Source organism: Arthrobacter hankyongi, assembly GCF_022012395.1.
In the GTDB taxonomy this organism is placed as follows: Bacteria; Actinomycetota; Actinomycetes; order Actinomycetales; family Micrococcaceae; genus Crystallibacter; species Crystallibacter hankyongi.
In genome coordinates, this window is sequence record NZ_JAKLTQ010000016.1 from 55,973 (window position 1) to 109,722 (window position 53,750).

The 53,750-nt window shown below is 67.6% G+C and carries 54 protein-coding genes (1 of these 54 cut by a window edge); 28 read left to right on the forward strand and 26 right to left on the reverse strand.

The window, feature by feature from the left end; all coding sequences use genetic code 11:
* The 8 genes from LVY72_RS17755 to LVY72_RS17790 form a co-directional block, all read right to left on the reverse strand.
* Positions 1–86, reverse strand: partial view of an FAD-binding oxidoreductase gene (locus LVY72_RS17755; protein WP_237823691.1) — the beginning only. 646 nt of this gene lie to the left of the window's left edge; only the first 86 of its 732 coding nucleotides appear in the window; its start codon is at positions 84–86; its stop codon lies beyond the left edge, outside the window.
* Entirely contained in the window at positions 83–676 is a 594-nt protein-coding gene (locus LVY72_RS17760) for a sulfite oxidase-like oxidoreductase (RefSeq protein WP_237823694.1), read from the reverse strand. The genes LVY72_RS17755 and LVY72_RS17760 overlap by 4 nt, the downstream gene beginning before the upstream one ends.
* A 94-nt stretch (positions 677–770) precedes the next feature.
* Positions 771–1,292 carry a 2'-5' RNA ligase family protein gene (locus LVY72_RS17765; RefSeq protein WP_237823698.1) on the reverse strand — a complete coding sequence of 174 codons (522 nt, stop codon included), beginning with the start codon at positions 1,290–1,292 and terminating at the stop codon, positions 771–773.
* A 9-nt stretch (positions 1,293–1,301) separates the two neighbouring features.
* A complete protein-coding gene (locus LVY72_RS17770; protein WP_237823701.1) occupies positions 1,302–2,168 on the reverse strand; it encodes an NAD(P)H-hydrate dehydratase in 867 nt (288 codons plus the stop codon).
* A complete protein-coding gene (locus LVY72_RS17775) occupies positions 2,152–2,883 on the reverse strand; it encodes a histidine phosphatase family protein (protein ID WP_237823704.1) in 732 nt (243 codons plus the stop codon). Before LVY72_RS17775 ends, LVY72_RS17770 begins: the two co-directional genes overlap by 17 nt.
* Before the next feature lie 334 nt (positions 2,884–3,217).
* Positions 3,218–3,943, reverse strand: a complete 726-nt coding sequence (locus tag LVY72_RS17780; protein WP_237823707.1) for a DUF72 domain-containing protein — start codon at positions 3,941–3,943, stop codon at positions 3,218–3,220.
* Between the two features lie 19 nt (positions 3,944–3,962).
* Positions 3,963–4,259, reverse strand: a complete 297-nt coding sequence (locus LVY72_RS17785) for a DUF4193 domain-containing protein (protein WP_237823710.1) — start codon at positions 4,257–4,259, stop codon at positions 3,963–3,965.
* A 169-nt stretch (positions 4,260–4,428) separates the two neighbouring features.
* On the reverse strand, positions 4,429–5,376 hold the full coding sequence (locus tag LVY72_RS17790) for a hypothetical protein (protein WP_237823713.1): 948 nt from the start codon (positions 5,374–5,376) through the stop codon (positions 4,429–4,431).
* Positions 5,377–5,764: 388 nt separating this feature from the next.
* Here LVY72_RS17790 and LVY72_RS17795 point away from each other — a divergent pair, with 388 nt between their 5' ends.
* Positions 5,765–6,370 carry a DnaJ family domain-containing protein gene (locus tag LVY72_RS17795; RefSeq protein WP_237823716.1) on the forward strand — a complete coding sequence of 202 codons (606 nt, stop codon included), beginning with the start codon at positions 5,765–5,767 and terminating at the stop codon, positions 6,368–6,370.
* 136 nt (positions 6,371–6,506) lie between these two features.
* Positions 6,507–9,335 (forward strand): aconitate hydratase, encoded by a 2,829-nt coding sequence (locus tag LVY72_RS17800; RefSeq protein WP_237823719.1) that lies wholly within the window; start codon positions 6,507–6,509, stop codon positions 9,333–9,335.
* A 39-nt stretch (positions 9,336–9,374) separates the two neighbouring features.
* On the opposite strand, the gene LVY72_RS17805 is transcribed toward LVY72_RS17800, so the two are convergent.
* From LVY72_RS17805 to LVY72_RS17810, 3 genes are read right to left on the reverse strand one after another with little or no spacing between them, the layout of a single operon-like run.
* Positions 9,375–10,394, reverse strand: a complete 1,020-nt coding sequence (locus LVY72_RS17805) for an NAD(P)-binding domain-containing protein (RefSeq protein WP_308190842.1) — start codon at positions 10,392–10,394, stop codon at positions 9,375–9,377.
* A gap of 24 nt (positions 10,395–10,418) precedes the next feature.
* The gene (locus LVY72_RS24780; RefSeq protein ID WP_308190843.1) at positions 10,419–10,646 is read right to left on the reverse strand and encodes an FAD-dependent monooxygenase; all 228 of its coding nucleotides are present in this window, start codon (positions 10,644–10,646) and stop codon (positions 10,419–10,421) included.
* 47 nt (positions 10,647–10,693) lie between these two features.
* Positions 10,694–12,229 (reverse strand): PucR family transcriptional regulator, encoded by a 1,536-nt coding sequence (locus LVY72_RS17810; protein ID WP_237823722.1) that lies wholly within the window; start codon positions 12,227–12,229, stop codon positions 10,694–10,696.
* Positions 12,230–12,348: 119 nt separating this feature from the next.
* Between LVY72_RS17810 and LVY72_RS17815 the strand changes: the two genes are divergently transcribed.
* The 5 genes from LVY72_RS17815 to LVY72_RS17835 are packed head-to-tail and all read left to right on the forward strand — an operon-like array spanning position 12,349 to position 16,593.
* Positions 12,349–13,116, forward strand: coding sequence for a 5-oxoprolinase subunit PxpA (locus LVY72_RS17815; protein ID WP_237823725.1), 768 nt, complete (start codon positions 12,349–12,351; stop codon positions 13,114–13,116).
* A 13-nt stretch (positions 13,117–13,129) separates the two neighbouring features.
* A complete protein-coding gene (locus tag LVY72_RS17820; protein ID WP_237823728.1) occupies positions 13,130–13,369 on the forward strand; it encodes an acetyl-CoA carboxylase in 240 nt (79 codons plus the stop codon).
* Positions 13,366–14,727: an acetyl-CoA carboxylase biotin carboxylase subunit gene (locus tag LVY72_RS17825; protein WP_308190844.1), complete on the forward strand. Its 1,362-nt coding sequence runs from the start codon at positions 13,366–13,368 to the stop codon at positions 14,725–14,727. Before LVY72_RS17820 ends, LVY72_RS17825 begins: the two co-directional genes overlap by 4 nt.
* Complete coding sequence (locus LVY72_RS17830) at positions 14,724–15,623, forward strand: 5-oxoprolinase subunit B family protein (RefSeq protein WP_237823731.1); 900 nt, start codon at positions 14,724–14,726, stop codon at positions 15,621–15,623. The genes LVY72_RS17825 and LVY72_RS17830 overlap by 4 nt, the downstream gene beginning before the upstream one ends.
* A complete protein-coding gene (locus tag LVY72_RS17835; protein ID WP_237823735.1) occupies positions 15,613–16,593 on the forward strand; it encodes a 5-oxoprolinase subunit C family protein in 981 nt (326 codons plus the stop codon). Before LVY72_RS17830 ends, LVY72_RS17835 begins: the two co-directional genes overlap by 11 nt.
* A 17-nt stretch (positions 16,594–16,610) precedes the next feature.
* Here the strand turns inward: LVY72_RS17835 and LVY72_RS17840 are convergent, their stop codons facing one another.
* Complete coding sequence (locus LVY72_RS17840; RefSeq protein ID WP_237823738.1) at positions 16,611–17,633, reverse strand: LacI family DNA-binding transcriptional regulator; 1,023 nt, start codon at positions 17,631–17,633, stop codon at positions 16,611–16,613.
* A gap of 231 nt (positions 17,634–17,864) precedes the next feature.
* Between LVY72_RS17840 and LVY72_RS17845 the strand changes: the two genes are divergently transcribed.
* Genes LVY72_RS17845 through LVY72_RS17865 form a run of 5 tightly spaced genes read left to right on the forward strand, consistent with a single transcriptional unit; the run spans position 17,865 to position 22,705 of the window.
* Positions 17,865–18,890, forward strand: coding sequence for an asparaginase (locus tag LVY72_RS17845; protein ID WP_237823754.1), 1,026 nt, complete (start codon positions 17,865–17,867; stop codon positions 18,888–18,890).
* A gap of 48 nt (positions 18,891–18,938) precedes the next feature.
* Positions 18,939–19,829, forward strand: coding sequence for a polysaccharide deacetylase family protein (locus tag LVY72_RS17850; protein ID WP_237823767.1), 891 nt, complete (start codon positions 18,939–18,941; stop codon positions 19,827–19,829).
* Positions 19,826–21,229 (forward strand): MFS transporter, encoded by a 1,404-nt coding sequence (locus LVY72_RS17855; protein WP_237823784.1) that lies wholly within the window; start codon positions 19,826–19,828, stop codon positions 21,227–21,229. The genes LVY72_RS17850 and LVY72_RS17855 overlap by 4 nt, the downstream gene beginning before the upstream one ends.
* Positions 21,222–21,983: an SDR family NAD(P)-dependent oxidoreductase gene (locus LVY72_RS17860; protein ID WP_237823787.1), complete on the forward strand. Its 762-nt coding sequence runs from the start codon at positions 21,222–21,224 to the stop codon at positions 21,981–21,983. The genes LVY72_RS17855 and LVY72_RS17860 overlap by 8 nt, the downstream gene beginning before the upstream one ends.
* On the forward strand, positions 21,983–22,705 hold the full coding sequence (locus tag LVY72_RS17865) for an SDR family NAD(P)-dependent oxidoreductase (RefSeq protein ID WP_237823790.1): 723 nt from the start codon (positions 21,983–21,985) through the stop codon (positions 22,703–22,705). Before LVY72_RS17860 ends, LVY72_RS17865 begins: the two co-directional genes overlap by 1 nt.
* 47 nt (positions 22,706–22,752) lie before the next feature.
* Here LVY72_RS17865 and trxB read toward each other — a convergent pair whose 3' ends face one another.
* Both trxB and LVY72_RS17875 read right to left on the reverse strand, forming a co-directional pair.
* Entirely contained in the window at positions 22,753–23,727 is a 975-nt protein-coding gene (trxB, locus tag LVY72_RS17870) for a thioredoxin-disulfide reductase (protein ID WP_237823809.1), read from the reverse strand.
* A 51-nt stretch (positions 23,728–23,778) separates the two neighbouring features.
* The gene (locus tag LVY72_RS17875; protein ID WP_237823813.1) at positions 23,779–24,762 is read right to left on the reverse strand and encodes a D-2-hydroxyacid dehydrogenase family protein; all 984 of its coding nucleotides are present in this window, start codon (positions 24,760–24,762) and stop codon (positions 23,779–23,781) included.
* 160 nt (positions 24,763–24,922) lie between these two features.
* Here LVY72_RS17875 and LVY72_RS17880 point away from each other — a divergent pair, with 160 nt between their 5' ends.
* From LVY72_RS17880 to LVY72_RS17890, 3 genes are all read left to right on the forward strand, one after another.
* Positions 24,923–25,354 (forward strand): DUF1810 domain-containing protein, encoded by a 432-nt coding sequence (locus LVY72_RS17880; protein ID WP_237823816.1) that lies wholly within the window; start codon positions 24,923–24,925, stop codon positions 25,352–25,354.
* Between the two features lie 109 nt (positions 25,355–25,463).
* Complete coding sequence (locus LVY72_RS17885) at positions 25,464–26,663, forward strand: glutamate--cysteine ligase (RefSeq protein WP_237823835.1); 1,200 nt, start codon at positions 25,464–25,466, stop codon at positions 26,661–26,663.
* A 111-nt stretch (positions 26,664–26,774) separates the two neighbouring features.
* Positions 26,775–27,377: a TetR/AcrR family transcriptional regulator gene (locus tag LVY72_RS17890; RefSeq protein WP_237823837.1), complete on the forward strand. Its 603-nt coding sequence runs from the start codon at positions 26,775–26,777 to the stop codon at positions 27,375–27,377.
* A gap of 54 nt (positions 27,378–27,431) precedes the next feature.
* Here LVY72_RS17890 and LVY72_RS17895 read toward each other — a convergent pair whose 3' ends face one another.
* From LVY72_RS17895 to LVY72_RS17905, 3 genes are all read right to left on the reverse strand, one after another.
* Entirely contained in the window at positions 27,432–27,638 is a 207-nt protein-coding gene (locus tag LVY72_RS17895) for a hypothetical protein (protein WP_237823841.1), read from the reverse strand.
* 167 nt (positions 27,639–27,805) lie between these two features.
* Positions 27,806–28,579 (reverse strand): SDR family NAD(P)-dependent oxidoreductase, encoded by a 774-nt coding sequence (locus LVY72_RS17900; protein ID WP_237823844.1) that lies wholly within the window; start codon positions 28,577–28,579, stop codon positions 27,806–27,808.
* 57 nt (positions 28,580–28,636) lie between these two features.
* On the reverse strand, positions 28,637–29,464 hold the full coding sequence (locus LVY72_RS17905; RefSeq protein ID WP_237823847.1) for a sugar phosphate isomerase/epimerase family protein: 828 nt from the start codon (positions 29,462–29,464) through the stop codon (positions 28,637–28,639).
* 197 nt (positions 29,465–29,661) lie between these two features.
* Here LVY72_RS17905 and LVY72_RS17910 point away from each other — a divergent pair, with 197 nt between their 5' ends.
* The 4 genes from LVY72_RS17910 to LVY72_RS17925 all read left to right on the forward strand — a co-directional run bounded on the left by LVY72_RS17910 (position 29,662) and on the right by LVY72_RS17925 (position 33,747).
* The gene (locus LVY72_RS17910; protein WP_237823849.1) at positions 29,662–31,005 is read left to right on the forward strand and encodes an MFS transporter; all 1,344 of its coding nucleotides are present in this window, start codon (positions 29,662–29,664) and stop codon (positions 31,003–31,005) included.
* Positions 31,006–31,172: 167 nt separating this feature from the next.
* On the forward strand, positions 31,173–31,979 hold the full coding sequence (locus LVY72_RS17915) for a transketolase (RefSeq protein WP_237824009.1): 807 nt from the start codon (positions 31,173–31,175) through the stop codon (positions 31,977–31,979).
* Positions 31,979–32,977 carry a transketolase family protein gene (locus LVY72_RS17920; protein ID WP_237823852.1) on the forward strand — a complete coding sequence of 333 codons (999 nt, stop codon included), beginning with the start codon at positions 31,979–31,981 and terminating at the stop codon, positions 32,975–32,977. The genes LVY72_RS17915 and LVY72_RS17920 overlap by 1 nt, the downstream gene beginning before the upstream one ends.
* A gap of 110 nt (positions 32,978–33,087) precedes the next feature.
* Positions 33,088–33,747: a GntR family transcriptional regulator gene (locus tag LVY72_RS17925; RefSeq protein WP_237823866.1), complete on the forward strand. Its 660-nt coding sequence runs from the start codon at positions 33,088–33,090 to the stop codon at positions 33,745–33,747.
* A gap of 12 nt (positions 33,748–33,759) precedes the next feature.
* Here LVY72_RS17925 and LVY72_RS17930 read toward each other — a convergent pair whose 3' ends face one another.
* Positions 33,760–35,274 carry a SulP family inorganic anion transporter gene (locus LVY72_RS17930; RefSeq protein WP_237823880.1) on the reverse strand — a complete coding sequence of 505 codons (1,515 nt, stop codon included), beginning with the start codon at positions 35,272–35,274 and terminating at the stop codon, positions 33,760–33,762.
* Between the two features lie 214 nt (positions 35,275–35,488).
* Here LVY72_RS17930 and LVY72_RS17935 point away from each other — a divergent pair, with 214 nt between their 5' ends.
* Positions 35,489–36,739: an Nramp family divalent metal transporter gene (locus tag LVY72_RS17935; protein ID WP_237823893.1), complete on the forward strand. Its 1,251-nt coding sequence runs from the start codon at positions 35,489–35,491 to the stop codon at positions 36,737–36,739.
* 42 nt (positions 36,740–36,781) lie between these two features.
* Here LVY72_RS17935 and LVY72_RS17940 read toward each other — a convergent pair whose 3' ends face one another.
* Positions 36,782–37,531, reverse strand: coding sequence for a hypothetical protein (locus tag LVY72_RS17940; RefSeq protein WP_237823896.1), 750 nt, complete (start codon positions 37,529–37,531; stop codon positions 36,782–36,784).
* A gap of 169 nt (positions 37,532–37,700) precedes the next feature.
* On the opposite strand from LVY72_RS17940, the gene LVY72_RS17945 reads away from it, so the two are divergent.
* Positions 37,701–37,985, forward strand: a complete 285-nt coding sequence (locus tag LVY72_RS17945; RefSeq protein WP_237823899.1) for a DUF427 domain-containing protein — start codon at positions 37,701–37,703, stop codon at positions 37,983–37,985.
* Positions 37,975–38,787, forward strand: coding sequence for a lipoate--protein ligase family protein (locus LVY72_RS17950; RefSeq protein WP_372463730.1), 813 nt, complete (start codon positions 37,975–37,977; stop codon positions 38,785–38,787). Before LVY72_RS17945 ends, LVY72_RS17950 begins: the two co-directional genes overlap by 11 nt.
* Before the next feature lie 28 nt (positions 38,788–38,815).
* On the opposite strand, the gene LVY72_RS17955 is transcribed toward LVY72_RS17950, so the two are convergent.
* The 6 genes from LVY72_RS17955 to LVY72_RS17980 form a co-directional block, all read right to left on the reverse strand.
* Complete coding sequence (locus tag LVY72_RS17955; protein ID WP_237823901.1) at positions 38,816–39,202, reverse strand: SHOCT domain-containing protein; 387 nt, start codon at positions 39,200–39,202, stop codon at positions 38,816–38,818.
* 57 nt (positions 39,203–39,259) lie between these two features.
* Positions 39,260–39,685, reverse strand: coding sequence for a hypothetical protein (locus LVY72_RS17960; RefSeq protein ID WP_237823905.1), 426 nt, complete (start codon positions 39,683–39,685; stop codon positions 39,260–39,262).
* Between the two features lie 113 nt (positions 39,686–39,798).
* On the reverse strand, positions 39,799–42,360 hold the full coding sequence (locus LVY72_RS24785; RefSeq protein ID WP_237823920.1) for a winged helix-turn-helix domain-containing protein: 2,562 nt from the start codon (positions 42,358–42,360) through the stop codon (positions 39,799–39,801).
* A 165-nt stretch (positions 42,361–42,525) separates the two neighbouring features.
* Positions 42,526–43,155 (reverse strand): MBL fold metallo-hydrolase, encoded by a 630-nt coding sequence (locus LVY72_RS17970; protein ID WP_237823923.1) that lies wholly within the window; start codon positions 43,153–43,155, stop codon positions 42,526–42,528.
* Positions 43,155–44,240 carry an S-(hydroxymethyl)mycothiol dehydrogenase gene (locus LVY72_RS17975; protein ID WP_237823938.1) on the reverse strand — a complete coding sequence of 362 codons (1,086 nt, stop codon included), beginning with the start codon at positions 44,238–44,240 and terminating at the stop codon, positions 43,155–43,157. The genes LVY72_RS17970 and LVY72_RS17975 overlap by 1 nt, the downstream gene beginning before the upstream one ends.
* Positions 44,241–44,433: 193 nt before the next feature.
* Positions 44,434–44,658 carry a glutaredoxin domain-containing protein gene (locus LVY72_RS17980; RefSeq protein WP_237824030.1) on the reverse strand — a complete coding sequence of 75 codons (225 nt, stop codon included), beginning with the start codon at positions 44,656–44,658 and terminating at the stop codon, positions 44,434–44,436.
* Positions 44,659–44,806: 148 nt separating this feature from the next.
* On the opposite strand from LVY72_RS17980, the gene LVY72_RS17985 reads away from it, so the two are divergent.
* Positions 44,807–45,562, forward strand: coding sequence for an SOS response-associated peptidase (locus tag LVY72_RS17985; RefSeq protein WP_237823941.1), 756 nt, complete (start codon positions 44,807–44,809; stop codon positions 45,560–45,562).
* Between the two features lie 35 nt (positions 45,563–45,597).
* Here the strand turns inward: LVY72_RS17985 and LVY72_RS17990 are convergent, their stop codons facing one another.
* Complete coding sequence (locus tag LVY72_RS17990) at positions 45,598–46,041, reverse strand: VOC family protein (protein WP_237823960.1); 444 nt, start codon at positions 46,039–46,041, stop codon at positions 45,598–45,600.
* Between the two features lie 273 nt (positions 46,042–46,314).
* Between LVY72_RS17990 and LVY72_RS17995 the strand changes: the two genes are divergently transcribed.
* The 5 genes from LVY72_RS17995 (at position 46,315) to pgsA (ending at position 53,487) form a co-directional block, all read left to right on the forward strand.
* Positions 46,315–46,629, forward strand: coding sequence for a DUF6504 family protein (locus LVY72_RS17995; RefSeq protein ID WP_237823963.1), 315 nt, complete (start codon positions 46,315–46,317; stop codon positions 46,627–46,629).
* Between the two features lie 17 nt (positions 46,630–46,646).
* Positions 46,647–50,201 carry a DNA polymerase III subunit alpha gene (locus LVY72_RS18000; RefSeq protein WP_237823966.1) on the forward strand — a complete coding sequence of 1,185 codons (3,555 nt, stop codon included), beginning with the start codon at positions 46,647–46,649 and terminating at the stop codon, positions 50,199–50,201.
* 65 nt (positions 50,202–50,266) lie between these two features.
* Positions 50,267–52,294 carry a threonine--tRNA ligase gene (thrS, locus tag LVY72_RS18005; RefSeq protein WP_237823983.1) on the forward strand — a complete coding sequence of 676 codons (2,028 nt, stop codon included), beginning with the start codon at positions 50,267–50,269 and terminating at the stop codon, positions 52,292–52,294.
* Complete coding sequence (locus tag LVY72_RS18010) at positions 52,291–52,872, forward strand: HIT family protein (RefSeq protein ID WP_237823986.1); 582 nt, start codon at positions 52,291–52,293, stop codon at positions 52,870–52,872. Before thrS ends, LVY72_RS18010 begins: the two co-directional genes overlap by 4 nt.
* Positions 52,873–52,875: 3 nt before the next feature.
* Positions 52,876–53,487, forward strand: coding sequence for a phosphatidylinositol phosphate synthase (gene pgsA, locus LVY72_RS18015; protein WP_237823988.1), 612 nt, complete (start codon positions 52,876–52,878; stop codon positions 53,485–53,487).
* Positions 53,488–53,750: the final 263 nt, after the last annotated feature.

A 53,750-nucleotide genomic window follows, 5' to 3' on the forward strand; every position in this document is an offset into this window, starting at 1 on the left:
AGGGGAAAGCGCAGGCCGATGGTGCGCGCCGTCGCGGTCTCCTCCTGGACGGCCACGACGTCGACGATGTGCCAGGCGCTGCTCACCCGTAGCGCTCCTCGCGCCACGGGTCGCCGTGCGCGTGGTATCCGTTGGTCTCCCAGAATCCAGGGATCTCCTCGCCGGTCAGTTCGAGGCCACGCACCCATTTGGCGCTTTTCCAGAAGTAGAGGTGGGGGACCAGCAGGCGGGCGGGGCCGCCATGCTCGGACGGCAGATCCGCCCCGTTGAACTGGTGGACGATCCAGGCCTTGCCCCCGAGGAGGTCCGCCAGCGGCACATTGGTGGTGTAGCCGCCGTAGGAGTGGACCAGGCTGAACCTGGCCGTAGTTTCTATCTGGTCGAACAGGGTGTCAAGGGCGACGCCCCGCCAGTGCGTGCCGAGCTTGGACCAGCTGGTCACGCAGTGGATATCGGCCGTGATGTCCTCCTGGGGCAGGGCGAGGAAGGCTGCCCAATCCCAGTGGCGGCTGGTCCCGGTCTCCGTGACGATCCGGAACTCCCAGTCCGCCCTGGCGATCCTTGGGGTCGGTCCGGCCGACAGGACCGGGAAGTCTTCGGCTCGATGCTGGCCGGGTGGCAAGCCCGGATCGTCCCTGTTTCTGCGGCCTTGGAAGCCGGACGAAATGATACCCATGATGCCCCTTCCAAGGACGTGAGGCGTGGGTGGGGTAGTGGAAGCCTAGTCCTGCATCAGCTGCCTGTCCATGCCGCGATCCACCCCCCCGGGGTCACGGTCCCGGCAGCCGCTGCTGCAGTTTCCGGCTGCTGTCCCAGCGGCGCAGGGCCGCGGCTTCGGCGGTGCACCGGCCGGCATCCAGCAGTTTTACTGCCTCGGCCAGTTGGGACCGGGACAGCCCGCGGGCGAGGGTGAGGTGCGGCAGCCAGCCGCCGGGAAGCGATGTCGGCAACAGTTCCACGGAACCGCTGAGCAGTTCGTACACAGTGCGCTGGAACGTCGCGAGCGCGGGGCTGCAGAGCACGTGGCGGGCCAGTACCAGGCCGCGCCGGCCGGTGAAGACCAACAGCCCCTCGGAGACCAGGGCCAGCGGCAGGGCAGCGGCCGCTGCCCCGGCCAGTGCCTCGTCGGTTCCGCCGTCAATGTCGGGGGCGGACAGCAAAGTGACATGGGGGGCATTCGACGGCGACCGGTGATCGGCCAGGCTGGGCAGTCCGGCCCGCTGCAGCCGGTGCCAGTCTGCCAGCACCCGCTGTTCCCCGTCCCGGTCCAGGAGGAGCTCGACGCTGTCCACCGCATCCCGTCAGGCGGTGAGCTCCGCCAGCACCTGGGGCACCGCGTCCAGCAGCTCCCGGGCCAGGAAGCTCAGCGGGCCGATGGCCGAAGCCAGACGGTCCCCGGCGGTGGCATGCAGGTAGGTGCCCCAACAGGCCGCCTGTGCGGGTGCGGCCTTCCGGGCCAGGAACCCGCCGACGGCTCCGGCCAGCACATCGCCGCTGCCGGACGTGCCCAACCCGGCGTTGCCGGCAGGGACCTCCCACAAGCCGCCGCCGGGGTCGGCAATGACGCCCTGCCCGGTCACCACCGCCCGGTATTTCCGGGCGACCCGAGGTATGGCTGCGGCCATGTCCACGTCATCCTGCCCAAGCAGCCGGGCGGCCTCGACGGCATTGGGCGTCAGGACCAGGCGTCCGTCCCACTGTTGGTACACATCCGCCAGATCCACCAGCACACCTAAGGCATAGGCGTCGAGGACAACCGTGCACTCCCGGGGGAGCAAGGGGGCCAGGCCGGTGAGCAGCGCCGCGGTTTCCGCGGCGTCGTCCAGCCCTGGTCCCACCACCACGACGTCGGCCGCGGCGGCATCCGCCGCCAACACCTTGGCGGCATCGCCGCGGACCGAGCCGGCGGCGTTCTCCGGCAGTCCGACCACCCCACTTTCCGGCACCGCGACGGCCGTGGCCACCGCTGCGGATTCGGCAACCGCCAGCGTGAGCCGGCCGGCACCCGTCCGCAGCGCGGCCAGCCCGGTGAGCATCGCCGCCCCGGGCGTCCTGCGGGACCCTCCGACCACCAGCACGGTGCCGCGGTCATCCTTGCCGGCTGCCTCGGTGGACAGCTGCCAGCCGCGCAGCAGCGCCGGTGTGACCGGTTCAGCGTGGGTGGACATTGGTGTCTCCGGCGTGTCGGGTGACCGGAACTCCGCCGGCCTCAAGATGCGCTACGTCGTCGAAGACGGCGAGGGTCCAGTGGCCTTTACCGGAAGGCCGGACCAGGCGGGTGACCGATCCGTTCCGCACCACCGAGGCGGCAGCCAGGTCCAGCAGCGTCTCCTCGCGCAGGCTTTCGCACACAAAGCGCAGGAGCCAAATGACGGCATCGTGGCAGACCAGCGCCACGCGCCTGCCGTCCTCGACCCGGTCCAGGTCCGCCAGCAGCGAGCGCAGCCGCAGCACGACGTCGGCCCAGGATTCGCCGCCCGGCGGCCGATAATAGAACTTGCCCAGCCACCGGCGCCGGCGGGCCTCCAGTGGATAACGGACCTCGACGCCGAGGGCGGTGAGCGTGTCCAGGATGCCCAGCTCGCGGTCGCGCAGCCGTTCGTCGATCCGCAGCCCGGACGGTCCCCACCCGGCGATTTCCGCCGTCTGCCGTGCCCGCAGGTAGGGGGAGCACCAGATCGATTCCGGCCGCTCGCCGTCCGAGGCCTCCTTCAACCACCGCCCGAGGGCCGTGGCCTGCCTGCGGCCGGTATCGCTCAGCGGCACGTCCGCGTCGCGGTGCTTGACGTCTATCACTTCCAGCCCGGCCGCCTGGGCGGCCGACGCTGCGGCATTGCCTTCGCTTTCACCGTGGCGGATCAGGATGAGTTCGACGGCGCCCATGGACTGCCTTTCGGTGCCTTGCCCGCAGCGGTGGACGGGCGGATGGACATGGCTTGCTCACCCAATAGTAAGCACGCTTGGTTTTGCGTGTCCTGATCCGCGCCGCCTAAGTTCCGGGCCGGCGTCATGCCGGGCTTCCCGCCGGGGTTGCATTCGGGACACTCTTGGCCCGCGCCGGTAAATCCTTGATAACGGCCCTTGGCTCGCGCCTGCGCGGATGGCACACTCGTATTACTTGCCGGTCATGGTCCATGCGACCACGCACCGGCAAGGCCATGTTTGGGGTGGGTGGGGGCGTTCACGAGAGCAGGGCCGCGGCGGGCCGAACCTGGCCTTATGACAGGATGGACCGGAGCGTATCTGCGTTGCGGACCGCGTTCCCGCCGCCGTCGTTGTTGAAATAGACGTAGACGTCCTTGCCTGCGCTCTGCCATTCCCGGATCCGGTCGGCCCACCAGCGCAGGTCCTGGTGGGAGTATGAACCGCCGTAGAGGTGCTCATGGTCAGGCCCGTGCATCCTGACGTAGGCGAAGCCGGCGGTGGCCCGGAGCACGCAGGGCAGCCCGGCGCCGCTCATGACGCAGTAGGCCGCCTGGTGATGTTCGAGGAGGGTATAAACGGCCTCGTGATGCCAGCTGGGGTGCCGGAACTCGACCGCTACCTGGATCCATGCCGGCAGCAGGCCCAGGAAATAGTCCAGGCGGGCATCGTCGCGTTCCATCCCCGGAGGCAGTTGGACCAGCAGGACTGCCCGTTTGTCACCGAGCTCATGCCAGGACCGCGCAATCCGGTCGATCCAGATTTCCGGGGCGTACAGCTTTTTCGCATGTGTCAATCCCCGTGGCGCCTTGACCGAGAAAAGGAAGCCTTCCGGCAGCCGGCGGCGCCAGCCGGCAAAGACAGTCTCGCGCGGCCAGTGGTAGAAACTCGCGTTCAGTTCGACCGTGCCGAACCGCCGACAGTAGTAGTCGAGCCGGGCACGGGTGGCGGTCCCGCCGGGGTAGAGGACGTGGTCCCAGTGGTCATAGCTCCACCCCGACGTGCCGATATGGATGCCCAATTCCAGACTCTGCCAGCTGTCAGCCTTCGCAGTCCCGGCAGTATTTGGCGCCGTCCTTTTCGCGGGCGACCTGGGACTGGTGGCGGACCAGGAAACAGGATGCGCAGGTGAATTCGTCCTGCTGCGGCGGGACGATCTGGACGATCAGTTCCTCGCCGGAGAGGTCGGCGCCGGGCAGGTCGATGCCTTCGGCGGTATCGGCGTCCTCGACGTCGATCAGTGCTGTCCTGCCGTGCTGCTGCGACTTCAGTGCCTTGAGCGATTCGTGTCCCTGGTCTTCGTCCTTGGTGCGGGGAGCGTCGTAATCGGTGGCCATCGGTGGGTCTCAAACTCCTGCGGGGTTGTGCCGGACGGTCTGTCAACGTCCGATCCTAGCGTTCGCCGCCTGCCCCGTGCTTCGCAAGCTCAGCCCGGGGCCCCTGGGCAGCTCTCTTGCCCAACACACTCCGGCAGCGGGATATTCCGGACTGCCCGGACGGCGTGTCCTAGCCTCGCTCGGCGAACGGCGGAACGTGGTGTTCGGGGCTGAACGGCTTGAACCAGTCCTCGAACTTCATCGACGGTGCGCCTTCCGGACTGGCCCCGGGGTCGTTCTCGAAGCCGTCCATCGCCGGGTCGAAGAGCATCATCGAATCGGCGAGCCTGAGGAACGACTCCTCCAGCATGGCCAGCCAGTCCGGCGGCAGTTCGGCATCCAGCTCCAGTTCCTCGGCCAGGAACTCGGCATCGGCGAGCAGGCACCGCACCGCCAGTTCCTGGGCCACGCAGGAGGGCTCCTTCCAGCCGGCGGCCAAGTTCATCGACAGGTCGGTGCATACAGCCAGGAAGCGGGCTGCGAAACGCGCGTCATAGTGGTGGGCGAATTGCGGAGGCAGGTTGCTGATCACATACGTATCGTCGACGTCGGCCGCCGTCGGAGCCCGGCCGCGCAGCAGGTCGATGTCGTTGAATAGCTCGTCCGTCATGGCGGCGGCGGCGTGCCAGAGCAGACCTGCCAGCATCTGGGCGCGGTGGCGAGAGAGCTGGCGCTCCGCCTCCGGAGCCGAACCGTCATAGCCAAGCATTTCCAGGCCCAGGCCCCGGACCCGGTCGGACGCCTGGATCAGGGCGGCCGACGGGTCATCGCCGATGCCGGTGTCAGCCGGTTCCCGTCCCACGGATCCGGTGCCCGGTAGGCCCGGATCCGGGGTGGCGTGCCCTTCGGTCGGTTCCACCTTGCCCCGCAGCAGCCTGACGCCCGGTACTTCGTCGGCAATCCGCAGCGGGTCCACCGAGATGGCCAGTGCGCCGAAAAGGTTGGCCGAGGCCATGGCCATGTGCTCCGCCGTCTGAGCCTTGGCGACCGCATAGTCCTGCATGGCCTCTGCGTCGGTGATGTCCAGGTCGATGGTGATGTGCAGGGATGCTTTGACGGGCTGGTCCGGGCTTTGCATCTGCCCAGCCTACCGTTCGCTGCCTTCCCCATACGCTTCGCGCATGGGGACCCCTGGCAGCTCTCTGGCCGAGGGGCCCGCCCCGAGCTGGCGAGGGGTGGGAGGCGGGGAGGCGCTACCGTTCGCAGCTAGTGCCGAGGGTCCCGCTGCGAGCTTGCGAGCAGCGGGAAGGCACGACGCGCTTCCCCATTCGCTTCGCGCACGGGGACCCCGGGCAGATCTCTGGCCGAGGGGCCCGCCCCGAGCTGGGGCGGGAGGCGGGGAGGCGCGGCAACGAGCGTAACTGGCTGGCGACGCCGGAGGTGGTCTCGCCGTCGTCGGCCAGCGTGTCATTGCCGCCTGCACCATGGGCTGGGAAAATTGGTGGGCGAGGATCACAGTTCCGGACATGCTGAAGGAGGCGCCGGCGGTGGCGGACGGCAGGGCATCGGATGAGTACGGGCGCCGGCTTGAGCGCGCCGCGGAACTGCGCGCCTTCGGGACGCCCCGGGGTGCCGGGGCAGAGGACGAGGAGACGCGCGAAAAGCGCAGGAAGATCGACAGTGCGGCACGGGCCGACTATCTGGTCCGGGACGCGATGGCGCGCGGGCAGTTCGACAATCTGAAGTACGCCGGCAAACCGATCCCCGGGCTGGGGGAGCGGTACGATCCCGACTGGTGGATCAAGGGGCTGATCCAGCGGGAAAACCTCACCGGCATCGGTCCGGAGGCCATCCTGCTGCGCAAGGACGACGCCGAACTCGATGACCTGCTGGACACCCTGTACACGGAAAAGCAGGTTCGGGAGACGGTCGAGGATTTCAATGCCCGGGTAATCGATGCACGCCGGCAACTCCTCGGTGGTCCGCCGGTGGTGACCAAAACGCGCGATGTGGATGGGGAAGCGGCACGCTGGCAGGAACGCCGTGCGGCCCGGGCTGCCGCGGTGCCGGCGGATCCGGAACCGGAACCCCGCCGGCCGTGGTGGCGCCGGCTGTGGGGCGGAACCGGATAGCAGGCCCGGTGCCGTCGTCCGGTGCTGCTGGGGCCGGACCCCGCCTAAGATCCGCGCGGGCATATACAACGGCAGCCGGAGCCAATAGCGTAGTCATACAACCCCCCCCCCCGCAGTTTCCGAAGGGAATTCAGCGATGACTGCTGTGGATACGTTCCATTCACGAAGCACCCTTGAGGTTGGCGGATCCAGTTTCGGCATCTTCCGCCTCGACGCCGTGGAGGGCGCCGACAAGCTCCCCTATAGTCTCAAGGTCCTGCTGGAGAACCTGCTGCGGACCGAAGACGGTGCGAACATCACCGCGGACCACGTCCGCGCCCTGGCCGGCTGGGACCCGGACGCGGAGCCGAGTGTTGAAATCCAGTTCACCCCGGCCCGCGTGATCATGCAGGACTTCACCGGCGTTCCCTGCGTGGTGGACCTGGCGACCATGCGCGAGGCACTGTCGGACCTTGGCGGCGACCCGAAGCGCGTGAACCCGCTGGCGCCGGCCGAACTGGTCATCGACCACTCGGTGCAGATCGACGTCTTCGGCAACGCCGGCGCCTTGGAACGGAACATCGAGATCGAGTACCAGCGTAACGGCGAGCGGTACCAGTTCCTGCGCTGGGGCCAGACCGCGTTCGACGACTTCAAGGTGGTGCCGCCCGGAATGGGCATCGTGCACCAGGTCAACCTTGAGTACCTGGCCCGCACCGTGATGACCCGGGCAGCAGACGGCAACGGCCAGGTCCTGGCCTACCCGGATACCTGCGTGGGTACCGACTCGCACACCACCATGGTCAACGGCCTGGGCGTGCTCGGCTGGGGCGTGGGCGGCATCGAGGCCGAGGCCGCCATGCTGGGCCAGCCGGTGTCCATGCTGATCCCGCGCGTGGTCGGCTTCAAGCTCACCGGCGAGATTCCCGCCGGCGCGACCGCCACCGACGTGGTGCTGACCATCACCGAGATGCTGCGCGAGCACGGCGTGGTGGGCAAATTCGTGGAGTTCTACGGCCAGGGGGTCGCTGCCGTGCCGCTGGCCAACCGCGCCACCATCGGCAACATGAGCCCGGAGTTCGGCTCCACCGCCGCGATCTTCCCGATCGACGACGTGACCCTGGAGTACCTGCGGCTGACCGGGCGCCCGGAGCAGGACGTGGCGCTGGTTGAGGCCTACACCAAGGAGCAGGGGCTCTGGCATGACCCGGCCAAGGAAGTGAAGTACTCGGAGTACCTGGAGCTGGACCTGTCCACCGTGGTTCCCTCGATCGCCGGCCCGAAGCGTCCGCAGGACCGGATCGAGCTGACCGACGCCAAGGCACAGTTCCATCAGGACCTGCAGCACTATGTGCACAAGAGCGTCGAAGCGGAGGGACCCTCCGTGGACGAGGCAGAGGAAGAATCGTTCCCGGCTTCGGACCCGCCCACCTACACGGACGCTGGCAGCAAGATCAAGAACCCGCCGCATCTGACGGTGAAGCGGACCGATCCGGATTCCGGCGGCGCCCATCATCCGGTAGAGGTGACGATGCCTGACGGCCGTAACTTCCTGCTGGACCACGGTTCAGTGAGCATCGCGTCCATCACTTCCTGCACCAACACCTCCAACCCCTCGGTGATGCTGGCTGCCGCGGTGCTGGCCCGCAACGCGGTAAACAAGGGACTCAGTTCCAAGCCGTGGGTCAAGACCTCGGTAGCCCCGGGCTCGAAGGTGGTCACGGACTACTACGACAAGTCCGGCCTGACCCCGTACCTGGAGAAGCTGGGTTTCTATCTGGTGGGTTACGGCTGCACCACCTGCATCGGCAACTCCGGCCCGCTCGAGGAGGAGATCTCCCGGACCATCAGCGACAATGACCTGGCTGTCTCCGCGGTGCTCTCGGGCAACCGCAACTTCGAGGGCCGGATCAACCCGGACGTGAAGATGAACTACCTGGCCTCCCCGCCGCTGGTCATCGCCTACGCCCTGGCCGGCACCATGGACTTCGACTTCGAGGATGAGCCGCTGGGCCAGGACTCCGAGGGCAACGACGTGTTCCTGCGCGACATCTGGCCCGATCCGCTGGAGGTGCAGCGGATTATCGACTCTTCGATCGACAAGGACATGTTCACTTCCAGCTATCGGACGATTTTCGACGGCGACGAGCGCTGGCGTTCCCTGCCCACACCGCAGGGCGACACCTTCGACTGGGACCCGCAGTCCACCTACGTGCGCAAGCCGCCGTACTTCGAGGGCATGGCTGCCCAGCCCGACCCGGTTACGGATGTTGCAGGCGCACGGGTGCTGCTGAAATTGGGCGATTCGGTCACCACCGACCACATCAGCCCGGCCGGTTCCTTCAAGTCCGACACCCCGGCGGGCCGCTACCTGCTGGAGCACGGCGTGGAGCGCAAGGACTTCAACTCCTACGGCTCGCGCCGCGGCAACCACGAGGTGATGATCCGCGGCACGTTCGCGAATATCCGAATCAAGAACCAGCTGCTGGACGGCGTGGAGGGCGGCTTCACCCGCGACTTCACCCAGACCGGCGGCCCGCAGGCGTACATCTACGACGCGGCGATGAACTACCAGGCCGCCGGCACCCCGCTGGTGGTGCTGGCCGGCAAGGAGTACGGTTCGGGGTCCTCGCGCGACTGGGCCGCCAAGGGCACCGCGCTGCTGGGCGTCAAGGCCGTCATTGCCGAGAGCTTCGAGCGGATCCACCGCTCGAACCTGATCGGCATGGGCGTGCTGCCGCTGCAGTTCCCACCGGGTCAAAGCGCTTCGTCGCTGGGCCTGACCGGAACCGAAACCTTCGCCATTGAAGGGATTACGGAACTGAACAGCGGCGGCACCCCGCAGACGGTCAGGGTCACGGCAACGGCGGAGGACGGCTCCACCACGAGCTTCGACGCCGTGGTGCGCATCGACACCCCGGGCGAGGCCGACTACTACCGCCACGGAGGCATCCTGCAGTACGTGCTGCGCCAGTTGCACGGCTGATCCCGTGGGCGGCGGTCGCTGGCCGCGCAGCATCGGGCGCTACGGCGTCCCGCGGCCGGCAATCTGCGCAGCGATGTAGGCGGCATCGCGGCCGACGCCGGCCAGCAGCGGCGAGGCGTGGGCGGTCAGCCAGGGCAGCCCGACGGCGTACAGTCCCGGGTGCTCGACGGCGCCCCGCCGGTGCCGCGGATAGCCCCAGTCGTCGAGCACCGGCAGGTCCAGCCAGCCGAAGTCCAGCCGGTAGCCGGTGGCCCAGATGATGGAGCTGATGCCTGCCGCAGCCAGATCCAGCCGCGGTTCGGCTGCCGGGACGAAACGGCCATGGCCCGGCCGGTCGTCTGCCGGGGCGGCAATTCCCGCCGTGCTGATAAACGCATCGATGACCGGCTGCAGGCGTGCTCCGAACGCCGCCTCGATACCCGCGAGGCGGTCCGGGACGTCGTCGCTGAAGACGAGCACGCCGTCGTCGGTTCCCTCGAAATGGCCATGCAGCCGGACACCTTGGCGGGCGAGCGAGCGCAGGCAGATGTCATGGCCGCCGTGGCGGCCGGACACCAGGGGGTTGCAGGCAAAGCGGCCGGCCGGGGGAGGCTGCGGGAGCCAAACGCCAACCTCCGGGCCCCGCAGGCTGAGCTGGATGATCCAGTAGACCGTGTCCCGGCCGCGGTAGCGGCGCGGAGCCTCCGGACAGGACGAGATGGCCAGATGGACCTCGCGGCCGGCCTCGAGCAGGTCCTCGGTGATCTGCCCGCCGGACTGCCCGCTGCCGATCACCAGCACCGCCCCGCCCGGCAGCAGGCCCGGACTGCGGTAGGCATCGGCGTGTATCTGCCGGACGGTGCCGGGCATCCCGGCTGCCGCCGGCGGCAGGTACGGCTTCGGATAGGCGCCCGACGCCAGTACTAGGTGGCGGGCCCGGTACGGGCCGCGGCTGGTGTCCACCAGGAAGCCGCCGTCCGTGCCGGCGCGGACACTGGTGGCTTCCGTGCTGGTCTGGACGGGGGCCGCCGTTTCCTTGGCGTAGCGGCGCAGGTAGGCCACCACCTCATCGCGCGGCATGAAACCCTCCGGATCCGGTCCGGTCTACGGCATGCCCGGGAGCAGGATGCCGTAGTTCGGGCTGTTCAGGCAGAAACTATCCCAGCGGTCCTGCCAGACACCGCCCAAGCTGCCGCGGCGTTCCAAAACAAGATGTTCGACGCCGTAGCGCGTGAGCCAGTAGCTGGTGGCCAGCCCGGCCTGGCCGCCGCCGATGACCAGCGTGTCGACGTCGGTCCCGTTTCCGGCCGTGCCCGAGAATTTTCCGCCCATGACTGCCCCGAAACCTGAACTGCGTCCGGATCGTTTCCTAGGCAAGGCTATACCCCGGAGCGGGCCTCAGAGGGGGCGGAAAGAGTGGCCGGCTGTTCCTGGCTTTCGCGGATCCGCAGCGCCAGCAGGCAGGTGGTTTGTCCTTCCAAGGTGTCCAAGCTCAGGGCGAGCAGCGACTCGAGTTTCCGCAGCCGCTGGGCGAGCGTGTTCCGATGGATGAAGAGTTTTCGGCAGGCCCGGGACGGCTGGCAGTCGTTTTCCAGGTAGGCCGTGAGGGTCTGTAGCAGATGTGCCGAATGTTTGTCGTCATAGGCCAGAACCGGTGCGAGCAGCTTGTGCGCACCGGTGCGTGCGCCGTGGCCGGCGGCCGCGGCAAGGAGGGATCCGATGCTCAGCTCGGCGGCAACCACGGGCCCGGACACCTTGTGTACCCGTTCGGCCGCGTCGTAAAGGCCCAGGCGCAATTCGTCCACGCTTCCGCACGGACCCTTCAGGACAACGGCCTGGTGCGGGACCAGAGCCCGCAGCCGTGCCGACAGCACGGTCTCCAGCCGTTCCACGCTGTCGGGACCATCGCCGGCAGGCCGCTGTGCCAGTGCAAAGGCGACATCGCCGTAGATCATCATCCGAAGCACATCGAAGGCTTCCTGAAGCATTAGCCGGATCTTCCAGACACTGGTGGTATCACCTGCCGCCAGGGCCGCTATGGCATAGGTTGGCTGGTCAGGGTCCAGCCCCGTTGAGCGGAATGTTCGGGTGAACTCCTGCAACGCAACACCTTCCCAGTCGGCGACCTGTGCCAGCAGCGCCCGGAACTGGGGCTGCTTGTGGGAGGTGCTCTGGAGCGCACTTCTGAGCTGGACTGCCATGATGGACGCGGCCGGGGCGAGCAGGGTGGTCAAAGGCTCGTCCCGGACACCCCCGCGGACCACCAATTGGAACGAGTCGCCGCCCATCGGCAGGGGCACGCCGCGTTCGTCTTCGTCGTCCACGGCGGCCCGGCGAAGGTCTTCGCCCGCCCAGCGGGACGATGCGGGCCAGCAGGCAATGACGGCCCCACCGCCGTCGATGATCGCGGCCGGGCCGCCTACTGTCTTCGAGACTTCGGCCAGCATGGTGCGCACCGAAGAGCCGGCGGCGGCGTACCGAGAGCAAGTTTCGGCCAGTTCCCAGGACCGTGTCCGGGCCGCATAGCGTTCAGCTTGGAGCACATTGGTCACGTGCCGATGGACCTGCAGGAAGGAAACAGCACGCGGTATTTCCAGCAACGGAACATCGAGGGCTGTCGCAGCCTTCACCAGCCCGCCGGGCAGCAGCCTGTGGGCCGTACCGGTACCGAAGGCAATGGCGGAGACCGGAATGCTGGCAAGCCGCTCGACGTAGGCATGCCAGGTCAGGTCATCATCGATGTTCATGCCGATGCCGTTTGTCAGCAGCAGGACATTCCTGCTCAGCAGGGGTGTGGGGTCCATGACCTCCGTCGGCGCGCACCAGCTGATCCTGCGCTCAAGCCGGCGGCGGGAGGACGGCGTGTGAAGACGCAGTTGCAGGGCGTCCTCGGCGAGCAAATCGGCCACGATCATGGAGATTCCTTTTTTCGGGCTCAGCTCCCAGAGTATGTGCAAACTGCGGGAATGGGCAGCACAGTTATGGGCAGATGCCCACTTCCGTGCGCGTAGCCGGAGCTCCTAAGGTGGGTGCCATGTCCCAACCTGTGGCTGCGAGCGGACAGCTGACGCTCAATTCGGACCTGGGGGAATCCCTGGGTCTCCATTCCTTCGGTAACGATCTGGATCTGATGGGGATCATTGACGTTGCCAATGTTGCCTGCGGCTTCCATGCAGGCGATCCCGATACGATGGCGGCCACCGTGGAGTTGGCCGCCGAACGGGGCGTGAAGATTGGTGCGCATCCCGGACTGCCCGACCTGGTCGGATTCGGCCGGCGTGAAATGAAGCTCACCGCAGCGGAAGTGGAAAACCTGCTCCTGTACCAGGTCGGCGCGCTCGCAGCGTTCCTGCGCAAGGCAGATCTCGAACTCAACCACCTCAAGCCCCACGGCTCGCTTTACGGGATGTTGGCCCGCGACCCGGAACTCATGGAAGCCGCAGCCAAGGTGGCGGCGTCGTACGGCGTGCCGTTCTACGGGCTGGCAGGAACCGAACATGAGAAGGTCTGCGGCCGGCTGGGTGTTCCCTTCGTTGGGGAGCTGTACGTGGACCTGAACTACGGTGCTGCCGGCCAGCTGCTGATCCAGCGCCGGCCGGAACCTACCGATCCGGCGGCCGCCGCTGAACGGGTCCGCCGTGTACTCGCCGAAGGTGTGGTCGAAGCGGTGGACGGGACGCTGCTCAACATCAGTTTTGAAAGTGTCTGCGTGCATTCGGATGCTCCGAATGCCGTGGACGTAGCGGCAGCGGTGCGAGAAGCGCTGTCGGCAAACGGCTCTGCCGCTCCCACCACCTCCTGAAAGGGGTTCCACTGTGGCCGATATCCTCTCCCCGCTGCCCGGAATCTTCTACCGCAAGCCCGGCCCGGACAAGGAGCCTTACGTCAACGAAGGCGACCATGTCGACGTCGGCCAGACTGTCGGCGTCGTGGAAGTGATGAAGCAGTTTAGCGAGGTCCGCAGTGATGTCGCCGGCACCATCGACCGTTTCCACATTGAGGATTCCGGCACAGTGAACCCCGGAGATGTCATCGTAACGGTCAGCGAGGCGTGACGGTGGAGCGGCTGTTCATTGCCAACCGGGGCGAGATAGCGGTCCGCGTCATCCGCTCGGCCCGGGAACTGGGCATCCGCACCGTGGTGGCGGTGAGCGAGCCGGACGAGAAGTCCCATGCGGCGCAGCTGGCCGACGAGTACAGGCTCGTCGGCCCGGCCCCGGCCACCAGGAGTTATCTGGACCAGTCCGCGGTCCTTGCCGCTGCCCTGGACAGCGGGTGCGACGCCGTTCACCCCGGATATGGCTTCCTGTCCGAGAATGCAGCATTCGCCGCCGCTGTCATCGAGGCCGGTCTGACCTGGGTAGGTCCTTCTCCCGAAGCTATCGAGCTTATGGGGGACAAGGCCCGTGCGCGGGATGCAGCCCGCCAGGCGGGGGTGCCGATCCTGCGGGGGAGCGAGGGTGCCGTTGGGCACGGCGAGGACCTCATTGCCGAAGGCCGGGTGATCGGATACCCCCTGGTGGTCAAGGCCTCGGCCGGCGGCGGCGGCCGAGGCATCCGGCTGGTCACAGCCGAGGAAGACTTGGTCGCAACCGTCGAGGTTGCCCAGGCGGAGGCGAGGGCGGCCTTCGGCAGCGCCGATGTGTACCTTGAGCGCTTCCTGGGTCGGGCCAGGCATGTGGAGGTGCAGGTACTGGGCGATGGCCAGGACGCCATCCATTTGGGCGACCGTGACTGTTCGATGCAGCGGCGCCAACAGAAAATCCTGGAGGAAGCGCCCGCCCCGGCCTTGCCCGACGCCGTCCGGCAACGGATCCGCGACTCCTCGGTGGAACTGGCCCGCGCGTGCCATTACCGGGGACTGGGTACGGTCGAATTCCTCTACGATCCCGAAACGCACGAGGCCGCGTTCATTGAGATGAATACCCGCCTGCAGGTCGAACACCCGGTGACCGAGATGATTACCGGCCTGGACCTGGTGCGCGAACAATTGCTCGTGGCCGGCGAGGGGAAACTGCCCCTGGCCCAGGACGAGGTCCGGTTCCGGGGCCATGCCTTCGAATTCCGTCTCAACGCCGAAGACCCCTCGAGCGGCTTCATGCCCAGTCCCGGCACTTTGGAACGATTGGACTGGCCGGGTGGGCCAGGCGTACGCATCGACTCCGGGTTCGTGGCAGGATCGGTCATCGCCCCGTTCTACGACTCGTTGCTGGCCAAACTCATCGTCTGGGACGCCAGCAGGACCGAAGCGATCGCCAGATCCGTGCGGGCGTTGGGCGAGGTGGACGTGGAAGGGGTCAAGACCACTCTGCCCCTGCTCCAGGCGTTGATCCAGCGTCCCGAACTGCGGGACGTGGAACATCATTCGAAATTCCTGGAGACGACCCCGGAACTGCTCGGAGGTGCGGCATGACGGCTGCAGCCGCCGGGACCACCGCCCGGTATACGTGGGGCGGGGACGAGTTCCTCTTCGTCGAAATCGACGAGGCCATGAGTCTGGCCGCCAACTTCAGGGCCAATGCGATGGCGTCGCTGCTCGACCTGGACAAAATTGACGGCATCACCGACATCTGCCCGGCCAACGCCTCGCTGTTGATTCGGTTCGATCCGGATGTGCTTGCCCCCGGCGAGCTGGAAGAGAGGGTGCGGCGAATCGAGGAGACGGTGGCCCGGACCGCCCATCCCACTTTGGATACCCGCGTGGTGGAAATACCTGTCTGGTACAACGATCCGTACACCAATGAGACGGCGGCCCGGTTCCGGGCCAACCATCAGCGCCCGGAGGGCACGGACCTTGAGTTCGCCGCCCAGGAAAACGGCCTTTCCTCGGTCGACGAGTTCATCAAGCGGCACTACGGCTCCCCCTGGCTGGTGTCGATGGTCGGCTTCGTCGCCGGCCTGCCCTTCATGTTCCAGATAGTTCCGCAGGAGCAACAGCTGGAAGTGCCGAAATACCTCAGTCCCCGGACCGACACCCCGGCCCTGACAGTTGGGCACGGCGGCTGCTTCGCCTGTATCTACTCGGTCCGGGGTGCAGGCGGCTACCAGATGTTCGGCATCGCCGCGGCGCCGATTTTCGATCCGGCCCAGTCGCTGCCGGATTTCAAGGAATTCATGGTCTTTTTCCGGCCGGGTGACATCGTCAAATTCCGGCCCGTGGATGAGGCTGAATATCGGAAGATCCAGGACGAAGTCGAAGCAGGCACTTTCAGGTACCGGCAGGCGCCGGTGCAGTTCGATCTGCAGCGGGCCCTGGAGGACCCGGCAGGTTATAACCGGGAAATATTGGAGCGGCTCAATGGCATTTGAAATCCTTGAACCCGGTTTGGCGACGACGGTCCAGGACCGCGGGCGCTTCGGCTACTACAACGTCGGCATCCCGCAGGGCGGCGCCATGGATGGGCTGTCTGCGGAGATGGCCAACGCGCTGGCCGGAAACACCCCCGCCGAGGCGGTGCTCGAGTGCACCTACATGGGTCCCAGGTTCCGAACGGACAGGGATACGGTCATTGCTGTCACGGGCGCGCCGGTGGACGTCAAAGTCAATGGCGGGACGCGCGGGCAGTGGTCGCGCCTGGAACTGGCAGCCGGTGACGAGGTCGCCTTCGGCATCCTGCAGGGAGGGACGCGCTTCTACATTGGCGTCCGCGGCGGCATCGACGTGCCCGTGGTGTTGGGCAGCCGCTCCACCTACGGCCTCGGGAGCATCGGTGGTTTCGACGGCCGGCCGCTCCGCGCCGGCGACCTGGTCCCCGTCGGGGACAGTGCCGGCCCGTCCGGGGGCCGGGAGCCGCTGCAGGAGATCGATCCCGGACTCCGTCCGCGCTTCGAGAAGGAAGTCACCGTCCGGGTGATGCCCGGGCTGTACGATCACCGGCTGACGGCACGGGGCATGGAAACGCTTCTCAACTCCATCTGGACCCTCACGCCCGTGGCCGACCGCACCGGCCTGCGCTATTCGGGGCCGGAGGTGGAATGGCAGCCCCGGCAGCAGCCCTTCGGCGCCGGGTCGGATCCTTCGAACATTGTGGACGCAGGCTACGCCGTCGGGTCCATCCAAATTCCCGGCGGCAAGGAGCCGATCGTCCTGCACCGCGATGCGGTTTCCGGCGGAGGCTACGCCATGGTGGCCACTGTTATCAGTGCCGATATGGATCTGCTGGCACGCAGCGCACCCGGCACCAAGACGCGCTTTACCCCGGTGGGCATGGAAGAGGCACTGGCGGCGCGGGCCGAACAGCGGTCCCTGCGTGCCAGGTTGTGGGGCGCCGGAGCCTGACTCCCGGCACCGGCTCGTCAACCACTGCTCTCGCGCACCTGGAGGTCCGGCTTCAGCCTGACCGAATCCGTGGATTCACGGTTGAGCACTTTGCGGAGCAACTGCACGGCGGCCTTGCCGATTTCCAGCATCGGTGAGCGCACCGATGACAGCGGGATGGGCAGTTGGGCGGCTATGGGTGTGTCGTTGAATCCAACCACCGCAATATCCTGGCCCACGGTCAGTCCGCGGGAACGCAATGCACCCATTGCACCGATCGCGGCAAAGTCGTTCACGGCGAAGACGGCCGTGGGCATCACGCGGGCGGTCTGCAGGATGGTTTCGACCGCCTGGCTGCCGCCGGCAGTATCGAACCCGGACCACACCACCGCACCCGGCTCGATGTCACCGCCGAGCCCGCGCCAGCGATTGACGAAGCCCGATGTGCGGTCCACCCCAGTGCTGGCGTACGCCTCTCCGGCGGCGACGGCGACCTGGCGGTGCCCCTTCTCCCACAGATGGTCTGCGACGAGTTCGCCGCCGAGGATGTCGTCACAGGTGGCGGATGGGAAGCCGTCGAGCCTGCGGTTCATCAGGACGAACGGGATCCCGCGGCGGTCCAGTTCCGGCATCAGGGTGCCGTCCAGATGCGCGTCGCCGAAGATCAGCCCGTCCACCCTGCGTGCCAGCATGATCTCGGTCTTGCGGCGTTGTTCGCCCGGATCGTCGCGCGAGTTCATGACGAACGCCGAGTAGTTAAGCTCGGCCGCGGCTTCCTCGACTCCCTCGTACATCATGGCCAGGACCAGGTCCGAGAGCCGGGGCACAATCGCTCCCAGCAGGCTCGTGCGCCCGGTCCGTAGACCCGCAGCCTGCGGGTGCGGGTAATACTCCAGTTTCCGGGCCAGCTCCCTGACTCTTCGGGCCGTCTCTGCGGATGCCGCCCCCCGGGCAACCTCGGCCTCGGAATGCAGGACCCGGGAGACCGTTGAGGGGTGTATGCCCAGCTGGCTTGCCAGGTCCTTGATCGTCACGGGACGCCGACGGCTGCTCTCGTTCACGGACGCCTCCTGCATGGTCCCCATGCATTTGCTCGGCACGTTCGGTCCGGCGGTCAGATGTCCGCCGAACATCATGATGTTGACGTGACTTGGACCACATCGTAGAGTGATGCCACCTTACCCAATCGATTGGGCGGGGGAAAGAGGGCCGGACGGCTCGTAGGGGAACTCCATAGGCCGCGGAACGGTATTCGTTCCGTGCACCGCTGTTAAGCCGTATTGGGAGCATCCATGATCCCTCAGGACACCAGCGACCCCCATGTGGTGCTGCTGGCAACAGGAGGAACCATTGCATCCCGGTCCCGTCCCGAGGCCGGGGGAGCCGCCATTGCCGCGGACACAGGGGAGCAATTGCTGGGAAGCCTTGGTGCATCGTCTTCCTGCCCCGTGCGGGTGGTCGATGTCCTCCGCAAAGGTTCCTACCTGCTCGGTTTCGACGAGATGGCGCAAATCTGTTCATCCATCCGTGCGGTGCTGAGGAATCCGGCCGTCCTCGGGGTAGTGGTCACGCACGGCACGGACACCATGGAGGAAACCGCGTTCCTCGCGGAGTTGACCCACGACGACCCGCGCCCGGTGGTCTTTACCGGGGCCCAGAAGGCCGCAGATTCCGGCTCGCCGGACGGGCCGGAGAATCTTGCACAGGCGGTGGCGGTGGCCGCTTCGCCGCAGGCCCGCGGCCGGGGCGTGCTGCTGTCTTTCGCCGGACGCATCTTCCCCGCCCGCGGCGTGCAGAAGGCACAGACCTTGGACCTGGACGCGTTCGCGAACCCCGACGTCGGCGCCGTCGGCTGGGTGACGGCTGGCGGCAGCGTGCATCTGGGGCATGTGCCGCCGCGGCCTGCACCGATCCCGCTGCCCCCTGTGGCTGCGGGTACCGGGGTGCGGGTGGACGTCGTCGCCTCCTATCCGGGGGCGGACGACGTCCTGCTGCGGGCGGCGCTGGAAGCAGGGGCTGCAGGAATCGTGCTGCAGGCCACCGGTAGCGGCAATGCCAACCGGGTGCTGTGTTCGGCGGTCGGCGAGGCGACCGCGGCCGGAGTCGTCGTCGTGACCAGCACCCGCGTGCACGCCGGCCCGGTGGTGCCGATCTACGGCGACGGCGGCGGCAAGGATCTACTCGCCGCCGGGGCCATTCCGTCAGGCATCCTGCGTCCGTCCCAGACATTGGTCCTGCTCAGCCTCCTGCTCCGGCTTGATGCCCCGCGGCCTCAAATCGCCGGGCACTTTGCCCGGTACGGACAGCCGCTCCCATAGGGCAGTCAGCCATGTTCCCGTTCAACTATCGATGAGGAAGGTCAGCTCATGGCAAAGGATATTCAGGTCGCCTTCGGTGTGGACGTTGATGCGGTTGCCGGCATGCTCGGTTCCTACGGCGGCCAGGATTCCCCGTGCGATATCTCGCGCGGGCTCTTCGCCGGCGAGGTCGGCGCTCCGCGCCTGCTGCGGCTCTTCGAAAAGTACGGGCTGCCCTCGACGTGGTTCATTCCGGGGCACTCGATAGAGACCTTTCCCGACCTGGCCCAGATGGTGGCCGGCGCCGGGCACGAGATCGGGGTCCACGGCTATTCGCACGAGAACCCGATTGCGATGACCCGGGAACAGGAGACGGCCATCCTTGACCGCTGCATCGAACTGATCGAAAAGGTGTCCGGAAACCGGCCCACCGGCTACGTTGCACCGTGGTGGGAGTTCTCTCCCGTCACCAACGAGATCCTGCTTGAACGCGGGATCAAGTACGACCATTCCCTGATGCACCGCGATTTCGAGCCGTACTACGTGCGGGTTGGCGACAGCTGGACCAAGATCAACTACGACGAGCCGGCCGAAACCTGGATGGAGCCGCTGGTGCGCGGCGAGGAGACGGACCTCGTCGAAATCCCGGCCAACTGGTACCTGGACGACCTGCCCCCGATGCTCTTCATCAAGGCATCCCCGAACTCACACGGATTCGTCAATCCCCGCGACATCGAACAAATGTGGCGGGACCAGTTCGACTGGGTCTACCGGGAAATGGACCAGGCCGCCTTCACCATGACCATCCATCCGGATGTCTCCGGCCGCCCCCAGGTGCTGCTCATGCTCGAGCGGCTCATCGAACACATCAATTCGCACGACGGCGTCAGCTGGCTGACCTTCGACCAGATCGCCGACTCCTTCATCAGCCGCGTTCCCCGAAAGGAACCAGCATCATGAGCGCACATGAACCCGGCATTGATCTGACGCCCCCGGCACCCGACGAAGAACGGCGCTTTCCCGCCTTCTCCAAAAAACACACAAGTATCGCCACCGTTCTTGCCCTGCTGGCCTGGACCATCGCGGTCTTCGATTTCGGTCTTTTTGGCACGCTGCTGCCGGCCATGCAGGAAGACTTCGGCTGGACGGCCCCGGAGGCCTATGCCATCAACACGTGGATCGCGGTGGGTACTGCCATCGTCTGCTTCGGCATCGGCCCGGTGATTGACCGGCTCGGCCGGCGCAAAGGCATGATGACCACGATCGGCGGCACCGCCGTCGTCTCGGGGCTCACCGCGCTGATCCCGGCCGGGCTGGGCTTCATCAGCAACGGGCTGCTGGTCTTCATCCGCTCCTTCGGTGGCCTCGGCTTCTCGGAACAGGCGGTCAACGCGACCTACATGAACGAGGTCTACGCCGTCACGGTGGTGGCCGAGAAGCGCAAGCGCCCGGGCTTCCATTACTCCTTTATCCAGGGCGGCTGGCCGCTGGGCTTCCTGCTCGCCAGCGCACTGGCCCTGGCATTTCTGCCCTTGCTCGGCTGGCGGGCCCTGTATGTGATGGCCTGCGTCCCAGCCATAGTCATCGTCTGGCTGATCTACCGGATGCTGAAGGAAACGCCGCAGTTCGAGCTTCATCACAAGCTCACGGAGCTGGAGAAGCACGGCCGCAGCGACGATGCCCATGCCCTCGCCCACGCCTACGGGGTCGAGCATTCCTCCACTGCACCGCTGAAGCGGATCTGGGAACCCCATCTGCGCCGTAACACCATCGTGTTGTCGCTGGCCTGGATCCTGAACTTCTTCGGTATCGCCATCTTCAGCATCCTGGGAAGCTCAGTGCTGCTCAATGCCAAAGGCGTGGAACTGACCGCCGCCTTCTGGTTCCTGATCGTCATCAACGCGCTGGCCTACTTCGGCTACGTCTTCCACGGCTGGCTCGGCGACATCATCGGCCGGAAACGGACCATTATCGGCGGGTGGATCATTTCGGGCATCTGCTTCGGCATCATGCTCAGCCCGCTGGCTTCCAACTCGTTGACTATCATTCTCACCTACGGTGCGGGCCTGTTCTTCCTGGTCGGCCCGTACGCGGCCATCCAGTACTTCATGGCCGAATGCTACCCCGTCAGCTGCCGGGCAACGGGCACCGCATTCATCGGTGCCATGAGCCAGCCGGGAACCATCATCGGCGGAGCCTTGTTCACCGCTGTGGCGGCCGGATCCGGAACAGGCCCGGCGGCCCTGTGGATCGGAGCATTGGGCACCCTGCTCTCCGGTGTGTTGATGATCGCCGCCAAGCCGCCCATTGAGGCCCTGCTGGAGGATCCCCACAAGTTGCCGGATGAGTCCAATGTCTGAGCAGACAGCCATCATCACCGGCGCCGCCAGCGGCATTGGCCGGGCACTCGCCGTCCATTACGCCCGGCAGGGCGTGCACTGCGTCATTGGCACGTTTCCGGGAGACCCGCACGATCCGGAGGAAACCTTGCGGCTGGTGACCGAGGCCGGCGGCGCGGCGGTCATCCACGAGGTGGATGTGCGCAGCACGGCCTCGGTCGATGACTTCGCCAACCGGGCCGTGCAGGAGTACGGGCGGCTGGATTACGCCGTCGCCAATGCAGGCATCCTCCGCAATGCGGCGCTGGCCGAACTGTCCGACGAGCGCTGGAGCGATATGCTCGACGTCGACCTGACCGGCGTGCTGCGCACGCTGCGGGCCGGTGCCGCGAAGATGACCGAGGGCGGGGCCATGGTCGCCGTGTCCTCGATCGCCGGCGGAGTCTATGGCTGGGAGGAGCACGCCCACTACGCAGCAGCGAAGGCGGGGGTGCTCGGCCTCATCCGCAGCGTGGCCGTGGAGCTGGGCCCACGCGGAATCCGCGCCAATGCCGTGATCCCGGGACTGATCGAAACGCCCCAGTCACTGGACCCGGTCAATTCCCTGGGCCCGGAGGGATTGGAGCGGGCCGGCAAGGACATCCCGTGGGGGCGAGTCGGCCGCCCGGAGGAAGTCGCCAGCGTGATCGGCTTCCTGACCTCCGACGACGCCCGTTACGTCACCGGCCAGGCGCTGATCGTCGACGGCGGGCTCACGGTCAAGATGCGTGCCTGATGAGCGCGCCCGCTGCCTTTGACCCAGCAACCGGCCGCGCCGTCGTCGTTACCGGCGGCGCCAGCGGGATCGGGCTGGCCATTGCCGAGGCCTTCCGGGCCAACGGAGACCGGGTGGCGGTTCTGGACCGTGCCGGCGGCGACGGCATCATTCCGGTGGACGTGGCCGACGAGGCAAGCGTCCGCGAGGCCTTTGCCGCCGCACGGGAGCGGCTCGGTCCGGTCCACGTCCTGGTAAACAGCGCGGGACTGCTCACCGAGTCGCCCCTGGAAGAGATGACGCTGGCGATGTGGAACGAAACGATCGGTGTTGACCTGACGGGCGTGTTCCTCTGTTGCCGCGAGGTCGTGGGTCCGATGCGTGAACAGAGGTGGGGCCGGATCATCAATATTGCCTCGCAGTTGGCGATCAAGGGTGGCAACGGGCTCAGCCACTACAGTGCGGCCAAGGCCGGTGTCATCGGGCTCACGAAGGCGCTGGCCCTGGAGATGGCGCCGCATAACGTCCTGGCCAACAGCATCGCTCCGGGGCCGATCGCCACGCCCCTGGTGGACGGAATCTCCGAGGACTGGAAGGCCGCCAAACGGGCCGAACTGCCGCTTGGGCGGTTCGGCACACCGGCCGAGGTGGCACCGGCCGCCATTCTGCTGGCCAGTGATCCGGGGGGGAACCTCTTCGTCGGCCAGACCCTCGGCCCCAACTCCGGGGATGTTATGCCCTGAGCCCGGCGAGAACGGCCGCGCTCGCAGCCTGGGAAGGCTGTCCGTCCTCAGCCGTGGGTGTCCTCCTCGACCAGGGCGGTGGCGATGCTGTCCGAGTCTGCCAGGGCAGCCAGGTAGCGTTCGGCGTCCAGGGCCGCGGCGCAGCCGGTGCCGGCGGCCGTGATGGCCTGGCGGTAGCGGTGGTCCACGGCGTCGCCGCAGGCGAACACGCCGCGGATACTGGTCACGGTGGTGGGGGAGTCCACCCTGATGTAGCCCGCGTCGTCGAGATCCACCTGTCCGGCGACCAGTTCGGTCCGCGGCACGTGCCCGATGGCCACGAAAATGCCCGAGGCCTCCAGCCGCCGCGTCTCGCCGGTGACCGTATCGGTCAGCGTCACGCCGCTGACCTTGCCGTCGCCGTGGATGGCGGTCACGGCGCTGTTCCACGCAAACCGGATCTTTTCGTTGTCGCGGGCGCGCTGGGCCATGATCTTCGAGGCCCGCAGCGTGTCCCGGCGGACGACGACGGTGACGGATTTGCCGAACCGGGTCAGGAACAGTGCCTCCTCCATGGCCGAGTCCCCGCCGCCGACCACGATGATGTCCTGGTCGCGGAAGAAGAAGCCGTCACAGGTGGCGCACCAGGACACCCCGTGGCCGGAGTACTGCTTCTCCTCCGGCAGGCCAAGCTCCTTGTAGGCGGAACCGGTGGCCAGGATGACTGCCGGTGACCGGAAGGTGTTCCCGCCCAAGGTGACCACCCTCTTTAGATGGCCTTTCAGCTCCACCGATGCCACGTCGTCGTACTCCACGACGGCGCCGAACCTTTCGGCCTGCCGACGCAGGTTCTCCATCAGGTCCGGGCCCTGGATACCCTCGGGAAAGCCGGGGAAGTTCTCCACCTCGGTGGTGTTCATCAGGGCCCCGCCGGCGGTCACGGCACCGGCCAGGACCAGCGGCTCCAGGCCGGCACGGGCCGCATAGATGGCGGCGGTGTAGCCGGCGGGGCCGGAACCGATGATGATCAGCTGCTCTGGCATGGTCAGCACCTTAGGCAGCTGCGGCCGGATGTCAATACCCGTTCCGCCGGTTTACGGTTGGCCGTCGGACAGGACACGGACCGGCTTGCCGTCCAGGAAGGCACAGACTGCCTCGAGCACTCCGCGGAAGAACAGCTCATAGTTCTGCCGGACGACGTACCCCAGATGCGGGGTCAGCAGGGCGTTGGGCACCGCCAGGAGGGGATGGCCGGGCGGCAGCGGCTCCTCGTCGAAGACGTCCAGGCCGGCACCGGCGATCCAGCCGTCCCGCAGGGCCTCGGCCAGCGCCTGCTGGTCAACGATCCCGGCCCTCGAGGTGTTGACCAGGCGGGCCGTGGGCTTCATGGACTGCAGCTGTTGCCGGCCGACCAGCCCGCGGGTCCGCGGGCTCAGCCTCAGGTGGATGGAGAGGATATCCGCCTGGCTGAACAGCTCCGCCGGGCCGACCCGTTCGGCGCCGTGTTCCGCCGCGGCCTCCGGGGTGAGGTTCTGGCTCCACGCGATGACGCGCATGCCGAAGGCCTGCCCAACCTTCGCCACCCGCGACCCGATCCGGCCCAGGCCGAGCAGCCCCAGGGTGGAACCCTCCAGCCCTTCGCCTACTGACGTCTGCCAGGTACCCGCCCGCAGCGACTGGGTCTCGCCGCAGAGGTTGCGCGACAGTGCGGTGATCAGTGCCCAGGTGAGTTCCACGGTGGGGGAGATCAGCGACGGCGTCCCGCAGACCGGCACACCGGCATCCAGGGCGATGGCAGCGTTGCTCATGCCCGTGGTGACGATCAGCTTCAGCCGGGGCAGCCGGGCGATCAGGCTGTGGGGCAGCGGCGTGCGTTCCCGCATGGCGACGACGACGTCCGTCTCCCGCAGGCGGTCGGCGAGGGCATCGGGATCGGCGATGTGGTCGTGGACGAACGTGACCTCGAGCCGGTGCTTGCTGCCCTGCCAGTCAGCCATCGATTCGGCCACCGACTGGTAGTCGTCGAGCACGGTCACACGCGTGACGGTGCCGGTGCTTCCGGGGGTTTCTGCCATCATCTCGTTCCGTCCTGCACTGGGTCTGCCGGTCCTGCGCCGGTCCCGCGACACGGTACACCACGGCCGCCCGCCAAGAGCACGCCCGGCGTCCGGTTGCCGGCACCGAATGTGATAAACCGTCAGTGCAGACCCGAAGGAAGACCGCCGGGAGGAGCATCCCATGGAAGACCGCTACGACCTCGAACGCTTCGTCATCGCCCAGGACTCCGGGGACACCTACGCCCGTGCCCTCGGCGAACTGCGCGGCGGTCGCAAGGAAAGCCACTGGATGTGGTTCGTCTTCCCCCAGATCGCCGGGTTGGGCCAGAGCCCGACGTCCAGGAAGTACGCCATTTCGTCGCTACCGGAAGCGCAGGCCTACCTGGCGCATCCGGTGCTGGGTCCGCGGCTGCGGGAATGCGCCGCCACGGTGGCGGCGCTGCCGGGCCACAACGCCGTTCAGGTCTTCGGCGGTATCGATGCCCGGAAGCTGCGCTCTTCGATGACGTTGTTCGGGCGTGCCGATCCCGGCGAAACAGTGTTCGGGCAGGTCCTGGACCGCTATTTCGAGGGCCAGCCGGACCCTGCCACGGAACGGCTGCTGGATCATTAGGCCGGCAGTATCGGCCCCAGGACTGTCCTAGCCCGGCCCCGTGCGTTGAGGTAATCTCGGAGAACAGGGTTGGGCAACTGCCTTAGACCTCTCGGCCGTGGGACATGCCATGAAAGACTTTTCCCATCCAGCTGTCTCTTCCCGCCGCGCGGAATTCCGTACCTTTGGGGTCGAAGAGGAATTCCTGTTGGTGGATGAAGGCACGGCAAGACCGGTAGCCGTCGCCGAAACGTCGTTGGCCAGGTCCCCTGCGTCCGGACGCAGGGGCGATTCCACCCTCACCTTGGAGGTGAAGCAGGAACAGCTGGAGGCCGTCAGCCCGGTGTGTTCAAACCTTGGCGAACTTGCCGCGGCCGTTGCCCGGGGACGGGCCCGGGCCGATGAGGCCGCGCGGTCCACCGGCGCCAGGGCTGTTGCGCTGGCCACGAGCGTGGGCAGGCACTCCCCACACACCGTCTCGGCGCCGCGGTACCTGAACATGGCGGAGCAATTCGGGCTGACGCTCAAAGAGCAGCTGACCTGCGGCCTGCACACCCACGTCTCCATTGCCTCGCCGGACGAAGGCGTCGCGGTGCTGGACCGCATCCGGGTGTGGCTGCCGGTGCTGCTGGCCTTGAGTGCCAACTCGCCCTATTGGCAGGGCAAGGACACCGGTTACGAGAGCTTCCGGTACCAGGCCTGGAACCGCTGGCCCACCGCGGGGCCGTGTGAACTGTTCGGCTCGGCGGAGGCCTACCACCGGCACATCGAAACGCTGTTGGCTGCCGGGGTGCTGCTTGATGAAGGAATGGTGTATTTCGACGCCCGGCTGTCCCGCCAGCATCCGACCGTGGAGGTGCGGATTGCCGACGTCTGCCTCGAGGCGGCACACACCGTTGCGATCGCGGCAGTAGTCCGGGCGCTGGTGGAAACCGCAGCGCGGCAGTGGCGGGCGGGAAGATGCGCCCCGCAGGTTTCCGCGGACCACCTGCGGCTGGCCGCATGGCGGGCCAGCCGGTCCGGGGTGGAAGGGGAACTGGTTCACCCCGTGCAGCTCACGCCCTGCAGCGTCGAAGAGGCCGTGCAGGCCCTGCTGGCCCATATTGGTCCTGCTCTCCGGGACTACGGAGACGAGGCCTGGGTCCGCAAGGAACTCGGGCGCATCCTTACCGACGGCACCGGATCCCGCCGCCAGCGGGAGGTCATGAAGGGTACCGGAAGCCGCAAAGCCGTGGTCGCGGACGCCGTCGTACGCACCCACCTGCCCATACCGCCGCCGCCCGGGATGCAGGCAGGTGCCAATCTCCTGGCCGGTGCGATGCTGGACTGATTCGCCCGAACGGCCACGTCCGGTGCCGCTGCAGGGTCCCGGGCATTGCCGGGCGCGGGTGCGTTCGTCTTCGGATGCCTGTTGGCGGACACCGGGCTACTATTGGATGCCATGACAAAATCCGCCGAAGCCAATGGGCGTCCCGATCCACATACCCGGATCCTCGTGACCGCCTACGAGTTGTTCTCGCACCGGGGGATCCGCGATGTTGGCGTCGACGAGCTGATCCGCGAATCCGGTGTGGCTAAGGCGACCTTCTACCGCCATTTCGCGTCCAAGGACGCTCTGGCCCTGGCCTTCCTGCAGCGGCGGGACGAACTGTGGATGATGGGCTCGGTGGTACCGGCAGCCCGGCGCCGGGCAGACGAGCCGGAGGAGCAGCTGCTGGCCATCTTCGACGTCTACGACGAATGGTTCCAGCACGACGATTTCGAGGCCTGTTCGTTCGTCAAGGTCCTGCTCGAGATGGGCGCGGAACACCCACTGGGCAAGGCGAGTATCGAGTACCTGGGCAAGATCCGCCAGCAGGTCAGGATCCTGGCCGACGAAGCCGGCCTCAGGGACTCCCTGGCCTTCTCCCGGTCGTGGCACATCCTGATGAAGGGCTGCATCATTTCCGCTGCCGAAGGCGACCTGATGGCCGCCCGGCGCGCCCGGAAGATGGGGGCATGGCTGATCGCCGACCATCGGATGGACCCGCAGCTGGCCGATTGACATACTCCGGCCGGGGCGGTTCCCGCGGCAGGCCGTTCCGCAGGCTGCCCGATCCTACCCGATGCGCTCTTCGGTGATGCCGAAGGGGACGTCATCGCTCAGTTCCACCGTGAACTGACCAGGTCCGGTCTTGGTGACCAGGATGCCGCAGGTACCGTCCTGGCGGGCCAGCAGTTGCAGTTCTTCGACGACGGCATTGAGCAGCTGGTCCGCCTCGGCACGGCTGCCGGCGGATACCTGTTGGCGTGAAGGAGCGATCATCATTACAGTTTGGCATCAATTTGCGGTTAATGGGTTGATTCCCTGACTGCGCCGCATTCCGTGGCGTGGCGGTGGGATCGCCTGCGGCCGGCCATCCCGCGGCAAGGGCCGTCGGCCGCCCCCGGCACCGGGAGCGGCCGACGGACGGCAACCTTCGCAGAGTGCCGTCAGTGCATGTGGCTGCCGCCGTTGATGTCGAGCGTGGTGCCGGTCAGGTAGGAGGCATCCTCGCTGGAGAGGAAGGTGATGGCGGCAGCCACTTCCTCGGTGCTCGCGGTGCGGCCTACGGGAATGTCCCGGGCAATCGCCGCTTCGAGCTCCGGGGTGGTGCCGACGCGGATGTTGGTGTCTACGGCGCCGGGGGTCACGGCATTGACGGTCACCCCGCTGTCGCCCAGTTCGCGGGCCAGGGCCTTGGTCAGGCCCAGGATGGCGGCCTTGGCAGCGGAATAGGGAACCTTGCCGAAGACCCCGCCGCCGCGCTGGGCGGATACCGAGGACATGTTCACGATCCGGCCCCATTTGTTTTCGAGCATGCCGGGCAGGAAGGCGCGGGTGACCAGGTACGTGCCGGTGGCGTTGACCGCCATGACCTTGTTCCACAGTTCCAGGGTGGTCTCCAGGAACGGCACGGGAGAGGTGATGCCGGCGATGTTGGCCAGCGCGCCGACGGCGGGCAGGTTGCCGGCGGCAACTTCGGTGTCGACGGCGTCGCGGGCTGCCGCTACCGAAACCTCGTCGGTGACGTTGACGGCGTGGCCGAAGGCCGGCACGTTGAACTCGTTGCCGATGTCCGCGGCCACCTTGGCGGACTTCTCGCCGTCCAGGTCGAGGATGACGACGGCCCAGCCTTCCCGGGCGTAGCGGCGGGCCGTCGTCATGCCGATGCCGCGATCGGAGGTGGCTCCGGTGATGACGGCGGTGCGCTGGATGGTGGTCATGATGCTCCTTTGGATGGTGCGTCGTTGTATTTGTCAGGTGTGGTTTGGGGGCAGAGCCTAGATGAGGTCCGAGATGTAGCTGGCTGCCCGGGCAGCCGCGGCGGGCCGTTCCTCGTTCGTGACGTCCCGGGTCTCCAGCTCCAGTGAAAAGTGGCCGCTGTAGCCCTTGTCGGCGAGCGCCTTGAGTCCGGCGGCGAAATCGGCCTGGCCGTTGCCGATGCTGAGGTTGATGTTCCCCGGTACGGCGTCGCGCAGATGCACGTGCGCGATCTGCGGGTGGAAGAGGTCAACGAACTGTTCCGGGTCGCCGCCGGAGGCCACGATGTGGCTGAAGTCCATCACGACGTCGACCCCGCTGCCGGCCAGCCGTTCGGTCAGCTGCCGGGCCAGCCCGGTGTTCCAGCAGAGCCGGAAGAAGTGCAGGGATTCGGTCCACAGCTCGATGCCGGCTGCCGCGGCCTTGGCAGCGGCAGCCGCCAGTTCCGCGGCGACCAGGTCCAGGTCCTGCACCAAGGTGCGCAGCGGTTCGTGGCTGAGCGAGCCGCACGGCAGCACCAAGGCCCGGGCGCCGGTCCGGCTGGCCAGGGCCAGCAGCATGTCCAGGTGCCTGGCCCGGTCGGCATGCTCCTGCGGGTTGAGCGGACGGTTCAGGTCGCCGATGTCGCCGTTGATCGAGCGGACACGCAGCCCGGAGTCCTGCACCTCGCGGGCGACGGCGGCGACGGCCGGCCCGTCAAGGTGGTACGGCACGTGGTCGCACACACCGGGCAGGGCACCCAGGTCCAGTTCGGCGAAACCGAGCCCGGCCATGGTTTCCAGCGCGGAGGCAAGGGGCAGGTGGCGGAAGCTGATGGAGGAGCAGCCCAAACGGGGATGGAACGTCATTGATGGTCCCTTGGGAGTGGGGGTGTGATGTGCACCACCGTACGGGAAGTCAATGTTGACAGTCAACTGTTGAAATCAAGGTCAGTTGACTGTTGACAATGAAGAGTGGCGCACCTCACACTGATTGGCATAACCTGTTGACTGTCAACAATGCCCGGTGCACCTCCGGCGCCGGCATCGTTATGAAAGGTAAACCCATGAGCAGTGAAGCTCTCGCCATGCGCGGGCCGGTCGACGGCACCAAGGACGCCAAGCGCGTCGCCGTCGGCTCCGCTGTCGGCGCCGTCATCGAGACCTACGACTTCATCGGCTTCGGCACCGCCGCAGCGCTGTACTTCGGCACCGCGTTCTTTCCGGGCGGGGATCCGGTCACCGGGACGCTGGCGGCTTTCGCCACCCTCGGCGTCGGATTCGCCGCCCGTCCGCTGGGTGGCATCCTCGGCGGCCATCTGGGGGACAAGGTCGGCCGCAAGCCGGTCCTGGTGGCCTCGCTGATCCTGATGGGCCTGGCCACCTTCGCCATCGGACTGCTGCCTACCTATGCGCAGGTTGGCCTGTTCGCTCCTGCGCTGCTGGTCATAGTCCGCATCATCCAGGGGCTGGCCTTCGGCGCCGAATGGGGCGGAGCCATCCTGATGAGCTATGAGCATGCGCCGTGGAAGCAGAAGGGCAAGTACACCGGGATTGTGCAGGCCGGCTTCCCGGTGGGCCTGCTGCTGGCCAACCTGGTCTTCCTGTTCAGCGTCCAGTTGGGCAATGAATGGGCCTGGCGGGTGCCGTTCCTGGCCAGCATCGTCCTGGTGGCGGTGGGCCTGGTCATCCGCTCCAAGGTCCCCGAGTCCCCGGTCTTCGAAGAGGTGAAGGAGCACGGCGACATCGTCAAGGCCCCCATCGTCCAGGTGGTCCGGGACGACTGGCGCAATATCGTCCGTGGCATCGGACTGCGCATCGCCGAGACCGCCGGCTACGCCGTGTCCGTCACCTACATGATTTCCTACCTGCACAGCACCGAACTGGCCGACAAGACCCAGACCCTGGTCGCCCTGTGCATCGCCTCGGCCATCGGCATCTTCGCCACCATGGCCTGGGCACGTCTGACGGACCGGATCGGCCGCCGCCCGGTCTACGTGGCCTCCACGGCCTTCGCCGTACTCTTCGGCATCCCGATGTTCCTGCTGGTCAACACCGGACTGTTCCTGTTCATCATCGCCACCATCGTGGTCTCCTACGCCGTTTGCCAGAACTCCCTGGCCGGGGCCCAGGGGGCCTGGTTCCCCGAGCTGTTCCAGGCCAAGACCCGCGCTTCCGGCGCCTCGCTGGCGTACCAGATTTCCGCGATGGTCTCGGGCTTCACGCCCTTCATCACCACGCTGCTGTTTGTCGCCATGGGCTGGCTGGGACCGGCGCTGCTGTTCAGTGCCTACGCGGCCATCGGCCTCTGGGCCGCGCTGCTGACCCGGGAAACCTGGGGACTCCGCGAACGCCGGCTGGCGGATGAAGCCGCGGCGGCCGCCGCTGGTGCCGCCAAAATCACCACCTGACCCGAAGCCACTTCCACCACTGGCACAGCCACGGAGCGGGGCCCGCCGGCCACGCCCTACGGACACCTAAGGAATCTACGTTGACTCTCACCACCGACTCCCGCCAGGACCGGCCGCATCATGATGCTGCCGCCCGCCGCAGCCATGTCGAAGCCGCCGCGTACCGGATGCGCCACTATGCCCTGAACATGGGGGAGGTCCAGGGGCAGGGCTACGTCGGCCAGGCGCTGGGGGCTGCGGACATGTTCGCCGCGGTCTATGCCGACCAGCTGCGCTTCCGGCCGCTGGAGCCGGACTGGGAAGGCCGCGACCGGTTCCTGCTCTCCACCGGCCACTACGCCATCGGCCACTATGCCGCCCTGGCCGAGGCCGGGATCGTGCCCGTGGAGGAACTGGAAAGCTACGGCTCGGACGATTCAAGGCTGCCGATGTCCGGGATGTCCACCTATACGCCGGGCATGGAGATCTCCGGCGGGTCGCTGGGGCACGGGCTGACCATCGCCGTCGGCACCGCGCTGGGCCTGCGGCACCAGGGCTCGGGTGCCCGGGTATTCAACTTCCTCTCCGACGGCGAACTGGACGAGGGCTCCACCTGGGAGGCGGCCATGGGTGCCCACCACCACCGGCTGGGCAACCTGACCGCGATGGTGGACATCAACGCGCTGCAGGCCGACGGCAAAACCGACACCGTGCTGCGGACCGAACCGGTGGCGGACAAATGGGCCGCCTGCGGCTGGTTCGTCCAGCGGGTGGACGGCAACGACGTCGGCGCCCTGCTGGCCGCCTTTGACGCCGCTGCCGCCCAGGCCGCGCCCGAAGGGGCTCCGTCGGTGATTCTGTGCGACACCAAGGTCGGCCGCGGCGTGCCGCTGCTCGAGGAGCGGGAAAAAGCGCACTTCATGCGCATCGAGGAAGACGAATGGCAGCTGTGCCGCGAGCAGCTGGCCGCCGGATACCAGGGAGAGACCAAGTAATGAACACCGCTGCAACCGCCGCCAAGCCCAGGCTCAAGACCTCGGCGATGATCGCTTCCTTTGCCGACCCGGGACAGAAGACCACCTCGGCACCTTTCGGGCATGCCCTCGTGAAGGCTGCGGAGGAGAATCCCGCCATTGTGGGCCTGACCGCGGACCTGGGCAAGTACACGGACATGCACATCTTCGCCCAGGCCTATCCGGAGCGGTTCTTCCAGATGGGCATGGCCGAACAGCTGCTCTTCGGTGCCGCCGCCGGGATGGCCCAGACCGGCCTGGTGCCCTTTGCCTCCACCTACTCGGTCTTTGCCGCCCGGCGCGCCTACGACTTCCTCTGCCTGGACATTGCCGAGCCGAACCTGAACGTCAACATCGTCGGCGGCCTGCCCGGCCTGACCACCGGGTACGGGCCCAGCCACCAGGCCACCGAGGACATGGCCATTTTCCGCGGCATGCCCAACCTGACCATCGTGGACCCGTGCGACGCGGTGGACATCGAGCAGGCAGTGCCGCAGCTGGCCGCCAGCGACGGGCCGACCTACCTGCGCCTGCTGCGCGGCAAGGTGCCCAGCGTGCTGGACGAGTACGGGTACACCTTCGAACTGGGCAAGGCCAAGGTGTTGCGCGGCGGCGCGGACGTGGTGTTCGTCTCCAGCGGGCTGATGACCATGCGCGCCCTGCAGGCGGCCAAGGACCTGGCCGCCGACCATGTGGACGTCGCCGTCGTGCACACCCCGACGATCAAGCCCTTCGACGCCGCCACGGTGCTGGCCGAGGTCGACACCGACCGCCTGGTGGTCACGCTGGAGAACCATTCCGTCATCGGCGGCCTGTTCGAGACCGTGGCTTCGGCCGCGGTGCAGGCCGGCATCGGCCGGCGCATCGTTCCCATCGGGCTGCCGGACGAATTCCTGCACGCCGGCGCGCTGCCCACCCTGCACGAGCGCTACGGCCTCTCCGTTGACCGCATCAAGCAGACAGTGCTCGCGTCGCTGTGACCGGGACCGTGTCCTTGGATTCCCCCGCTGCCGCGGTGCCCGTAAGATCGACTGTTAACAGGGCAACTGTCAACAGTGGCACCCATCGCTCACCAAGGATGTTAAAGACCATGGCCGCAGAACCGATGTCCCTGCTGGGACTGGAAAAGACCAGCCTTCGGCAACAGGCTCTGGCGGCATTGCGCCGGGCCATCACCACCGGCGAACTGCCACCGGGCACGCATCTGGTGGAGACCGACCTGTCCGAGATGCTGCAGATCAGCCGCGGCACCCTGCGCGAAGCCCTGCGGCAGTTGCAGCAGGAAGGCCTGGTGGCAGCCGGAGCGCGCGGAAGGCTGTCGGTCCGGCACCTGGACGCCAAGGAGATCCGGGATATCTTCGCCGTCCGCGCGGCGCTGGAGTCCCTGGCGGCCCGGGAACTGTGCGCCCTGCCGGACCGCACCGAAATCATCGCCGTGCTGCGCGGGGCGGTGGAGAAGATGGACCGTGCGGCCGAAGCGGGCCTGGAGGAACGCATCGAGGCTGACCTGGACTTCCACCGCACGCTGTGCCGGCTGGCCGGGAACGAGACGCTGCTGCACTCGTGGCGCTCGCTGGAGGGCAACATCCGCATGTCCATCATGTTTGCCGGACTGGACCGCGCGGTGAAGAACATGAGCGTGCCGCGGCACGGCGAGATCGTCGATGCCATTGCCACCGGGGACGCCGCCCAGGTCAGCGAAGTCATCACCGAGCACATGGAGGGCGCCGCGGCAGTCCTGGTCGCCTGAGGGCCGCCGGCGTCAGCCGAGCTTGCCGGCCAAGCGCTTGCGCATCAGCGTGCTGGCCGGATTCAGTCCGGTCACCTCCACCTGCTTGCCGTGCCGGCGGTACTTTTCGGCAATGGCATCCAGGGCAGCAATGGTGGACGCATCCCAGAGATGGGAGGCATGCAGGTCGATCACTACCCGGTCCGGATCGTGCCCGTAGTCGAACTGCGTGTAGAGCTCATTGGAGGAGGCAAAGAACAGCTCGCCGCAGACGACGTAGGTCGCCACCGGTCCGCCGTCGAGGTCCAGCACGGTGCGGTCCACCGTGACGAAACGTGCGACCCGGCGGGCGAAGAGCACCATCGCCGCCAGCACGCCGACGCCGACGCCGATGGCCAGGTTGTGGGTGGCCACGGTGGCGATGACGGTGGCAAGCATGACGGCGGTTTCGCTCCGGGGCATCAGGCGCAGGGTGGAGGGTTTGATGCTGTGCCAGTCGAAGGTGGCGGTGGAGACGAAGATCATCACGGCCACCAGCGCTGCCATCGGGATGCGCGCCACAATGTCGCCCAGCGCCACCACGAGGATCAGCAGGAAGGCGCCGGCCAGGAAGGTGGAGATCCGGGTGCGGGCACCGGAGGCCTTCACGTTCATCATGGTCTGGCCCACCACCGCGCAGCCGCCCATGCCGCCGAAGAGGCCGGTCACCATGTTGGCCGCGCCCTGGCCCCAGGTTTCCCGGGTCTTGTTCGAACCGGTGTCCGTGACGTCGTCGACCAGTTTGGCGGTCAGCAGCGACTCGAGCAGGCCCACGAAGGCCATCGCCAGGGAGAAGGGGAAGATCAGCCCGAGGGTGTCCAGCGTGAACGGCACGTCCGGGAAGGACGGCAGGGGCAGGCTGTCCGGCAGCGCGCCCCGGTCGCCGACGGTCGGCACCGCCACCGGGGCAAGGACCGTGACGAGCGTCAGTACCACGATGGCCACCAGGGGCGCGGGCACGGCAGTGGTGAGCTTCGGCAGGCCGAAGGCAATGAGCAGCCCCACCAGGGTGAGCGGGTAGACCAGCCAGGGCACCCCGATCAGTTCGGGTACCTGCGCCATGAAAACCAGGATGGCCAGGGCGTTCACGAAGCCCACCATGACCTGGCGCGGGATGAACCGCATGAGTTTTGCCACGCCGAACAGTGCCAGCAGGACCTGGATGATGCCGGCCAGGATCACCGCGGCCACCAGGTAGTCCACGCCGCGGCTGTGCGACAACGGGGCAACAACCAGGGCGACGGCGCCGGTGGCCGCCGAAATCATCGCCGGCCGCCCGCCCAGGAACGCCAGCGACACGGCCATCGTGAACGAGGTGAACAGGCCGATCCGGGGATCCACCCCGGCAATGAGGGAAAAGGCGATGGCCTCGGGGATCAGGGCCAGTGCTACGACCAGGCCAGCCAGGACCTCGGTCTTCAGCAGCTGCGGTGTCCTGAGCGTGGACAGCACCGACTGACGCTGTCCGGGGCCGGGCTCCGGGCGGGTGCGGGCTGTGCTGGCGGCCAATGGTGCTCCAATCGCAGACCGGAAGGTGCGCGCCGTCAAGTCCGTTGGGTGGGGGATGGGGGCGGTGCCTCGCCCGGGGTGCCGGGCCGGTACCGGAACATCACTACTTTAGCCGCTTGGATACGGACAGCCTGCCGCCAGGGTTTCGGATAACCTAAATATTGGCAGGGCGCAGGTTTTGCCACGCCGACTCGAACTCACCGGGGAGCAACCGATGGCAGCAGGCACGATGGCAGCCGTGATCAGCGCCGGGCGCCGCCGGGTGCTGGCCAGGATGCTGTTGCTGGGTCCGGCGTTCGTCGCGGCGATTGCCTACGTGGATCCGGGCAACGTGGCGGCCAACCTGACGGCCGGTGCCCGGCATGGTTACCTGCTGGTCTGGGTGCTCGTGCTGGCCAACGCGGTGGCCGTGCTGGTGCAGTACCAGTCCGCCAAGCTGGGCCTGGCCACCGGCATGAGCCTGCCGGAGATCATGGGCAAACGGCTGCGCCCTTCGGCCCGGCGGGCCTACTGGCTCCAAGCCGAGGCGGTGGCCGCGGCCACCGACCTGGCCGAGGTCATCGGCGGCGCCGTGGCGCTGAACCTGCTCTTCGGCTTGCCGCTGCTGGCGGGCGGCGTCATCGTGGGCGTGGCCTCCATGCTCCTGCTGGCCGTGCAGTCCCGGCGGGGGCAGCGGACGTTCGAGAACGCCGTCGTCGCCCTGCTGGCGGTCATCGCGGTGGGATTCGTCTCCGGGCTGTTCGTGAATCCGCCGGACCCGGCCGAGGCGCTGGCCGGCCTGGTGCCGCGCTTTGAGGGTTCCGGTACCGTGCTGCTGGCGGCGAGCATGCTTGGCGCAACGGTGATGCCGCACGCGATCTACCTGCATTCGGCGCTGGCCCGCGACCGCCACGGCTTCGAGCCGGACCCGGCCCGGCGCACCAGGCTGGTCAGGGCCACGCGGCTGGACGTTGTCGGGGCCCTGGTGGTGGCCGGGGCCGTGAACATTGCGATGCTGCTGCTGGCCGCCTCCAGCCTGCGCGGCACCGAGGGCACCGACACCATCGCCGGAGCCCACGCCGCCATCACCGCCGCGCTCGGTCCGGCCGTGGGCATCATCTTCGCCATCGGGCTGCTGGCCTCCGGGCTGGCCTCCACCTCGGTGGGCTGCTACGCCGGCGCCACCATCATGGGCGGGCTGCTGCGGGTGCAGATTCCGCTGCTGACCCGGCGGTTCTTGACCATGATTCCGGCGCTGCTGGTCCTGGGCGCGGGGATCGAACCTACCTGGGCGCTGGTGCTCAGCCAATTGCTGCTCAGCTTCGGAATTCCGTTTGCCCTGATCCCGCTGATCCGGCTGACCGGCAGCCGGGAAGTCATGGGCATCCATGCCGATTCGCTGCCGCTGAAGGTGGCCGGCTGGGCCAGTGCCGGCCTGATCGTCGGGCTGAACATCCTGCTGATCGTGCTGACGCTGCGGTCCTGACCCGGTGTTCCCCGGAGCATTCCGGGCCTGCTGCCGGGGACCTCAGGGCCCTTTCCCGCTGCTGCCCGCGGACGGCCCCCGCGGCCGGAGCGGACGCGGGCGCTGCAGGGCCGCGCCGAGCAGCCAGAGGCTCCAGCCAATGGTCAGGACGAGGCCGGCCAGCGTGGGCAGCTGGTTGGCCGGTGCGAACCCCTGCGCGCCGATGATCCAGCCCTGGGCCTGCCAGGCCACGCCGGACAGGCCCATGAGCAGTCCCACCCCGGGCGGAATCCGCCGGCCGCCGGCGGCGGCCGCGCCCAACAGGACCAGCGCCAGCCCAAGCAGGAAACTCTGATAGCTTCTGACACCCCATTCGAGCCAGCGGACGGTCTCGGCCGCGGTGAAGCGCAACGGCTTCTGGGCTGCCGGAGCGGCGGCCCAGGCATCGACAGCCTGCTTGAGGGCGACGCCGTCGACCGCCTGCAGCACGCCATAGAGCGCGAGTGCTGCACCGGCTGCGACCAGGCCGAACCGGCCCAGCCACCGCAGGCCTCCCGGGCGCAGCCCGAGGGCCGGGTACAGTGCCGCGAGGCCTGCGATGAACACCGCCATGCCAACGAACTGGCCCAGATGCACCGCGGTCCAGTCCGTGCTGGCTGCATACTCGGCGAACACCGCCGGGTGGTCGTTGGCAGGTTGTTGGTCCGGATGGAGCAGGCCTGCGGCCACGGAGAGGACAACGCCGGCCAGCACCAGCCCTGCAGCGGGCCGGATGGCGCTGTGGTCCGCGCTGCCCGGGTGGTTGCTGGTCATAACGGGACTTCGATCCATGCACTGCGTGCCCGGCGGACGCCGGTTCCTCAAGGCTGCTCCCGGCGGCAGCCGGGCGTCAAGGCACCCCGCCTGTGCGGCAGAGCGCCCAAGGTGCAGGCGCCTAAGATACATAAGGAGCAGCAGCTATCTTCCCCCCCAAAGGAGCAGCATGGTCAGGGCGGTCTGGAACGGCGCCGTTATTGCCGAATCCGAGGACACGATCGTGGTGGAGGGCAACCACTACTTCCCGCGAAGCGCCGTACAGGAGCACTATCTGGTGCCCAGCGGCCACGAAACCGTATGCGCATGGAAGGGCACGGCGTCGTACTACACGCTGGACGTCGGCGGCGAGCGCAATCCGGATGCCGTCTGGTACTACGCGGATCCGGCCCCGGCGGCGGCAGCGGTCCGCGGCCGGGTGGCGTTCTGGCGCGGAGTCACCGTTGAGGCCTGATCCGCGCCCGGACGCCTCCTCCGCACCACCGGCGGAGGGGGACGGACCGCTGTTGTGGACCCGGCAGCCGGCGTCCTTCGGCGCAGCTGCGGACCTGGACTACGGCCTGGACATGCTCGCGGCCGCCAAGCAAGGCCGGCTGCAGCGGACCATGCGGCTGTACCGGCCGGCACCCACCGTGGCGTTCGGCCAGCGGGACGCCAACCTGCCCGGCTTCGCCAACGCCGTCGAGCGCTGCCGCGCGCTCGGGTTCGAGCCGCTGGTGCGCAAGGCCGGGGGCCGGGCGGCCGCCTACCATGAGGGCTGCCTGGTACTGGACCATGTGGAGCCGCAGGCGGACGCGATTATGGGCGCCAAATCCCGCTTCGCCCGGTTCGGGCTGCTGCTGGCCGGGGCGCTGCGGGAGGCCGGGCTGAAGGCCGGGGTCGGGGAAATCCCGGGTGAGTACTGCCCCGGGGAGTTCAGCGTCCACGGGGTCCATCCCGAGGACCCCGGGCACAAGGTGAAGCTCGTCGGCACGGCCCAGCGGGTGGTCGCCGGGGCCTGGCTGTTCTCCTCGGTCATCGTGGTGCAGGATTCCGCGCCGCTGCGCCGGGTGCTGACCGAGTCGTATGCTGCGCTGGGCCTGGACTGGGATCCGGCGACCGCCGGGGCGGCGGACGACCTGGTTCCGTCGCTGGACGTCGACGCCGTGGAGGCGGCTGTGCGCCGGGCCTATGCCGGCTTTGCCACGCTGCAGGACCGGCCGATGCAGGATCTGCTGGGGCAGGTGCCGGTTCCGGCCGGCGGCAGCGCAGCTTGACCGGAGCGTGATCAGCGCGCCTTAGCCGTCAGGCGAGGGCTTTGCTCTTGATCGCCTCGTATTCGCTGGCGGTGATGACGCCTTGCTCCAGCAGGAGCTTGGCTTTGGAAATCTCTTCGCTCGGGCTGGAACCGGCGACATTGCGGATATAGGTGTCGGTTGCCTGCTGGACCTCGTGGGCTTCCTTGGCCGAACGCTCTGCCATGCCGGAGTGGCGGGCAATGATGTACACCAGCGCGGTCAGGAAGGGCAGGAAAATCAGGAAGATGATCCACACCGCTTTCAACCATCCGTTGAGCTGGTGGTCCCGGAAAAGGTCGCTGATGATCGCGAACAAGACGTAGAAATAGGCGACGAATGCGAAGATCCAGAGGGACCACAAGACAATGTCCCAGAAATTCTCCCCGAAGCTCATGTGCTTGCCCTTCTCTCGGATGGAACTGTGCGGCTGTGCGAGGGTTGCGGTTCGCGGCTAGCTGGCCGGGCACTTAAGGTCGATCGTCAGGTTTTTGAGCTGTGCCTTGACGTTGGCAGCCTCTTCCCGCAGGGAGTTGATGGCCTGGGACACAGTGGCATCATTGGGGATGTCATCGACGGCCTTATTGAACTCGTCGGTGGCCTTGTTCACCGCCTCGGTCCGGTCTTTGGCAACCTGCTCGGCGGCCTTGTCCAGATCCTCGCGGGTCTTCTGGACCTGGTCGCGTGCTGCCTGGATTTCCCCGACGGTAGCGCCCGGCTTCAGCGTGTCCTCGAAGCCTTTCACTGCGCCGGCAAACGCCTTTGCGGCGGTGCAGGCCTGCGTCGCATTCTCCTGCGGGCTGGAACTGCAGCCGGTGAGCAGGACGATGGCGGTGCCGATGGCGGCCGGTACTGCCAGGATGGCGTGGGTTCTGGACATTGGAGGATCCTCTCCCGGATGGACTGCCGGATACCGCCATTATGGTTCCGGCAACGGGAAGCGGGCCTCATTCGATCTAGGTGAATTCCGACAAGCGCGCCTGGTAACGCCGCTCAGAACAGCCGGCGCTCCGCGGCGATCCGCAACGCTTCGCGCCGGCTCGAGGCACCCAGCTTGCGGTAGATCGACCGCTGGTGGGTTTTGACCGTGTTCACCGAAACGAAGAGTGCTGCGGCAATATCTGCCGCCGTCATGATCGAGCGCATGTAGGCCAGCACTTCGCATTCCCGTGCGGTGAGCTCCCAGTATGAATGCGTCCGCCGCACATGGTCCTGGGCATACTGGGCCGCCCGTGCCGCGACGAAGGAATCGTGGGCGCTACCCCAGTCCGCGTGCTGGAGGAGCAGTTCGGCCAGTTCGTCGCCCCGCTCGGTGAAGGGGCGCAGGACGGACTGGGGCTCGGCGCACCGGAGGGCATGTTCGAGCCGCTCATGCGCCGCGCTCTTGTCCCCGCCCGCATAGTCCAGCAGCGCCTCGGTCAGCGACAGGCTGGTGTCGATGTAGGAGATGCTCCGCTGGATGGCCGGCGAGTGGATGCAGCGCTGCGCCGCGGCGGTTTCTCCGCCGCGGCGCAGCAGTTCGGCCAGGAGGGTGTCCACCACCGGGGAATGTCCGCCGGTGCCCAGGGGCTGGAGGATGGTCAGGGCGCCGTCCAGATCCCCCTTGGCTTCGAAAAGCTTCGCCTTGGCGATGGTATGGAATGCGTGCAGCCCGTCCAGCGCCTGCTCTTCGAGCGCCTGCAGGGTCGCACTGGCTTCGGCAAGCCTGGCCGGTTCTGCTGCGGCGCAGTCCAGCAGGACGCGGTACATCAGGGCCAGCGGGAGCAGGGAGGACGGCTGGCTGCCGGCGGGCGCGGCCCTGGCCAGGCAGGTCCGTGCGCCGTTCAGGTTGTCCTGCCAGTAGCAGGCAATGCCGCGGGCCAGCCAGACCGGGGCCAGTTGCTCCTGGGCATTCCACACCTGCCTGCGGGTCAGCCCCAGGGTGCGCAGCGCCTGGTTTTCAGCGGCTGACAGGTCTCCGGTCGTCGCGAATGCCAGCGCGAGTTCTGCCGCGGCGCACACCTCTACTGTCTCCACCCGGTTCGCGCTGCCGGCCGAGATGGCCGCGCGCAGCAGGGAGACCGCCTGGTCCCCGTCCCGCTGCAGCCGGACCTCGGCCTGGCCAAGCAGGAACAGGCCGGCAGCGTGGGCCGCGCCGTGTCCATCCGCTGCGGCGTCTACCAGGCGCCGGCCTTCGGCGGCAGCTGTCTGCAGGCCGGACCCGTTGTCGAGGATGAACAACCCGAACAGGCTCCGCGTGATGTCGAGCCGGCGGCGGCGCTCGGCGGACAGTGCCGGGGCGGCCGCGAGCGAACGGATGGTCAGGTTCCGGGCCGCCTCCCGGTCACCGCAGAAGCTGCGGCAGGCCGCGCGGATCATGAGTATCTCAGGATCGGCGCCCCATGGCGCCGGCAGCTCCAGGCACAATTGCTCAAGGGGTCCGGGTTCATGGCGGAGCACGAACTCCAGCCAGTGGCTGCCGAGCGAGGTCACGGCCTGCAGGGGGTCACGGCCCCGCAACGCATGGGCTACGCATTCTGCCACGTCGATGTCCTGATAGTGACTGGCGGCGATGCGGTGCAGGGATTCGGCGCTCGCCGGATCCCTCCGCTGGAGCAGGCCGCGGCACTGGGCAGCGAAGAGGGTGTGCCAGCGGTAGACCGGCTCGTCCCCGCGCCGGCCATGTTCCTCGAGGAAAAGGCCCTTGCGCAGGCATTCCTCAAGCAGGATGCCGCCGCCGGGTGCGCCATGGAGCTGGCCGGCGAGGCGGCTGTCGAGCCGATCGCAGGCGGTGGCATGCAGCAGGAAGTCCGCCAATGTGGGAGGCAGTTGGTCGAGCACCTCTTCCACCAGATAGTCTGCCAGCGGTCCGCTGGCGGCCAGTTCTTCGGCCAGGGCCTCCGGCGAACCATGGGTTTGCAGGCCGGAGGCCAGTCCGAGCCGTACCCCGATCGGCCAGCCGCCGGTCGCCTGCCACAGGGCACCGGGGTCCGGCAGCGGGCCGTTGTCTTCCCTTGCCGCTGATAGCCGGATAACTTCCTCCCGGGTGAAGGCGAGTTCGGCCGCATGGAACTCGGCCAGGCCTTCGCCCTGCCGGATTTTTTCCACCGGGATGGCCGGATCCCAGCGTCCGCACAGGACGATCCGGAGGGCAGGCGGCGCCGACGCGGCGAGCACACCGATAATGTTTTCGGCCAGGTGCCCGCCGGCCAGTTCGACGTCGTCAAGGACCAGGACCATCGGATCGGTGAGGTGCTCGAGGGCGCCGAGCACCAAATCGAAGGAAACAGCGGGATCGCGTGCCAGTTTCTGCTCGAGGCCCAGCAGGGCTTCGTGGCCGCAGCCGCGGTACCCGCCGGCTGCCGTCTGCAGGGCTGCCAGGACCCACCGGAACAACCGGGCAGGCCGGCTGTCGAACCGGTCGAGGGAGAGCCAGGCACAGGGCGGGGCGCTGTGGCGGGCCCAGTCGGCCAGGATCGTGGATTTGCCGTAGCCGGCGGGAGCCGTCACGAGGGTCAGCCGGTGGGATTCGATCGCAGCGGTCAGCGCCGCTTCAAGGCGCGGACGCTCTATCACGTCTGCGCGGCGTCTGGGCGGCCGTATCTTGAATTGCGGACCAGGCACCCAGCCCGAGGCTGCAGTCCCTACCACGAGCCATATCGTAGGGGCATCGGACGGCAGGAACAAGGCCGGCGGGTAACGCCCGACCCTGGACAGGGAAGGACGTTACCCGCCGAACGATCAGTGGCCGCGGGCGATCCACTCATCCAGGTGCGGTGCCTCGGCGCCGACGGTCGTTGACTCGCCGTGCCCGGTGTTCACCGTGGTCTCCGCCGGCAGGGTCAGCAGGCGGTTCTTGATGGACTCGATGATCGTGCCGAAGTCGCTGTAGGAGCGGCCGGTGGCACCCGGTCCGCCGTTGAACAGCGTGTCGCCGGAGAACACCGTGCCCAGTTCCGGAGCGTAGAACACCGTGGAACCGGGGGAGTGGCCCGGGGTGTGCAGCGCCTGCAGCTCGGTGCCGGCGACCTCGAAGGTGTCGCCGTCGGCGATTTCCGCATCCGGGGCGGTGTCCGGGAAGACAACGTCCCAGAGCATCCGGTCGGCCGGATTCAGGTACACCGGGGCGCCGGACAGCTCGCGGAACTCGCCCGCGTAGCGGATATGGTCATCGTGCCCGTGGGTGAGCAGGATGGCCTTGACCTTCCGGCCGGCCACCTGCGCGGCAACGGCGGCCGGGTCGTGGGCCGGATCGATCACGAAGACCTCGGACTGGTCGCCGACGATCCAGACGTTGTTGTCCACGTCCCAGGTGCCGCCGTCCAGCGAGAAGGTGCCGGAGGTGACGACCTTTTCGATCGAAGCCGCCACTAGAGCTCCACCACCGAGCGCAGCACCTTGCCTTCGTGCATCTTGTCGAAGGCTTCCTCGACCTGGTCCAGCGTGATGCGTTCGGAGACGAAGGCGTCCAGGTCCAGGTTGCCCTGCTTGTAGTGGCTGACCAGCATCGGGAAGTCGCGGGAGGGCAGGCAGTCGCCGTACCAGGAGGACTTCAGCGAGCCGCCGCGGCCGAAGACATCCAGCAGCGGCAGTTCCAGCTGCATCTGCGGGGTGGGCACACCCACCAGCACCACGCGGCCGGCCAGGTCGCGGGCGTAGAAGGCCTGCTTGTAGGTTTCGGGCCGGCCCACGGCCTCGATCACGACGTCGGCGCCGTGGCCGCCGGTCAGGGCGCGGATGGCTTCCACCGGATCCTCGTCCTTGGAGTTGACGCCGTGGGTGGCGCCGAGCTTCCTGGCCATCTCGATCTTGTTGTCGTCGATGTCGACGGCGATGATCGTGGTGGCGCCGGCCAGTTTGGCCCCGGCGATGGCGGCGATGCCGACGCCGCCGCAGCCGATCACGGCCACGGACTCGCCGCGCTTGACCTCTCCGGTGTTGATTGCCGCGCCGATGCCGGCCATCACGCCGCAGCCGAGCAGGCCGACGGCGGCTGGGTCGGCGTCGTCGTCGACCTTGGTGCACTGCCCGGCGGCCACCAGGGTCTTCTCAGCGAAGGCGCCGATGCCCAGGGCGGGGGAGAGTTCGGTGCCGTCCTCGAGGGTCATCTTCTGGGTGGCATTGTGAGTGTTGAAGCAGTACTGCGGCTGGCCCTTGGCGCAGGCCCGGCACTGGCCGCAGACCGCGCGCCAGTTCAGGATGACCCGGTCCCCGGGGGCCACCTCGGTGACGCCCGGCCCGACGGCGGAGACGACGCCGGTGGCCTCGTGGCCGAGCAGGTAGGGGAACTCGTCGCCGATGCCGCCGAGCTTGTAGTGCAGGTCGGTGTGGCAGACGCCGCAGGTCAGGATGTCGACCAGCGCCTCGCCCGGGCCCGGATCCGGGACCAGGATGGTCTCGATGGTGACCGGCGCGTTCTTTTCCTTGGCAACAACTGCCCGTACTTTGTGAACCATGCTGTGGCGCGTCCCTTTCTGGGAATGGGGATACTCTGCGGGCGGGTGGCCCAGACCTCATCCTAGGAAAAGAAAAACCGGGTGTCACAATTTTCATAACGATCGTTATGAAAATTGCGGCACCCGGCGGATCCCGGTCCTGCCCGGCCGTCACGCACCGTCATGCACGGCGGGCAGCCGACGCCCCTGAAGCTCAGACGCCCAGGCGCTCGCGGACCTCGGAGAGCGAGGGGTTGGTAGCGCTGCTGCCATCGGGGAAGAGCAAGGTGGGTACCGTCTGGTTGCCGCCGTTGATCTTCTCGACCAGTTCGGCGGTACCGGGCACGTCTTCGATGTTGATCTCCCGGTAGCCGATGCCCTGGCTGTCCAGCTGGGACTTCAGCCTGCGGCAGTATCCGCACCAGGAGGTGGAGAACATGGTGATGGTGCCGGTCTCGGGGATGTACTGCAAGAAGCGCTCCTTCGTTGATGACGTGTCGTCATTTATGGAACGCCTGCGGCAGCCGATCAATTCCGGGCCGGACAGCCGGTTCCCGGCGCCTGCGGACCGGTGGCAGACTGGTTCCATGTGCGGACGATACGTAATGGCCCGGGCCGTGGGGGATCTGGTGGCTGCCACCGGGGCCGAGTACCCGGAGGATTTCGACCTTCGCGAATCCTATAACGTCGCACCGACGACCGATGTGCCGATCCTGCTGGAACGGATTGTCGACGGCGGGATCCGCCGCCAGCTGCACCTCGCCAGGTGGGGGCTGGTTCCCCGCTGGGCCAAGGACCCCTCCGTGGGTGTGCGTGCCTTCAACGCGCGGATCGAAACGGTGGCCGAGAAGCCCACGTTCCGGGCGGCGCTGGGAGCCAGGCGGTGCGCGGTGCCGGTGGACGGCTACTACGAATGGAAGAAGCAGGGCCCCAAGTCCAAGCGGCCGTACTATGTCCATCCCGCCGACGGCGCCCCGATCCTGTTTGCCGGGCTGTACGAGTGGTGGAAGGATCCGGCCAAGGAGGAGGGGGACCCGGAACTGTGGCTGCTGACCACCACGGTGATCACCGCCGCAGCCCCGCCGGCGGGCACCGGCTCCCCGGTGCTGGAGGAACTCTCCGGCCTGCATGACCGGATGCCGGTGCCGATGGATAAGGACACGCTGGATGCCTGGCTGGATCCGTCGGCGAAGGACGGTGCGTCGCTGGTGGAACTGGTCCGGGACCGCGCGTACGACGCCGCGTCCGGCTGGGTGCTGGACCCGGTGGGCCCGGCGGTGGGCAACGTGCGCAACAACTCGCCGGAGCTGATCATCCGGCAGCCGGACCTGCTCGAAAGCTGACCCCTTCCCGCCCCACCCCCTCTTCCATGGGGGGCTCAGGCGGCGGGACCGAAGCGCACCGTGCCGTCGTCGCCGATACTCAGGCCCGGATTGAAGACAATGTCCCAGCGGTAGCCGTCCGGATCCGCGAAGCATCCGCTGTAGCCGCCCCAGGGCTGGTACCGGCCGGCCGAGACCAGTGTGGCGCCGGCGGCCAGCGCCTGCTCGACCACCTCGTCCACCACCGCCGGGCTGTCCACATTCTGGCCCAGCGAGACCGGAATGGCGGGGCCGGACTCGGGGTGTCCCACGTCCCCGTACTCGCGCCGCATGCTCTCCACGTTCCACAGTCCCAGGATCTGGCCGTGGGCGACCTGCAGGAAGAAAATCTCCCCTGCCTCTTCGAACAAAGGCCGCCAGCCCAGTCCGTCAACGTAGAACTCCCGCGACGCCCGGACATCGCGCACGCCCAGGGTCACGGCCGTCACCAGAGGTTTCATGGTCCCGATCCTGCCACCGCGCCGGCAGGCTGGCTAGGGCCCCCTTCCCATCGGCTGGACACTTAACGCCCTTCCCAGACCCGGAAAAGGCGTTAAGTGTCCAGCCGATCTGGAGGAGGTGGTTTGTCGGTGGCGTCCCTTAGGGTCAACCTTGGAATTCGAACATATATTCGAATAAAGTGATAGGGCCATGTGTTCCGGCTGCACCCCTGTAGGAGCTGGGGATGCAACCGGCAAATCTGGCCCGCGTTTCCGAGGAAAGGTGGCTGGACATTGGGTGTTTTCAGTGAATCGGTGGAGGTGGCCTGTTCCCCCGCGGGGCAGCCGGTCAGGCTCGTCTGGGGAAACCGGAGCTACCGGATCGTGGCCGAGCCGGTGCGCTGGTACCAGCGCCGCAGCTGGTGGGTCGAGGAACAGCGGGCTGAACTGGGACGGGGTGCGGGGCTGGTGGACCACGAAATCTGGCGGGTGCAGATACAGCAGGGCGGCCGCTCGCAGGTGCGGACCCTGGACCTTTCCCGGCAGGGAAACCCCGGACGCTGGCGCCTGATCAAGGTCCACGACGCCATCCAAAGCCTGAGCGCCTGAGCCGCAGGACGCCGGCGATGAGCTTCACCCACCTGCATGTTTCCTCCGCCTTCAGTGCCCACTACGGGGTGTCCTGGCCGGACGAGCTGGCGGAGGCGGCCGCCGCCTACGGGGCAGATGCCCTGGCCTGCACGGACCGGGACGGGCTGTACGGGGCGGTGAAGCACATCAAGGCCTGCCTGGCCGCGGGGCTGGATCCGATCATAGGAGTGGACCTTGCGGTACGCGGCGGGCCGGGGCGCGACGCCGGACGGGTGGTCATCCTGGCCCATGGCGGAAACCGGGGACAGGGGTACCGCGCGCTGTGCCGGCTGGTCTCGGATGCCCATGACGGCACCGGGCCGGAAAGTCCCGGGGGCGGCAGGGGAAGCAGGCAAGCCCGGCCCCAGCGGACCCGCGGGCCGATCATAGGCCTGGACCGGCTGGCAGTGCGGGCCGCGGGTACGGAGGATGCGGACGGCATGGCAGCGCTCACCGTGCTGCTTGGACCGTACTCGGACGTGGGGAAGGCGCTGCACGGCCGCCGCTACGCCGAGGCGCGCCGGCTGGCCGCGCACTGGCGCACCGTGCTGCCGGCCGGGACGCTGGTCGTGGAAGCCGTCAGCCACCTGAGCCCGCCCGGGGAGAACCTCAGCACCGCCCACGCCGTGCGGATGCTCAAGCTGGCCCGGGACCTGGGCTTGCCCGCGGTCTTGACCAATGCGGTGCGCTACTGCCAGGAAGACGGCGCCGCCACCGCCGACGTACTGGATTCGGCACGCGCACTGACCGCCCTGTCCAGGCTGTCCGACCTGCAGCCCAACGGCCAGGGCTGGCTGAAAGACGCGGACCGGATGCGCGCCCTGGCACGGGAAATCGTCCGCACGGCGGGCTGGGGACACCGTGAAGCCTCGACCCTGCTGGCCGCCACGGAGGCGCTGGCCGACCGCTGCCGGCTGGACCCGTACCGGGACATGGGATACCGCCGGCCGGTCGTGCCGGAGGCCTCGGTGATCGGCATCTCGGGCAATCCGGATACCGAACTGGCCCAGCGCTGCGAAGCAGGGGTGGGTGCCCGGTTCCCCGGCACCGCCGGCCGGGCCGGACGGGAACTGCGGGACCGGCTGGACCATGAACTCGCCATCATTACCCGCCTGGGCTTCGCCTCCTACTTCCTCACCGTGGCCGAGGTCGCCCGGATGATCACCGGCATGGGCATCAGGGTGTCGGCCCGGGGGTCCGGGGCCTCCAGCCTGGTGAACTACCTGCTGTACATCAGCCATGTGAACCCGCTGGACCACGGGCTGATTTTCGAACGCTTCCTTTCCCGGGACCGCTCCACCCTGCCGGACATTGATATCGACGTCGAAAGCGCCCGGCGCCACCACGTCTACCACCGGATCTTCGAACGCTTCGGGCCGCAGCGGGTCACCCTGATGAGCATGCAGAACGGCTATCGGGCGCGCGGAGCCGTCCGCGACGCAGGCCTGGCGCTGGGCATGGAAGACGAAGATATCTCCGCCATCGCCAAGCAGCTCTGGCGGTTCTCCGCCCGCAGCTTCCGCGAGGCACTGGCGGAAAAGCCGGAACTGCGGGATATCTCCGGACAGGTGGAACAGGACCGCCAGCTTGACCTGCTGGTAGACCTGACCGAACGGCTGGACCGGCTGCCGCGGCACATCTCCATGCACCCGTGCGGGGTGATCCTGGGGGATAAGTCCCTGCTGGACCGCACACCCGTCCAGCCCAGCAGACTGGGACTTCCAATGAGCCAGTTCGACAAACACGACATGGACCCCATGGGCATGCTCAAGCTCGACGTGCTGGGGGTGCGGATGCAAAGCTCCATGGCCTACGCGCTGGAGGAGATCGTCCGGATCCACCGGGGCAAGGCAGCTGTCACGGCAGCCGGGAACCACCCCGCGGACCAGGCCGGAAACGGCCCGTCCTACATCAGACCGGACGGCCGGATCGACCTGGACGCGGTTCCTCTCGATGACCAAGCCACCTTTGAACTGATCCGCAGTACCCACACCCTGGGCTGCTTCCAGATCGAATCCCCGGGCCAACGCGAACTGGTCGGCAAAATGGCCCCGCGCAACTTCAACGACCTGATCATCGATATCTCCCTCTTCCGCCCCGGCCCCATGAAGTCCGACATGGTCCGGCCGTTCCTGGAACACCGCCATGGCTGGGCGCCGGAGCACTACCCCCACCCCGACCTGAAGCCGGTGCTGCAGGAAACCCACGGGGTTACCGTCTTCCACGAACAGGTGCTGCGGACGTTCGACGTCTTTACCGGCTGCGGACCGGCCAAAGCGGACGAACTGCGGCGCCTGCTGGGCAGCGGGGAGGCGGAAGCAGGGGTGGCGGAATACTTCCGTACCCGTTCGGCCGAACGCGGCTACCCGGCCGAAACCATCGAGACGGTCTGGGGCACCCTGCAAGCCTTCGGCAGCTTCGGCTTCTGCAAGGCCCACGGCGCAGCCTTCGCGGTACCCACCTACCAGTCCGCCTGGCTGAAGGCCCACCACCCCGAAGCCTTCCTGGCCGGTCTGTGGGAACACGATCCGGGAATGTATCCGCGCCGGCTGCTGGTGGCCGAAGCCCGCAGGATGGGCATCCCGATCCTGCCGCTGGACATCAACCACAGCAAGGACACCTACCGGGTTGAACGCGTGCCCGGCACCGCGGCGGCGCCGGAGAAGCTGGGTATCCGGCTCAGCCTCGCCGGGATCTACGGGCTCTCCGCCGCCGAACTCCGGCGCATTGTCGCGGGACAGCCCTACGACTCGATCGCGGACCTGCGTGCCCGGGCCAAAGTCAGCCGTCCCACCCTGAAGCGGCTGGCCCAGCTGGGGGCCTTCGACGAACTGGCCCTGAGCAACGGACCTGCCGCGCTCGCAGGCCGGGCGGACCTGGTCCACCACCTGGACCTGATGGACGGCACGGGACGTTCCCTGCCGCAGCGGTACCGGCCCATCGAGGGCCAGCTTGCCCTGCCGTTGGGGGACCTGGAACTGCGCAACCTCACTCCGGTCTTCCCGGAGCCCTCCCTCGCGGATAAGGTCCGCACCGAGCTGGACCTGCTGGCCGTGGATGCCAGCGCGCACCTGATGGACAGCTACGCGCCGCTGCTGCGTGAGCTGGGAACCACTCCGGCCCGGGACCTGCTCGGGCTGCGCAACGGCACCGAGGTCCTGGTGGCGGGGATCCGGGTAGCCACCCAGACGCCGCCCATGCGCGGGGGCCGGCGGGTGGTGTTCATCAGTATCGACGACGGCACCGGCTGCGTGGACTGCACTTTCTTCCACGAGGCGCAGGAACAGGCCGGCCCGCTGCTGTTCGGCACCCGGCTGCTGCTGATCCGGGGGACCACCCGGCGGACCGGGCCGCGCGGCATCAGCCTGCAGGCCCTGGCGGCCTGGAACCTGGCGGACACCGCGTCGCTGCCGGTGCCCCCGGCCGGTGCCGTCGAAGCGCCGCTGCCGGCCGGATCCGGGCTGCCTGCCTGTGCGCAGGGACACAGCCCGGAGCCCGGCGCCCCGGAGAGCCATGTTGGTGGCCCCCAAGCCCAGCGGATACGATCGTAGAGGCTTGCGGTGCCCCCGGTACGGCGCAGCAGTAACGGCCTACAACGATTCATAAGGAGACCTCCGTGTCAGCGCCCCAAAACATCACCCTCATCGTGGACGGCGAAGAGAACCAGGTGGCGGCGGGCACTACCGGAACGGAGCTTTTCGCCGAACGCCGCGACGTCGTCGTCGTCCGGGTGGACGGCGAACTGCGTGACCTGGACCGGCCGCTGCCCGACGGCGCCAAGATCGAATCCGTCACCATCGACTCGCCGGACGGACTCAACGTGCTGCGCCATTCGACCGCGCACGTGATGGCCCAGGCCGTGCAGCAGTTGCGCCCGGATGCCAAGCTGGGCATCGGTCCCTACATCACCGACGGCTTCTACTTCGACTTCGACGTCGAGGAGCCCTTCACCCCCGACGACCTGAAGACGCTTGAGAAGATGATGCTCAAGATCGTCAACCAGAACCAGAAGTTCGCCCGCCGCGTGGTCACCGACGAGCAGGCACGCGAGGCCATGGCGGATGAGCCCTACAAGCTCATCCTGCTGGACAAGTCCGGGGAGGCTGACGAGGCCGGAGAAGGCGTCAACGTCGAGGTCGGCGCCGGCGAAACCACCATCTACGACAACGTGGACCGCAAGAGCGGGGAAACCATCTGGTGCGATCTGTGCCGCGGTCCGCACCTGCCCAATACCAAGCTGATCTCCAACGCCTTCGCCCTGACCCGCACCGCCGCCGCCTACTGGCTCGGCAGCGAGAAGAACAAGCAGCTGCAGCGCATCTACGGCACCGCCTGGCCGACCAAGGAAGACCTGAAGGCCTACCAGGACCGCATCGCCGAGGCCGAGCGCCGCGACCACCGCAAGCTCGGCGCCGAGTTGGACCTGTTCTCCTTCCCGGACGAACTCGGGTCCGGCCTGCCGGTGTTCCACCCCAAGGGCGGCATCATCCGCCGGACCATGGAGGACTATTCGCGCCAGCGGCACGAGCAGGCCGGCTACGAGTTCGTCTACACCCCGCACATCACCAAGGGCCACCTGTACGAGATCTCCGGGCACCTGGACTGGTACCGCGAGGGCATGTTCCCGGCGATGCACATCGACGAAACCCGGGACCCGGCGAGCGGGGAAGTGGTCAAGCCCGGCCAGGACTACTACCTGAAGCCGATGAACTGCCCGATGCACAACCTGATCTTCCGTTCGCGCGGGCGTTCCTACCGCGAACTGCCGCTGCGGCTGTTCGAATTCGGCTCGGTCTACCGCTATGAGAAGTCCGGCGTGGTGCACGGCCTGACCCGAGTGCGCGGCATGACCCAGGACGACGCCCACATCTACTGCACCCGCGAGCAGATGAAGGACGAGCTGACCACTACCCTGAACTTCGTCCTGGACCTGCTCAAGGACTACGGGCTGGAGGACTTCTACCTGGAACTGTCCACCAAGGACCCGGAGAAGTCCGTCGGCTCCGACGAGGCCTGGGAGGAGGCCACCCGCACCCTGGCCGAAGTGGCCGAGGCCTCCGGCCTGGAATTGGTGCCGGATCCGGGCGGAGCCGCCTTCTACGGGCCGAAGATCTCCGTCCAGGCCAAGGACGCCATCGGCCGGACCTGGCAGATGTCCACCATCCAGCTGGACTTCAATCTGCCCGAGCGCTTCGAACTTGAGTACCAGGCCGCCGACGGCACCCGCCAGCGTCCGGTGATGATCCACCGCGCGCTCTTCGGCTCCGTGGAGCGGTTCATGGGTGTGCTGATCGAGCATTACGCCGGTGCGTTCCCGGCCTGGCTGGCCCCGGTTCAGGTGGTCGGCATCCCGGTGGCCGAGGCGTTCAACGACTACATTTCCGACGTCGTGGCCAAGCTGCGCGCCCAGGGCATCCGGGCCGAGGCGGACCTGGGCACGGACCGCTTCCCGAAGAAGATCCGCACCGCCAGCAAGGACAAGATCCCGTTCGTGCTGATTGCCGGCGGCGAGGATGCCGAGGCCGGGGCCGTGTCCTTCCGCTTCCGCGATGGCAGCCAGGACAACGGCATTCCGGTGGACGAGGCAGTGGCCCGGATTGTCGACACCGTGCGGAACCGGGTCGGAAGCGGACCGCAGACGTGAGTAAGGAAGCGGGTACCACCGTGCAGGAACAGCCGGATGAGAAGGTCACGGATGACTTTGCGCTGCCCGGGGTTCCGGACGCCTTCCAGCGTCTCTGGACCCCTCATCGGATGGCCTACGTCAAGGGTGGCCAGGGCCAGTTCGACGACAAGGATGCCTGCCCGTTCTGTGCGGCTCCGGGCCGCCCGGACGAGGATTCACTGATCGTGCACCGCGGCGTGCACGCTTACGTGGTGCTCAACCTCTTCCCGTACAACCCCGGCCACCTGCTGATCTGTCCCTACCGGCACGTGCCGGACTACACGGACATCACCACCGAGGAGACGCTGGAGTTCGCCGAACTGACCCAGACGGCCATGCGCGTGCTGCGCAAAGTGGCCAACCCGGCCGGTTTCAACCTGGGCATGAACCAGGGAACCGCCGGCGGGGCCGGGGTGGCGGCCCACCTGCACCAGCATGTGGTCCCGCGCTGGGGAGGCGACGGGAACTTCTTCCCGATCATCGCCCAGACCAAGGCCATCACGCAGACGCTGGCGGAGGTCCGGGAGCAGGTCGCCGACGCCTGGCCGGCCGGCTAGCGGATGCTGAACAAGTATGCGCGCGGCTTCTTCGGCCGGCTCCTCTCGCCGCCGGCGCGGCTGCTGATCCGGCTGGGCGTCTCCCCGGATGCGGTCACGATCATTGGCACGCTTGGCGTCTGCGTCGGTGCGCTGGTGTTCTATCCGCTCGGGCAGCTGTTCTGGGGCACGGTGGTTATTACCGTCTTTGTCTTCTCCGACCTGATCGACGGCATCATGGCGCGGATGATGCAGCGCGACAGCCACTGGGGCAGCTTCCTGGACTCGACCCTGGACCGGGTGGCCGATGCAGCGGTGTTCGCCGGGGTGGCGATCTGGTTCTTCACCGGCGGGGCGAATGTGCCCATCGCCGTGGCGGCCCTGGTCTGCCTGGTCCTGGGCAGCCTGGTTTCCTACGCCCGGGCGAAGGCCGAATCGCTCGGCTGCAACGCGAGCGTCGGCATCGCCGAACGCTCGGAACGGCTGATTGCGGTCCTGGTCTTTACCGGGCTTGCCGGCCTGGGGCTGCCGGAGCCGGTGCTGCTGGCCGTTCTGGTGCTGCTGGCGGGGGCAAGCCTGATCACCGTCATCCAGCGGATGGCGGCGGTCTACCGCCAGACCCGCACCCCCGTCTGAGCACTGGTCCGGGAATTCGCGGTCTGCCACACTGCCTCCCAATCGACTTGACGGATAATGCCTTCTTCAACGCTGAAAACGGCATTATCGGTCAAGTCGATGAGCAGGAGGGCGGCAGCGGCACGCCTGCCGTTGCCCGAGGTAACAGCACGGCGGGACCACAGAGCATCCGGCGTATTATGGACTGTACCGTTTTCAACTACTCCTAGGGGCTTTTTGTGTCCAGCAGTGAAGAAACTTCAACGACCGCGCCGGTGACCGGT

Excerpts from the sequence above, each read along its gene's own strand:
- LVY72_RS17910 (WP_237823849.1), top strand. The coding sequence starts at position 29,662 with ATGAGCAGTGAAGCTCTCGCCATGCGCGGGCCGGTCGACGGCACCAAG.
- trxB (WP_237823809.1), bottom strand. The coding sequence starts at position 23,727 with ATGCCAGAGCAGCTGATCATCATCGGTTCCGGCCCCGCCGGCTACACC.
- LVY72_RS17895 (WP_237823841.1), bottom strand. The coding sequence starts at position 27,638 with ATGATCGCTCCTTCACGCCAACAGGTATCCGCCGGCAGCCGTGCCGAG.
- LVY72_RS17785 (WP_237823710.1), bottom strand. The coding sequence starts at position 4,259 with ATGGCCACCGATTACGACGCTCCCCGCACCAAGGACGAAGACCAGGGA.
- LVY72_RS17940 (WP_237823896.1), bottom strand. The coding sequence starts at position 37,531 with ATGACCAGCAACCACCCGGGCAGCGCGGACCACAGCGCCATCCGGCCC.
- LVY72_RS17890 (WP_237823837.1), top strand. The coding sequence starts at position 26,775 with ATGACAAAATCCGCCGAAGCCAATGGGCGTCCCGATCCACATACCCGG.
- LVY72_RS17815 (WP_237823725.1), top strand. The coding sequence starts at position 12,349 with ATGTCCCAACCTGTGGCTGCGAGCGGACAGCTGACGCTCAATTCGGAC.
- LVY72_RS17790 (WP_237823713.1), bottom strand. The coding sequence starts at position 5,376 with ATGCAAAGCCCGGACCAGCCCGTCAAAGCATCCCTGCACATCACCATC.
- LVY72_RS18000 (WP_237823966.1), top strand. The coding sequence starts at position 46,647 with ATGAGCTTCACCCACCTGCATGTTTCCTCCGCCTTCAGTGCCCACTAC.
- LVY72_RS17760 (WP_237823694.1), bottom strand. The coding sequence starts at position 676 with ATGGGTATCATTTCGTCCGGCTTCCAAGGCCGCAGAAACAGGGACGAT.
- LVY72_RS17935 (WP_237823893.1), top strand. The coding sequence starts at position 35,489 with ATGGCAGCAGGCACGATGGCAGCCGTGATCAGCGCCGGGCGCCGCCGG.
- LVY72_RS17925 (WP_237823866.1), top strand. The coding sequence starts at position 33,088 with ATGGCCGCAGAACCGATGTCCCTGCTGGGACTGGAAAAGACCAGCCTT.
- LVY72_RS17900 (WP_237823844.1), bottom strand. The coding sequence starts at position 28,579 with ATGACCACCATCCAGCGCACCGCCGTCATCACCGGAGCCACCTCCGAT.
- LVY72_RS17830 (WP_237823731.1), top strand. The coding sequence starts at position 14,724 with ATGACGGCTGCAGCCGCCGGGACCACCGCCCGGTATACGTGGGGCGGG.
- LVY72_RS17875 (WP_237823813.1), bottom strand. The coding sequence starts at position 24,762 with ATGATGGCAGAAACCCCCGGAAGCACCGGCACCGTCACGCGTGTGACC.
- LVY72_RS17800 (WP_237823719.1), top strand. The coding sequence starts at position 6,507 with ATGACTGCTGTGGATACGTTCCATTCACGAAGCACCCTTGAGGTTGGC.
- LVY72_RS17845 (WP_237823754.1), top strand. The coding sequence starts at position 17,865 with ATGATCCCTCAGGACACCAGCGACCCCCATGTGGTGCTGCTGGCAACA.
- LVY72_RS17835 (WP_237823735.1), top strand. The coding sequence starts at position 15,613 with ATGGCATTTGAAATCCTTGAACCCGGTTTGGCGACGACGGTCCAGGAC.
- LVY72_RS17990 (WP_237823960.1), bottom strand. The coding sequence starts at position 46,041 with ATGAAACCTCTGGTGACGGCCGTGACCCTGGGCGTGCGCGATGTCCGG.
- LVY72_RS24780 (WP_308190843.1), bottom strand. The coding sequence starts at position 10,646 with ATGGGCGGAAAATTCTCGGGCACGGCCGGAAACGGGACCGACGTCGAC.
- LVY72_RS17850 (WP_237823767.1), top strand. The coding sequence starts at position 18,939 with ATGGCAAAGGATATTCAGGTCGCCTTCGGTGTGGACGTTGATGCGGTT.
- LVY72_RS17960 (WP_237823905.1), bottom strand. The coding sequence starts at position 39,685 with ATGTCCAGAACCCACGCCATCCTGGCAGTACCGGCCGCCATCGGCACC.
- LVY72_RS17915 (WP_237824009.1), top strand. The coding sequence starts at position 31,173 with ATGCGCCACTATGCCCTGAACATGGGGGAGGTCCAGGGGCAGGGCTAC.
- LVY72_RS17980 (WP_237824030.1), bottom strand. The coding sequence starts at position 44,658 with ATGTTCTCCACCTCCTGGTGCGGATACTGCCGCAGGCTGAAGTCCCAG.
- LVY72_RS17920 (WP_237823852.1), top strand. The coding sequence starts at position 31,979 with ATGAACACCGCTGCAACCGCCGCCAAGCCCAGGCTCAAGACCTCGGCG.
- LVY72_RS17775 (WP_237823704.1), bottom strand. The coding sequence starts at position 2,883 with ATGGGCGCCGTCGAACTCATCCTGATCCGCCACGGTGAAAGCGAAGGC.
- LVY72_RS17795 (WP_237823716.1), top strand. The coding sequence starts at position 5,765 with ATGCTGAAGGAGGCGCCGGCGGTGGCGGACGGCAGGGCATCGGATGAG.
- LVY72_RS17770 (WP_237823701.1), bottom strand. The coding sequence starts at position 2,168 with ATGTCCACCCACGCTGAACCGGTCACACCGGCGCTGCTGCGCGGCTGG.
- LVY72_RS17945 (WP_237823899.1), top strand. The coding sequence starts at position 37,701 with ATGGTCAGGGCGGTCTGGAACGGCGCCGTTATTGCCGAATCCGAGGAC.
- LVY72_RS17880 (WP_237823816.1), top strand. The coding sequence starts at position 24,923 with ATGGAAGACCGCTACGACCTCGAACGCTTCGTCATCGCCCAGGACTCC.
- pgsA (WP_237823988.1), top strand. The coding sequence starts at position 52,876 with ATGCTGAACAAGTATGCGCGCGGCTTCTTCGGCCGGCTCCTCTCGCCG.
- LVY72_RS17905 (WP_237823847.1), bottom strand. The coding sequence starts at position 29,464 with ATGACGTTCCATCCCCGTTTGGGCTGCTCCTCCATCAGCTTCCGCCAC.
- LVY72_RS17985 (WP_237823941.1), top strand. The coding sequence starts at position 44,807 with ATGTGCGGACGATACGTAATGGCCCGGGCCGTGGGGGATCTGGTGGCT.
- LVY72_RS17805 (WP_308190842.1), bottom strand. The coding sequence starts at position 10,394 with ATGCCGCGCGATGAGGTGGTGGCCTACCTGCGCCGCTACGCCAAGGAA.
- LVY72_RS17955 (WP_237823901.1), bottom strand. The coding sequence starts at position 39,202 with ATGAGCTTCGGGGAGAATTTCTGGGACATTGTCTTGTGGTCCCTCTGG.
- LVY72_RS17855 (WP_237823784.1), top strand. The coding sequence starts at position 19,826 with ATGAGCGCACATGAACCCGGCATTGATCTGACGCCCCCGGCACCCGAC.
- LVY72_RS17860 (WP_237823787.1), top strand. The coding sequence starts at position 21,222 with ATGTCTGAGCAGACAGCCATCATCACCGGCGCCGCCAGCGGCATTGGC.
- LVY72_RS17885 (WP_237823835.1), top strand. The coding sequence starts at position 25,464 with ATGAAAGACTTTTCCCATCCAGCTGTCTCTTCCCGCCGCGCGGAATTC.
- LVY72_RS17865 (WP_237823790.1), top strand. The coding sequence starts at position 21,983 with ATGAGCGCGCCCGCTGCCTTTGACCCAGCAACCGGCCGCGCCGTCGTC.
- LVY72_RS17810 (WP_237823722.1), bottom strand. The coding sequence starts at position 12,229 with ATGATCGTGGCCGATTTGCTCGCCGAGGACGCCCTGCAACTGCGTCTT.
- LVY72_RS17975 (WP_237823938.1), bottom strand. The coding sequence starts at position 44,240 with ATGGTTCACAAAGTACGGGCAGTTGTTGCCAAGGAAAAGAACGCGCCG.